This window comes from Streptomyces sp. NPDC048290, assembly GCF_040652095.1.
Lineage (GTDB): Bacteria > Actinomycetota > Actinomycetes > Streptomycetales > Streptomycetaceae > Streptomyces.
In genome coordinates this window covers 57,672-112,707 of the sequence record NZ_JBEZLM010000014.1, presented here as the reverse complement: position 1 = coordinate 112,707, position 55,036 = coordinate 57,672, and the positions used below count along the sequence as shown (strand labels likewise).

Below are 55,036 nucleotides of genomic sequence, written 5' to 3'. Positions count from 1 at the left end.
TTAGCGCGGGCGTTACCTTCGGTAGCAGTACGTCAATTCACGAGACAAACGGCGGCCGGAAGTCAACTTGTGCACAGGGAAGACCGATTGCCACACATCCCCTCACCGAATCTTCAACTCCACCCCATACGAAAGGCCCCGGCCGGTTACGGCGGCCGGGGCCAGCTGGATCGAAGCGAACCCATCAAGAAGGGAACCGCAGGAGAAGTGAACCGCGGACAGCCCCCAGGGGAAGCGGACCAAGGACCGCCCGCCCCTAGAAGGACCGGCTCCCCTCAGTCATTCGGCCGCAACGTCCACACCACCGTCATCTCCGTGGTGACGGCCCCGTCCTCACGCCGGATCTCGACCGCGACCGGGAACACCGGCCGCTCACCGGCGTCCAGTTCGGCGACGACCTCGGCGACCGGGCGCCCGAGGGTGGCGGTCGCCGTCACCGGCCCGAGGGCGATCTTCTTGAAGTCGATCTCCGCGTGCACGGGCAGCGGCACGGCCCGGGACAACTGGTCCCCGAACGCGGCCAGCACGACGGCCCCGCTGGCGGACTCCCCGAGGGTGAACATCGCGCCCGCGTGGGGCCCGCCGACATGGTTGCGGTACTCCTCCCGGTCCGGAAGGGCGAGCACCGCCTTCTCCGGGGTGGTCTCCAGGTAGACGAGCCCGAGGGTCCGCACCATCGGCACCGTGGCGGCGAGCAGCTCGCCGATCGACATCTGGTCATCGCTCATGAGGTCATGTTACCCACGGGTAGCAGCCGGGGCGCCGCTCCGGTACGGCAACGACGGCAGGCAGTGACCCCATCGTGTCCCGGACCGCACTAGGGTTACCGCTCATGTGGCCAGGACAGCAGCCGCCAGGGGGCGAGCAGAACCCGCACCAGGGACAACCGCAGCAGGGGCATCCGCAGCAGCAGGGCGGCACCCCACCGCACGGACACCCGCAGCAACAGCCGCAGGGCACTCCCCAGCAACCGAACCCGTACCAGCAGCCGGGGTACCAGCAGCCCAACCCGTACCAACAGCCGGGCTACCAGCAGGCCCCATACCCCCCGCAGCAACCACAGCCGCTCCCCCAACCCCCAGCCCAACCCCAACAAGCCCAACCCCAACCCCAGCAGCCGTACTGGAACGCGCCCACCCCGGCGAGCAGCCCGCAACCCCCCTCCGGCGGCGGCGGAAACCGCACCAAACTGGTCGCCATCATCGCCGCGACCGCCGTGGTGATCACCGCCGGTGTCACCGGCTTCCTGGTGCTGGGCGGCGACAAGGACGACAGCGCCGAGCCGAAGAGCCCGGCCGGGTCCGAGGCGAGCGGTTCCCCGTCCGAGGAACCCGCCGAGTCCCCGAGCGCGGCGCCGGAGAACCCGCGCGGCACCGAGACCGAGAAGCCGACCGTGCCCGGCTGGAAGGTCGTGGTGAACCCGAAGTGGGGCATCGCCTTCGACGTACCGGCCGACTGGGAGGTGCAGTCGCCGACCCTGTCCATCGGTTTCGAGGAGGCGGGCTCGGACGACATCAAGCCCCTCATCACCATGGGCGGCACGGCGCTGTACAAGTCCAAGTGGTGCACCACCGACGAGAACAAGGACGGCAGCACCGAGGACACCTCGCTCGGCGCGGCCGGCACCAAGGGCGCGGACGGCGCGAAGGACACCGACGAGGTCGCGATCAACAATGTGTCCTGGTGGGTGTACGGCGGCTACACCCAGCCCGACCGCAAGAGCGTGCAGAGCCCGGAGAAGGCGGACCCGTTCACCACGGACTCCGGCGTCAAGGGCTCCATCGCCTGGGCCCGCTCCTCGAACACCCCGCAGAAGGGCAAGTGCGCCAGCGACGGCAAGGCGCTCACCTTCGGCTTCAAGAACTCCAGCAACGACTTCGTGTCCTGGAACTTCTACGGCGCCACGGGCGTGAAGGACGAGATCCCGGACGACCAGATCCTGAAGATCCTCAAGACGGTCCGACTGCACGGGGACCCGACGGGCGGCTGATCCAGCCACACACCACACGGAACGCCGGGAACAGGCCCCACGCACAGCCCCAGCAGAAGGCCCGGCAATCCGTCCGGCAAACCGTTTGGCAAGCGGGGGTCAGGACGGCGATAGTCGCCCCGTGCAGACCCCCACCACCCGCCGCCCACGACGCCCCGCCTGGGCAGGACGCAACTACACCCTGCTCACCGGCGCCGCGTTCATCACCAACCTCGGCAGCAACGGCGCACTGATCGCCGCCGCCTTCGCCGTGCTGGAGGCGGGCGGCGACGGCGGGGACGTGGGGCTGGTGGCCGCCGCGCGGACCCTGCCGCTGGTGCTCTTCCTGCTGGTCGGCGGGGCGCTGGCGGACCGGCTGCCGCGCCACCGGGTGATGGTCGCGGCGAACGCCCTGAACTGCGTCTCACAGGGCCTGTTCGCCCTGGTCGTGCTCTCCGGGCACGCCCAGCTGTGGCACATGATGCTGCTCTCCGCACTCGGCGGCACCGGCCACGCGTTCTTCAGCCCCGCCGCCGAGGGCATGCTGCTGTCCAGCGTGGACGACGAGCACGCCAGCCGGGCGTTCGCCATGTTCCGGATGGCGATGCACGGCGCGGCGCTCGGCGGGGCGGCCCTCGGCGGGGCGATGGTCGCCGTGCTGGGACCCGGCTGGGTCCTCGCGGCGGACGCGGCGGCCTTCGCGCTCGCCGGTTCGCTGCGCTGGTTCCTGGACGTGAGCCATATCCCGCCGCGCGAGCCCGGCGAAGGGCTGCTCGCCGATCTACGGGAGGGCTGGGAGGAGTTCATCGGCCGCCCCTGGCTGTGGAGCATCGTCGTCCAGTTCTCCATCGCGAACGCGATGGTGGCCGCCGCCGACGGGGTGTACGGCCCACTGGTGGCCCGCGATCATCTGGGCGGCGCCGCTCCCTGGGGTGTGGCGCTGGGCTTCTTCGGCGCGGGCACGGTCGCCGGGGCCCTGCTGATGACCCGCTGGAAACCCCGTCGGCTGCTGCTGGCCGGCACGCTCGGCGTCTTCCCGCTGGCCCTGCCCGCGGTGGCGCTCGCCGTGCCCGCCCCCCTCACGGTGCTGTGCGCGGTGATGTTCCTGACCGGCGTCACCCTGGAGATCTTCGGGGTGTCCTGGATGACCGCGCTCCATCAGGAGATCCCCGAGCACAAGCTCTCCCGGGTCGCGGCCTACGACTGGTTCGGCTCGGTCTCGCTGGTGCCGCTGGCGACGGCGCTGACCGGCCCGGCGGAGTCGGCCTTCGGCAGAACGGGCGCCCTGTGGGGCTGCGCGGTCCTGGTCGTGACGGTCACGGCCCTGGTCCTGTGCGTCCCGGAGGTACGGACCCTCACCCGCCGCACCAGGCCGGTGACGTCGTCGAAGACGCAAGAGACGTTGAAGACGCAAGAGACGTCGAAGACTCCGGAGACATCGCAGACGCCGGGAACGACACCGCAGCCGCCCCGACCGCCCGCACCACCGGAGACGACGGAACCCCCGACCCCCCGCCCCTGACCCGGAACCGAAGACCAGCCCCCCGCACCAACCGCCCTCATCCGATCCCGAACGCCCCCTCCGGCGGCACCGGCGAAGGCACCGCCTCCGCGTCCCCCACCACCCGCGCCCCACCGATGAAGTCCCGCAGCGCCGCCCCGTGCTCGACCCGCGCCGGAAACGGATCGGCGGCGGTACGACGGGCCAGCGCCGCCACATCCACCGGCTGCCGGGAGGCGACGACCACGGCGTTGCCGAACCGCCGCCCCCGCAGCACCCCCGGCTCCGCGACCACCGCCAACTCCCCGAACACCGTGGCGAGGTTGGCGAGCTGGGAGCGCAGAAACGTGAAGGGCGCCCCGTCCGCGAGGTTGGCCAGATAGACGCCGTCCTCCCGCAGGACCCGGCCCACCGTCCGGGCGTACTCGACGGACGTCAGCGGCGCGGGCACCCGTGAACCGCCGAACACATCGCCCACGACCACATCCGCGGACGCGTCGGGCGCCGCTTCCAGCCACGCGCGGGCGTCGGCGGCGTACAGCGCGATGTCGGCGTCCGGGGGCAGCGGCGCGTGCTCGGTGACCAGGTCCAGCAGCCCACCGTCGGCCTCGACCACCGACTGCCGGGCCCCGGGCCGGGTGACCGCCACATACCGGGGCAACGTCAGCCCGCCCCCGCCCAGATGCACGACATGCCAGACATGCCCGACGTCCCGGCCGCCCCCCGACGCCCCGGCCCCGATCACATCGAGGGCGTGTCCGAGCCGCCGGGTGTACTCGAACTCCAGATGCGCCGGATCGTCGAGATCGACATACGACTGAGGGGCGCCGTCGACCGTGAGCAGCCAGGCGCGCTCACGGTCGACGTCGGGCATCAGCTTGACGGTGCCGTACTCGGTGACCCGGAGCACGGGAAGGGCGTCGTCCACCTCCCCATTGTGCGACCGCCCGGGGAACACGCGGGACGCGGGGACCGCGCGATCGGCGGTAAAGCCGGCCCGCGGCCCCCAGGGCGCACCACCCGTCACGCCCGGCACACCGTCACAGCAGCGCCGTCACCGTCCCGGCGCCCACCGTCCGTCCGCCCTCCCGGATGGCGAATCCGAGTCCGGCCTCCAGCGGCACGTCCCGCCCCAGCTCCACGGTCATCGTCACCGTGTCCCCGGGCCGGGCGACCCCCGTCTCACCGAGGTCGACGTTCCCGACGACGTCGGCGGTACGGATGTAGAACTGCGGCCGATACCCGGTGGCCACCGGGGTCGTCCGCCCGCCCTCGCGGGCCGACAGCACATACACCTGCGCGGTGAACCGGCGGCTGGGGACCACGCTGCCGGGCGCGGCGACGACATGCCCGCGCCGTACCGCGTCGCGCGGGACGCCGCGGAGCAGCAGCGCCACGTTGTCCCCGGCCTGGGCCTCCTCCATCGGCTTGCCGAAGGTCTCCAGACCGGTGACGACGGACTCGACCTCCGCGCCGAGCACCTCGACCCGGTCGCCCATGCGGACCGTGCCGCGCTCGACGGCACCGGTGACGACCGTGCCGCGCCCGGTGATGGTGAGCACGTTCTCCACCGGTAGCAGGAACGGGGCGTCCAGGTACCGCTCGGGGATGGGCACATACGTGTCCACCGCGTCGAGCAGCGCCTCGACGGAGGCGGTCCAGCGGGGGTCGCCCTCCAGCGCCTTCAGCCCGGAGACCCGTACGACGGGTACCGCGTCGCCCGGGTAGCCGTTCTGGGTGAGCAGGTCGCGGACCTCCAGTTCGACCAGGTCGGACAGTTCCTCGTCGCCCGCGTCGGCCTTGTTGAGGGCGACGACGATGTGGTCGACGCCGACCTGACGGGCGAGGAGCACATGCTCGGCGGTCTGCGGCATGATCCCGTCGAGCGCGGACACCACGAGGATCGCCCCGTCGAGTTGGGCGGCGCCGGTGACCATGTTCTTGATGTAGTCGGCGTGACCGGGCATGTCGACATGCGCGTAGTGCCGGGTGTCGGTCTCGTACTCGACGTGCGCGATGTTGATGGTGATGCCGCGGGCGGCCTCCTCCGGGGCACGGTCGATGCGGTCGAAGGGCACGAAGGTGCCGGAGCCGCGCTCGGCGAGCACCTTGGTGATGGCGGCGGTCAGCGTGGTCTTGCCGTGGTCGACATGGCCCATGGTGCCGATGTTGAGATGCGGTTTGGTGCGGACGTACGCCGTCTTGGACATGGGGATTCCTCGAAGCCTGGTGAGGTGATGAGAAGACGGGACCCCGGGTTCCGGCCGACCCTCCCCCTGCGGGGTCCGCCGGACGATCCGGGGAGGGTCAGCTTCGGGCGCCGTCTACGGCGGCCAGCAGCACCAGGACGGCAGCCTTCGGGGCATCCGCTGCGGCGGATGCGGCGAGGACGAAGGCGTACCGGAACATGACGACGATCATCGCCGACGCCCGCCCCCGCGTCGAACGATTTTCCCGCGCCCCCGAGCGGGACCTACGCCCCGCTCCCCTCCCCCTTCTCCTTCTCCTCCCCGATGTTCTTCAGGGCCTCCCGCACCGACAGCGGCGCGAACCGCCCGCGTTCCCGCGCCAGGAAGTCGCGTACGGCGTCCGGGTCGGTCTTGGCGTACTCGCGCAGCGCCCAGCCGATGGCCTTGCGGAGGAAGAAGTCGGGGTGCCCGGACTGGCGCAGGCAGTAGCCGAAGAGCCGTTCGACGTCGGTGCGTTCCTTGTAGCGAAGCTGGTGGAGCAGGGCGGTACGGGCGATCCAGAGGTCGTCGTCGGCGATCCAGCGGTCCATGTCGGCGGTGAGCCGGGGGTCGGCGGCGACCAGGGCGCCCACGACGTGCGCGGCGAGCAGATCGACGGTGTCCCACCAGGAGTCGGTGGCGACCAGGTGCCGGGTCACCGGCAGGAAGGCGGCGGAGCAGCGGCCCACGTGGCGCCGCAGGTAGTCGACGGCGAAGTACCGGTACTCGCGCTCGGGCAGCGCCAAGCAGCGCAGGGCGACGGCCGCGCAGTCGGCCTCGGTGGGGCGGGGCGTCCCGGCCAGCACGGTGCGGGACAGGGTCCGCTGGACCGGGGCGGGGAGGCCGAGGAAGGGGCCGATGTCCTTCATGTACGCCCGCATGGACCGGGCCCGCTCGGGGTCGGCGGCGGTCGGGTAGACGGCGGTCAGCCGCTCCAGGAGGGTGTCGGCCAGCGCGCTGTCCGGCACGGCGAGCGGCCCACTCCGGCCGCCACGCCGGTCCGCGCCCGCACCACCGCTGTCGCTGTCGCTGTCCCTGCCGCTGTCGCTGTCGCTGTCCCTGGCACCCATGGCCGAACCCTACGGCGGCACGGCGGTACGCCCGGCCACCGGAAACGACGTCGCTGGACGTCATGGAAAAACCGCTGCCGGCCGGAACCAAGGGGGCCACTGTGCCCGTTCTCACAGCAGGACCGGACGAACCGGCCGTACGACAATCGCGTATACACACGTGAAACGTGACCCCTGTGGGATCGTGAGCACGGGCCCTGGTTCCATGGCTGTCGTCCACGCCGCCCCGCCATCCGGACATTCCGGGAGTTCACTTGCTCGATGTCACCACCCGCTCTGGCGGCACCGACACGGCCGCTCCCCCGGCCGCGTCCACCGGACTCGCGCACGCCACCGCCCTCCCCGCCGGTGCCGTGCCCCTGCGTCCCGCCTTCGCCGTCCGCTGCGCCAGAGCCCTGCTGTCGCCGTGGGCCCGGTTCGCGCTGCTGGTCGCGCTGCTCGTGGGGGCGGGAGCGGCCGTGCTGCTGTTCGAGCCGCAGCGGCTGCTGCGGGAGGGCTGGCCGCCCCAGCTCGGCGGGCTGCTCGCGGCGCTGGTCTTCGCCGCGGCGTACGGGCTGGTCACGGTGGCGTTCGTGCCGCGCCCGCTGCTCAATCTGGCCGCGGGCGCGCTGTTCGGCTCGCAGCTGGGCATCGCCACGGCCGTGGCGGGTTCGGTGATCGGCGCGGCCATCGCCTTCGGGCTGGGGCGGGCGCTGGGCCAGGACGCGCTGCGACCCCTGCTGCGCGGGCGGCTGCTGACCACGGTCGACGGGCAGTTCAGCAGACACGGGTTCCGTTCGATGCTGGCGGTGCGGCTCTTCCCGGGCGTGCCGTTCTGGGCGGCGAACTACTGTGCGTCCGTCTCGCGGATGGGCTGGTTCCCCTTCCTGCTGGCGACCGCGCTCGGCTCGATCCCGAACACGGCGGCGTATGTGGTCGCCGGGGCGCGCGCCTCGACCCCGACCTCGCCCGTGTTTCTGATCGCCCTGGCCTGTATCGCCGTTCCGGGCGTGGCCGGAGCGGTGGTGGCCTGGCGCAAGCGCCACCACTTCCGGGGCGGCCCGGCGGCGAAGGACGGGACGGGTGCGGGGCCGGGCGTGGCAGCGGTCTGCGCGACAGCGGACGACAGCCAGCGCTAGCCCCGACTCGCCCTTTCCTCCCCCCGCTCAGACCGCTTCGAGGATCATCGCGTTGGCGAGGCCGCCCGCCTCGCACATGGTCTGGAGGCCATAGCGCGCCCCGCGCTCGCGCAGGGCGTGGACGAGGGTGGTGGTCAGCCGGGTGCCGCTGGCGCCCAGCGGATGCCCCAGCGCGATGGCACCGCCGTTGACATTGACCCGGTCGAGATCGGCGCCGGTCTCCTGCTGCCAGCTGAGCACGACACTGGCGAAAGCCTCGTTGATCTCGATGAGGTCGATGTCGCCGAGGGTGAGCCCGGCCCGGCGCAGCACCTTCTCGGTGGCCGGTATGACCCCGGTGAGCATCAGGAGCGGGTCGGAGCCGGTGACGGCGAAGCTGTGCAGCCGGGCGAGGGGGCGCAGTCCGAGCCGGGCGGCGGTGTCACCGCCCATGATGAGGACGGCGGAGGCGCCGTCGTTGATGGGGCTGGCGTTCCCGGCGGTGACGCTCCACTCGATCTGCGGGAACCGCGCGGCGAAGCCGGGGTCGTGGAAGGCGGGCCGGAGCCCGGCGAGTATCTCCGCGGTGGTGCCGGGGCGTACGGACTCGTCGCGTTCGACCCCCTCCAGCGGGGCGACCTCGGCGTCGAACCGGCCGAACGCCCAGGCGTCGGCCGCCTTGTGGTGGGAGGCGGCGGAGAAGGCGTCCAGCCGCTCCCGGGTGAGGGACCACTTCGCGGCGATCAGCTCCGCGCTGATGCCCTGCGGCACCAGCCCCTCCGGATAACGGGCGGCGACACCGGGGCCGAACGGATCGGCGCCGGGCGGCACGTTCGACCACATCGGCACCCGGCTCATGGACTCGACCCCGCACGCCACGACGACGTCGTACGCGCCCGCCATCACCCCTTGGGCGGCGAAGTGCACGGCCTGCTGGGAGGAGCCGCACTGGCGGTCGACGGTGGTGGCGGGGACGGTCTCCGGAAAGCCCGCGGCGAGCACGGCGTTGCGGGTGGTGTTGATGGCCTGCTCGCCGACCTGGTCGACGGTGCCGCCGATGACGTCGTCGATCAGCGCCGGATCGACACCGGAGCGCTCGACGAGGGCGCGCAGGGTGTGGGCGAGGAGTTCGACGGGGTGGACATGCGCCAGGACACCGCCCGGCTTGCCCTTGCCGATGGGGGTGCGTACGGCTTCGACGACGACTGCGTCGCGCATGGGTGGACCTCCTTGCGTGCGCCGACCGGCGACGGCCCGGCGACGTCACAGCGACGGCACGGCGATGAGCCTCCGGCCTCCGGCCTCCGGCCACCGACCTCTGACGTCTGACCACCGGCCTCTGGCCGCCGACCGCGGGCTACCAATGAGTAGGAATTTCAAACTCACCATAGCTCCATTGGTTGGAAAATCAAACCCTCACTACACTGACCCCATGGCCGCCCGAAAAGACGCCCGCCCCTGCTCCGTCGCCGACGCTCTCGCACTGGTCGGCGAGAAGTACTCGCTGCTCGTGCTGCGCGAGGTCTGCCTCGGCAATGGCCGGTTCGACCAGCTGGTACGGAACATCGGCGCTCCGCGTGACATCCTCGCCACCCGGCTGCGCCGCCTGGTCGACGCCGGAATCCTGACCAAGCGGGCCTACAGCGAACGCCCGCAGCGCTTCGAGTACCGGCCGACCCAGGCCGGTCTTGAGCTGGAACCGGTGCTGCTGACCCTGATGGCGTGGGGCGACCGCCATCTGCGTCCGGACGGCGACCGTCCGATGATCATCGAGCACAGCTGCGGGCAGGATCTGGTGCCGCAGGTGGTGTGCCGGGCGTGCGGTGAGCAGGTCCAGCACGAGGACCTCACGGCACGTCCGCAGGCACCGGGCTGGAGCGTGACGGGCCCGACGGCGGCGTGACGCGGGAGCCGTGGGGGGCGGCTGACTGAATCCAGGTGGCCGGAAAGGAACGCACGGCTGACGCCCGTACGGGCAACGGACGTTCGAAGGCCCTGTGTGGGGCGGGCGACCGGGGGGACGCTACGCTGCCTCCACCACACCTGATCACCCGCATGGGCGTGTGTCGGTGTGTCCGTCGCCCGTTGCACGATCGGCACTTGGACTCCGTACTTTCATGTCTTGGTTCGAATCACTCATCCTCGGACTCGTCCAGGGGCTGACCGAATTCCTTCCCGTGTCCTCCAGCGCGCATCTGCGGCTCACCGCGGCGTTCTCCGGCTGGGAGGACCCGGGCGCGGCGTTCACGGCGATCACCCAGATCGGCACCGAGGTCGCCGTGCTGATCTACTTCCGCAAGGACATCGGGCGGATCGTGCTCGCCTGGTGCCGCTCGCTGTACAGCAAGGAGTGGCGGCGCGACCACGACGCCCAGATGGGCTGGCTGGTGATCGTCGGCTCGATCCCGATCGGTGTGCTCGGGGTGACGCTGAAGGACCAGATCGAGGGGCCGTTCCGGGATCTGCGGATCACGGCGACCATGCTGATCGTCGTCGGCGTCATCATCGGCATCGCGGACCGGATGGCGGCGCGGGACGAGACGGGCGGCCGGCACCGCGCCCCCAAGCAGCGCAAGGGCCTCCAGGACCTCAACGCCAAGGACGGTCTGATCTTCGGCCTCTGCCAGGCGTGCGCCCTCATCCCGGGCGTCTCCCGCTCGGGCGCGACCATCACCGGTGGCCTGTTCATGGGCTACAACCGCGAGGCCGCGGCCCGCTACTCCTTCCTCCTCGCGATCCCCGCGGTGCTGGCGTCGGGGATGTTCGAGTTGAAGGACGCGATGGAGGGCGGCCATGTGACCTGGGGCCCGACCATCTTCGCCACGATTGTCGCATTCGCTACGGGATATGCCGTTATCGCGTGGTTCATGAAGTACATCAGCACGAAGTCGTTCATGCCGTTCGTCTGGTACCGGATCGCGCTCGGCATCGTCATCATCGTGCTCGTCGCGACGGGTGTACTGAGCCCGCACGCGGCGGAGTCGGCGGGCTGAGGCGGGCGCCGGTCACGCGGGCCCCTGCCGGGGGGCCGCTTGATCACCCCTCACCCCTCACCCCTCACCCCTCACCCCTCACCCCTCACCGCACATCGATCGCCCGGCTGGCCGACGCCATGAACCTCTCCCGCTTGCCGTCGGCATGGTTGAGGAACCCCCGGATACGGGCCAACTGATCGGCGCCGAGCGCCTGGTTCGTCGTCCGGCCACCCGTTCTGGCCTGGATCACCGCCGCGCAGGCGGACAGCGACTTGACCAGCTCACCGGCCATCCGCGCCAGCTCCGGCGGTCCTTCGAGCTCGACGGACCGCAGGGCGTCGCCCAGTTCGTCGCGGATGGTCCTGCGGGTCTCCGTGAGGACCGTGCGGAGTTCCTGGAGGTCATGCGCGGGCGTGCCGAACTCGGCCTCGATGCCGCGCAGCGCCTCACGCACCTCGTCGGCTCTCGCCGCGAGCGCCGCGTAGGCGTCCCGGCGCATCTGGCGCCGCCAGTGCCGGTGCTCCGCGCGTACCTGCCGCTGCGCGGCGAACCCGGCGATGGCCGCCGCCAGAGCGGTACCCACGACGCCCACGGCCGCACCCAGTACCGCAGCGGTCCCCGCGTCCACAGCAGGAGACTGCCAGACGCGGCGCCTTCCGTGAACGGGGACCGGACCCCGGCGGACGTGACGAACGCCTCTTCCGTCCGGATCTCGCCGGACGGAAGAGGGGTACGGCGCCTCCCGCCGGACCGGCCCTCACCGCTTTGTCCTGCGACAAGTCGCCCTGTGGGTAACGGACGGAACTCGTCCAGGAGTTCGATCCCGGCCATTCGTACGCGCGTGCCGTAGCCACGCCGTAGCGCTCTGTCAGTTCTTGGGCCTAGGCTTGCCGCATGTCCCCAGATTCCAAAGCCCGTCGTTTCGCACGCTCCGCCGCCGAGGTGAACGAACAGATCCGGGCCCTGTGGCTGCGCGCGGGCGGCTCGCTGTCCACCCAGGAGCGGGCGGAGTACGAACTGCTGGTGGTGGAGTGGGCGGCGGCCATGCGGGGGGACATCGTCGAGGCGGCCTGACGGCGCGACGGAACACGGAACGGGTCCCACCGGCACGCCCCCTGAGCGTCGGCCCAGCATCTCGGCATCGGCTCAGCGTCCGCCCGACAGCTCACCAGCGGCTCAACGCCCGCCCGACACCCTCAGCACCGCGCCCGTCGTGAACGACGCCTCCGGCGACAGCAGCCACGCGATCGCGGCGGCGATCTCCCCCGGGTCGCCGGGGCGGCCCAGCGGCGTCAAGGCGCCCATCCGCTCGGCACGGTCCGGGTCGCCCATCGCCGCGTGCATCTCGGTGTCGACGACTCCGGGCGCCACCGCGTTGACCCGCACTCCGTCCGGGCCGAGTTCCTTGGCGAGGCCCAGCGTGAGCGCGTCGACCGCCGCCTTGGTCGCCGCGTAGTGGACGTACTCGCCGGGGCTGCCGACCGTGGCGGCGGCGGACGACACATTGACGATCGCCCCGCCCCCGGTCGACCCGCCCCCGCGCCCGGTCATCAGCTGCGCCGCCCGTCGCGAACACAGCAGCGTGCCCAGCAGATTGACGTCGACGACCCGGCGGATATCGTCCGTCGACGTGTCGGCGAGGCGGCCGAGAGGGCCGGTCACCGCCGCGTTGTTGACCAGTCCCGTGACCGCGCCCAGCTCCCGCTCCGCGCTCTCGAACAGGCGGTCCACCTCGCGCTCCACGGAGGTGTCCACCCGGACCACCGCGGCGCGCCGCCCGGCCGCCCGCACCCCGTCGGCGACCTCGGCCGCGGCCCCCGCGTCATGGACGTACCCGACCACCACGTCATGGCCGTCCGCGGCCAGCCGCAGACAGGTCGCCGCGCCGATCCCCCGGCTGCCGCCGGTGACGACGGTGACGAGGTGTTCCGTACTCGCTCGCATGGTCCTCCCAGTTCCTTCGGAGCGGCCTCTCCCGGCCGTCCCGATCATGATTCAAGGCTACGGTGGCCGCCGTCGCCGGGCGCGGACGGTGTGGTCAAGTGCTGCACACCCCTTGGCTCCGCTGCCGCCGTGTTCAACACTGATCGGGTGACGCAGCGTGTGGAGCTGGCGACCGTGCTGGACCGGCTGGCCGTGGACGGGCTGATCACCGATTACGCGGTGGCGGTCGACGACGGCGACTGGGAGGCGTACCGAAGGCTGTTCACCGCCGACGGCCGGGCGGACTACCGCTCGGCGGGCGGGATCGAGGGTGAGGCGCGGACGGTGGCGGAGTGGCTCGCGGAGAGTCTGCGGGTGTTCCCGATGCGACAGCATCTGATCGTCAACCGCCGGGTGCGGTTCGAGATCCTGGAGCGGGACACCGGGGACACCGCGCTCGTGCAGGCCGACTATGTCAATCCGATGGGTACGGGCGCGGGGAACGGCGGGGGGTCCGCCGTGCCGGACTTCGTGTGCGGCGGGCGGTACGGCTTCGGCGCGGTGCGCACCGACGACGGCTGGCGGCTGCGGGAGGTCGTGGTCCGGGAGAAATGGCGGCGGCTGCCCTGATTCCCACACTTTGCCCCTCATCGACGCGATTCGCCCCGTTCCGGACCAGGTCCCCTGTCCCTCGGTGATCCGGCGGGCCACACTCGTCCCATGACCTCGTGGACGCACTGGCTCCGCTCCACCTGGCGGCGGTCCGTCGTCGCGGCCGGAGCGGGGGCGCTGCCGGCGCTGGCGTTCCCGGGCCCCGCGCTGTGGTGGTGGGCACCGGTGGCGCTGGTGCCGTGGCTGCTGCTGGCGCGCGCCGCGCCGGACGCCCGGCGGGCGCTGTACGACGGCTGGTGGGGCGGCTTCGGCTTCATGCTCGCGGTGCACCACTGGCTGCTGCCGAACCTGCATGTCTTTACCTTCGTGATCGCCGCGCTGCTGGGCGCGCTGTGGGCGCCCTGGGGCTGGCTGGTGCGGCGGTTCCTGGGCGGGACGCCCCCGCCGGGGCGGGTCGCGGCGGCGCTGCTGGTGCTGCCGTCGGGCTGGCTGCTGGTGGAGCTGGTGCGGTCCTGGCAGGGTCTTGGCGGGCCGTGGGGCATGCTCGGGGCGAGTCAGTGGCAGGTGGTACCGGCGCTGCGGCTGGCGTCGGTCGGCGGGGTGTGGCTGCTGAGCTTTCTGCTGGTGGCCGTGAACGTGGCGGTCACGGCGCTGGTGGCGGTGCGGTCGAGCCGGGTGCCCGCGCTGGCGGGGCTGGTCGCGACGGCCGCCGTGACGTCGTCGGCGTGGGCGTGGGCGCCGCGCCCCGCGGTGACCGACCGGGTCGCCGTGGCCGTCGTCCAGCCGGGCATCGTGGACGGCGCGGACCGCGGTGACCGGCGGTTCGCGCGGGCGGAGGCGCTGACGCGGGAGCTGGCCGGGCGGGGCGTGGAGCTGATCGTGTGGGGCGAGTCGAGCGTCGGGTTCGATCTGGGCGAGCGACCCGATCTGGCCGGGCGGCTGGCCGCGCTGTCCCGGCTGACCGGCGCGGACATCCTGGTCAATGTGGACGCGCGGCGCCCGGACCGGGCCGGGATCTACAAGAGTTCGGTGCTGGTCGGACCCGGCGGGCCGACCGGCGACCGGTACGACAAGATGCGGCTGGTGCCGTTCGGCGAGTATGTCCCGGCGCGTGCGCTGCTGGGCTGGGCGACCTCGGTCGGCGAGGCGGCGGGCGAGGACCGGATGCGGGGCACCCGGCAGGTGGTGATGAAGGTCGGCGGAGGGCTGCGGATCGGGCCGATGGTGTGCTTCGAGTCGGCGTTCCCGGACATGAGCCGGGCGCTGGCGAGGGACGGGGCGGACGTCCTGGTGGCGCAGTCGGCGACCGCCACGTTCCAGCGCAGTTGGGCGCCCGCGCAGCATGCCTCGCTGGCCGCGCTGCGCGCCGCGGAGACCGGCCGCCCGATGGTGCACGCCACGCTGACGGGCGTCTCGGCGGTGTACGGCCCGGACGGCGCCCGGGTCGGCGACCGGCTGGGCACCGACGCGAGCGCCGCCGAGGTGTACGAGGTTCCCCTGGCCGGCGGTGTCACGCCGTACGTCCGCTTCGGCGCCTGGCCGGTGTACGGGGCGCTGCTGGTGCTGGCGGTGTTCGTGGTGACCGTGGTGCCGGGGGCGGTCAGGACCCGGCGGGACGGTCCTGGACGGCGTGGACGATCCGCTCGCACAGCGCGTGCGTGGCCAGCGCGTCCCGGGCACTGAGCGGCTTACCGGCCCGGACCGCGTCCAGGAAGCCCAGCGCCACCTGCTCGATACCGCGCTGGCGGGCCACCGGCACCCAGTCGCCGCGCCGCCGCAGGGTCGGCTGGCCCTTGTGGTCGATCACATCGGAGATGTTGAGGACCTGCCGCTTGGTGTCCTGCCCGGAGACCTCCAGGATCTCCTCGGTGGAGCCGCTGAGCCGGTTCATCACGCCGAGCGCGGTGAAGCCGTCCCCGGCGAGCTGGAGCACCACATGGTGCAGCAGCCCGTCCACCACCCGCGCCCGCACGGTCACATCCTCGATCTCGCCCGGCGCCAGGAAGCGCAGGGTGTCCACGACATGGATGAAGTCGTCCAGGATCATCGCGCGGGGCTCCTCGGGCAGCCCGACGCGGTTCTTCTGCATCACGATCAGCTCGCGCGGATGCTCGGCGCACTGCGCGTAGGCGGGCGCGTGCCGCCGGTTGAAGCCGACGGCCAGGCTCACCCCGCGCTCCTCGGCGAGGGCGACCAGCCGCTCGGAGTCGGCGAGTTCATAGGCGAGCGGCTTGTCGACATAGGTCGGCACGCCCGCCTCCAGCAGCCGGGTCACGATCTGCGGGTGCGCGGCGGTCGGCGCGTGCACGAAGGCCGCGTCCAGGTCCTGGGCGAGCAGTTCGTCCAGCGTGGTGTGGCGCTGCCCGGCCGGGACGCGCAGCGCGTCCCCGACCCGGTGCAGGGTGGCGGGCGTACGGGTCTGGAGGTGCGGCTCGATCCCGGGCAGGCTGCCGAGCACCGGCAGGTACGCCTTCTGCGCGATGTCACCGAGTCCGATACAGCCGACCTTCACGCCGTCTCCCTCTGGTTCAGTTGCCCGGCCGCTCGCCCGCCGTGGTCTGCCCGGAGCATACGGTGTCGCCGTGGGCGGACTCCGGTCGCGTGTGCGATTCCCGCGGCGGACGCCAGTCGGCGATCCCGTCGAAACCCTTCAGGAACAGCGCGGGCCCGGCCTTCGACAGCACCAGCAGCACGGTGTTCCGTACGACGACGGCGGTGCGGCTGCCGGTCAGGTTGAGCCGGGCCACCCGTACCGCCTGGCGGGTGATCCGGGTGGTCCTCGGCAGCCGGGCGGCGGAGTAGGCGGCGAGGTCGGCGCGGTGGTGGGCGAGCACGACGGCGTCCTCGATCGCCTGGTTGCCGCCCTGTCCGAGGGTCGGCGGCATGGCGTGCGCGGCGTCCCCGACCAGCCCGACCCGGCCGCGGTGGTGGGCGGGCAGCGGCTCGGCGAGGTGGTGGACGTCATGGCGCAGCACGTCCTCGGGACGGGCGGCGGCCAGCACGGCGGGGATCGGGTCGTGCCAGTCGCCGTAGCGGCGCAGCAGTTCGGCGCGTTCGTCGTCGGCCCGCTGCCCGGCGGGCGCGAGAGCGGCGGCGTACGCGTACACCCGGCCGTCCTTGAGGGGCTGGGTGCCCCAGATCCGGCCGCGCCCCCAGGTCTCATGGGCGGCGAAGGCGGTGCCGGGCAGCGGGACGACGATCCGCCAGGTGGTGAAGCCGGAGTAGACGGTTCCGGGGTGGTCGGGGAAGAGCGTGGCGCGGACGGCGGACCGGATGCCGTCGGCGCCGACCACCAGGTCGGCCGTGAACTCCCGGCCGTCGGCGGTGCGGACCCGGGCGGGGCGGCCGGGGTCCGCCGGGTCACCGGGGTCGGTGACCCGGGCGTCCGCCGCCGTACGGACCGTGCCGTCGGGGAGCCGGGCGGCGAGGGCGTCCACCAGGGTGGAGCGGTGCAGCAGCACGAGCGGTCCCCCGAACCGCTCGGCCACCGCTTCGGCGCTGGACCGGGAGAGCCAGCGCCCGTGCGGGGCGCGCACCCCGCCGTCGCCCTGCCAGGCGGCCAGCGCGCGGATCTCGTCGCCCAGCCCGATGACGTCGAGGGCGCGCAGGGCGTTGGGGGCGAGCGAGATCGCGGCGCCGACCGGCTCCAGGGACGGGGCGCGCTCCAGGACGGTGACCCGTACTCCGCGCTGGTGCAGGGCCACGGCGGCGGTGAGTCCGCCGATGCCGCCGCCGACGACCACGGCGGTCCCGACCCCGCCCGGGTCGCCGGTCCCCCGCCCGTTCCCGCTCGTCCGGTGCATGTCGTCCATGGCTCCTCCTCAGACACCGCCGCGCTCACTACATCCGTAGTGACCCCTGCGGTTGACGGTACTACAGGTGTAGTGAGAGTGGTACTACAGGCGTAGTGGCAGCGGCTAGGGGCGCAGCGGCGGCGGCTGGCGCGGCATAGCCGCGTCTCCCACTACAGGCGTAGTGGGAGCGGTAGATTGCCGTCATGGCCGAACGCCCCGCCCCAGCCCCAGAAGACCCAGCCCCCGCCCCCCACGCGCGTGCCGAGCTGGTCGCCGACACCGCCATCGCCCTGCTCGCCGAGCGCGGGATGCGCGGGCTGACCCACCGCGCGGTGGACGAGGCCGCCGGACTGCCGCAGGGCTCCACCTCCAACCTGGCCCGTACCCGCCAGGCCCTGCTGGAACTGGCGGTCCACCGGCACGCCGAGCGCGAGGCACGGGTCCTGGCCCTCGGCGAGATGCCCGGCCCGCGGCGCGGACCGGACGCCGTGGCCGACGCCCTGGCCCTGGCGGTGCACCGCACCCTCACCACCCACCGCGAGCTGCTGGTCTCCCGCTACGAACTCGCCCTGGAGGCCACCCGCCGCCCCGCGCTGCGCGCCTTCTACGACGCCACCGGCGCCGTCTTCCGCGAACAGCTCACCGCGCTGGTGACCGCGCTGGGCTCGACCGCCCCCGAACGGCACGCGCTGTCCCTGATCGGCTGGACCGACGGGCTGATGTTCACCTGCGTCGCGGGCTCCTACAGCGCCCGCGTCCCGGACCTCGCGGAGCTGCGGGCCGGACTGCGGGAGCTGCTGCGGGGCATGTTGGCCGACTGACCTGCGCCGAGGCGCCGACGCCGGGTCCGGGCGCCCGCCCCGATAAGACGTGGCCATGACCCGCCGCGCCGGGCCAGGATGCCTCCATGACCATCGAACGCAGTGAACCCGCCAAGACCGCCGCCGAACGCGCCATGCTGGACGGCTGGCTCGACTTCCACCGGGCCACCCTCGCCGCCAAGTGCGAGGGCCTGGACGACGACCAGCTGAAGACCGCGTCGGTGCCGCCGTCCTCCCTGACCCTGCTGGGGCTGGTACGGCACATGGCGGACGTGGAGCGCGGCTGGTACCGCAGGGTGCTGGCCGGGGAGGACGTCCCGCCGATCCACTACACCGAGGACGATCTCGACGGCGACTTCCGCACCGGCCCGTCCGACACCTGGCAGGAGGCGTACGCCACCTGGCAGCGCGAGATCGAGGTCGCCCGCCGCCACGCGGCCGGGTTCGCCCTCGACGACCTCGCCCGGGGCGAGCACCACCGCCACAAGGAGCCGTTCAATCTGCGCTGGATTCACACCCACATGATCGAGGAGTACGCCCGCCACAACGGCCACGCCGACCTGCTCCGCGAGGCGATCGACGGGAAGACGGGCGACTGAGGAGGGTCACGGGGAACCCCGGCGGGCGGCGGGACCCGCCCGTCGGCCGGGGCGCGGGTCCGGCCGCCGGTCGGGACCCGGGTCCCGCCGCCGGTCGGGGCGCGGGCATCACCCGTGCGGGTCATCCTGCGCCTGTCCGGTGCGGGGAAACCGGCGGGAGCCAGCAGAGTGGCGCGGGTGCATCGAACGACGACCACCGCCACGCTCCTGGTCACCGTGGCCGTCTCGGCCCTCACCGGCTGTACGACGGTCCACCGCCCGGCCGCGCCCGCCCCGGCGGCGACCCCCGTACGGCCGCCCGTGCCGGAGCCCGACGGAAGTTCCGGCACGCAGGTCGTGCAGGCACCGGCCCGTGAGGCGCTGGAGATGATCGGTCCCGACCGGCCGTCCAGCGCGCCGCCCGCGCCCCCGGCCCGCCGTTCCGTCCCGCCCCCGGTCACCGCGCCCCCGCCGCCCGCACCGGCGGCCCCGCGCGCCGCGCCACGTCCACGCACCGACCCGCCCGCGCCCCGGCCACCGCGACGGACGAGCGCCGCGCCCGATCCCGCCGCGTCGATCGAGCAGGAGGTCCGGCGGCAGACGGACGTCTGCGCGCTGGGACGGCGGTACGGCGGCTGGGACCCGAACAGCCCGGAGGCGCGGATCTGCGAGCGGACGTACGGGCGCTGACGCGGGGTGCGATGACCAGTCGTCGTGACCGGACGTCGTGACCGGGCAGCGTGACCGGGCAGCGTGACCGGACGTCGTGACCGGGCAGTGGAACAGGGCGTCCAGGCAGGGCCTCGCGGCCAACGACACCGCACCGCCCCAGCCACCGCCCCACCACCCGACCGCCCCGGTCACCTCACCGCCCGCGTCACCCCACCACCCCGACATCCCGCCCCGCCCCGCCCACGTCAGGGCCGCTGCCGTGGCGGCCCCCACGGCGACCCCCCACCACTCCCACCACCCCCACCACTCCCGTACCCCTCCCCCTCCCCCTCCCCTTCCCCGTAGTCCCCCCCGGCGCTTTCCGCGAGGCGGGCCTCCAGGCGGGCGAGCGCCGCGCGGACGCCCCGGCCGTAGGCGTCGTCGGACAGCTGGGCGCAGGCGCGGCGGGCGCGGGCGGCGTGGGTGCGGGCGGCGCCCGTGCGGTCGAGCTTGAGATAGTCCTCGGCCAGGTTCAGATGGAGCGCGGGATAGAGGGCCCGGACGGCGACCGCGCCGCCGTGCTCGGCGGGGCGCAGCGCGGTCAGTTCCTCGGCCGCCGCCAGCGCCCTGAGGTCCCAGGCGAGTTCGTCGGCCGGGTCGTCCTGGGTGTCGGCCAGATAGTGGGCCAGGGTGCAGCGGTGCAGCGGGTCCCCGTACTCACCGGTCTCGGTCCACAGGTCCAGGAGCCGGGTGCGGGCCTCCTCGCGGTCCCCGGCGTGATGGAGCATGACGATCTGCCCGATCCGGGTCAGCACGGCGTCCGGCGCCGACTGCTTCTGTCGCTCCGTCACCACGGCCTCCGCGCGCTCGCCGACTGTCCGGTCCGACGCCGGGCCCGGATGGGGCGCCCCGGCGTCGCGACGCCCGGCACGCACCCTAACCGCCACCCGGGGCGATCACGCTGAGGCGGGTCCGGGCCGGTCCGCACGGGACCGGCCCGGCGCAGGGCTCAGCCCAGGTTGGGCACGGTCCAGTCGATCGCGGTGTGGCCCTGGCGGGCGACGGCCTCGTCGATCTGGGTGAAGGGGCGGGAGCCGAAGAACTTCTTCGCGGAGAGCGGGGAGGGGTGGGCGCCCTTGACCACGGTGTGCCGCTCCTCGTCGATGAGGGGGAGCTTCTTCTGCGCGTAGTTGCCCCACAGGACGAACACCGCCGGGTCGGGCCGGTCGGCGACCGCGCGGATCACCGCGTCGGTGAACTTCTCCCAGCCCTTGCCCTTGTGCGAGTTGGCCTCGCCGGAGCGGACCGTCAGCACCGCGTTGAGCAGCAGCACGCCCTGGCGGGCCCAGGGCATCAGATAGCCGTTGTCCGGGATCGGGGTGCCCAGCTCCTGCTGCATCTCCTTGTAGATGTTGCGCAGGGACGGCGGGATCTTCACACCGGGGCGGACCGAGAAGCACAGGCCGTGGCCCTGGCCCTCGCCGTGGTAGGGGTCCTGGCCGAGGATCAGGACCTTCACCTCGTCGTACGGCGTGGCGTCGAGGGCGGCGAAGACCTCCTCGCGGGGCGGGTAGACGGGGCCGTTCGCCCGCTCCTCCTCCACGAAGTCCGTCAGCTCCTTGAAGTAGGGCTTCTGGAGCTCGTCGCCCAGTACTCCGCGCCAGGACTCGGGCAGCATGGCGATGTCGGTCACGTCAACTTCCTTACGCTGTACGGTCACTTCGAGGTGCCGGGTCCGGTGGACCGGTCCTCAGGTGCTGGTCCCCGAACCTACAGGCGGCCACTGACAATCGGCGCCGGGGGCGCCGGGCGGCCGTGGCTACCAGCTGGTCTTCCGTGACAGCGTCCACATCATCATGATCGTCGACGGGTCCAGGGCCTGTTCCCCGCCGGAGATCTCCTCGCTGGCGGCGATGAACTGCTTGCCCTGCCACAGCGGCAGCAGCCGGGCGTCGTCCACCAGGATCTGCTGGGCCTCCTCGAAGTCCCGTACGACCTGGGCGCGGTCGCTCTCGCGGCGGGAGCGGGGCAGCAGGACGCCGGTGATCTCGGGGGCCGGGTAGGGCGTGCCCAGCGCGTTCTGGTCGCCGACGAAGGGGGCGATGAAGTTCTCGGCGTCGGGGAAGTCGGGGAACCAGCCCCGCCCGAACACCGGGTACTCGCCCTTCTGGTAGCCCTCGACATAGGTCTTCCAGGGGCGGCTCTTGAGAGTGATCTGGAACAGCTCCGACGCCTCCAGCTGCCGCTTCAGCTCCTTGAAGAGCACGGCGGTCTCGGAGCCGTAGCGGTCGGTGGTGTACCAGAGGGTGAGCGGGACCGGGGTGGTGATCCCGGCCTCGGCGAGGATCTCGGCGGCCTTGTCGGCGTCCGGGTCACCGTAGTCGTCGAAGAAGCCGGTGGTGTGTCCGGTGAGGCCCTTGGGGACCATGGAGTACAGCGGTTCGACGGTGTCCTTGTAGATGTGGTGGGCGATGGAGGGGCGGTCCACGACCTGGGCGACGGCCTTGCGGACGGCGGGCTTCCCGGCCATCGGGTCCTTGGGGTTGAAGACCAGGTAGCTGATGTCGGTCCCGGCGCCCTCGACCAGCTGGAGCCCGGAGTCGGGGTCGACGCGCTGGAGGTCGACGATGTCGTCGGCGGCGAGCCCGCGGTAGGTGATGTCTATGCGCTTGGTCTTCAGGGCCTGGACCATCTCGCCGGAGTCCTGGAAGTAGCGGATGGTGACGGCGTCGTTGCGGCGGTCGGCGTAGCCCTTGTAGCTGTCGTTGCGGACCAGCCGGGCCTCGCTGTTCTCGGTGTAGGAGGCGAGGCTGTACGGGCCGGACCCGGTGACGGAGCCGCCCTCGCGCAGCGAGCCGGCCGGGTAGTGCTCGGGGTCGACGAGGGACATGGCCGGGGTGGCGAGGACGAACGGGAAGGTGGCGTCGGAGGTCTTCAGCCGGAACAGCACCTGGTCGTCGCCCTCGGTGTCGACCTGTTCGAGGCTGCCGAGGAGCCCGGCGGGACCGCCGGGGTGATTGATCCGCAGGATGCGGTCGAACGAGTGCTTGACCGCGGCGGCGTCCAGCGGGTGGCCGTCGGAGAAGGTGAGGCCGTCGCGCAGGGTGCAGCGGTACGCGGTGTTCGAGGAGTCGGTGAACTCGCACTCCTCGGCGGCGTCGGGCTGCGGGGTGGTGGCGCCGTTGGGGTAGCTGAGCAGGGTCTGGAAGATGTTGCGGTACAGCTCCCAGGAGCCGTCCCAGGAGGCGGCCGGGTCGAGGGTGCTGGGCACGCTCATGGTCCCCACCACGATCGGCTCGCCGTCGCCGTCGCCGTTGTCCGAGAACAGTCCACATCCGGTCGCCAGGGACAGGGACGCGATGGCGGCGACTGGCCGCAGGCATCGGTTCCGCTTGAACACGCGCTCGCTCCTCGATCTGCCATGCCCAGGGTTGGCAGACCCTACCGCAGCCCAATGCCGCGTGAACCGTGCTTGAACGAGCCAATTGATCAACTTTTCAATGATTACGTTGTCATGGCTGAAATGCCCCTCAAGTGACCCCCTTTGGGCAGGACATGGGCGCCCCTTCCGTCAAGGGAAGGGGCGCCCGGGGCGGAGGCGGAGAGGGGGTCAGCCCACTCCGGCATTCAGGAAGAGACCGCCGTCCACGGCGAGGGTCTGGCCGGTCACCCAGTCCGCCTGGTCGGAGGTGAGGAACGCGGCGGCGCCCCCGATGTCGGAGGGCACGCCGAGCCGCCCCAGCGGGTACGCGGCGGCGGCCTCCGCCTCCCGGCCCTCGTACAGCGCCTGGGCGAACTTGGTCTTCACCACGGCCGGGGCGATGGCGTTGACCCGCACCTTGGGGGCGTACTCGTGGGCGAGCTGCACGGTCAGGTTGATCATCGCGGCCTTGCTGATGCCGTACGCGCCGATGAACGGGGACGGGGCGAGGCCCGCGATGGAGGCGATGTTGACGATGGCGCCGCCGTTGTCCCGCTGCCAGGCGTGCCAGGTCTTCTGGGCGAAGCCGAGGGCGGAGACCACATTGGTCTCGAACACCTTGCGGGCCACGCCCAGGTCGAGATCGGCGAGCGGGCCGAAGACCGGGTTGGTGCCGGCGTTGTTGACCAGGAAGTCGACCCGGCCGAACGCCTCCATCACCCGCTCCACGGCGACCGTCTGGTGGGCCTCGTCGTGGGCCTTGCCCGGGACGCCGATCGCCCGGTCGGGGCCGAGCCGTTCGACCGCCTCCTTCAGGGCGTCCTCGTCGCGGCCGGTGATGCACACCCGGTCGCCGCGCGCGACCAGGGCCTCGGCGACGCCGTAGCCGATACCGCGGCTGGCGCCGGTGATCAGCGCCACCTTGCCGGAGAGCGCGGGGAGTTCCGTGGGGAGCCCCGTGGGGAGTTCCGTGGGGAGTTCGGTCATGTCCATGTCCTCCAGGTTCCGGGGTCGCCGCTAGTCGAGGGGGCCGCCGGCCACGTACAGCACCTGGCCGGAGACGAAACCGGCCGCGTCGCCGGTGAAGAACGCGATGGCGTTGGCGATGTCGTCGGGCTCGCCGACGCGCTGGACGGGGATCATGGTCGCGGCGGCGGCCTTGAAGTCCTCGAAGCCCATGCCGACGCGTGCGGCGGTGGCGGCGGTCATCTCGGTGGCGATGAAGCCGGGGGCGACCGCGTTGGCGGTGATGCCGAACTTGCCCAGCTCCTTGGCGAGGGTCTTGGTGAAGCCCTGGAGACCGGCCTTGGCGGCGGAGTAGTTGACCTGGCCGCGGTTGCCGAGCGCGGAGGACGAGGAGAGGTTGACGATCCGGCCGAAGCCCGCGTCGACCATGTGCTTCTGACACGCGCGGGACATCAGGAAGGCGCCGCGCAGATGGACGTTCATGACGGTGTCCCACTCGGCGACGCTCATCTTGAACAGCAGGTTGTCGCGGAGCACCCCGGCGTTGTTGACCAGGATCGCCGGGGCGCCCAGCTCGGCGGCGACCCGGGCGACGGCGGCCGCGACCTGGGCCTCGTCGGAGACGTCGCAGCCGACCGCGAGGGCGCTGCCACCGGCCTTGGTGATCCGCTCCACGACGTCCGCGCAGGCGGCCTCGTCGAGATCGAGGACGGCGACGGCCCGGCCCTCGGCGGCCAGTCGTACGGCGGTGGCGGCGCCGATGCCGCGCGCCCCTCCGGTGACGATCGCGACCCGCTGATCGGTGGTGGACATGGCTGCTACTCCTCGCCCTCGGGGATGCGGCTCCCGCGGCCGACCGACCCCTTCGGTGAGCGACCGCTTAGTACCTTCGGCAGGAGGTGACGCTAGAAGCCCCGGCACCCGGTGTCAACGGGGCACGGGCCGATGTGATCCACACCGCCATGGCGCCACCCTCGTGGCCGGTGGCCGCTCAGCGCACCAGCAGGTCCAGCAGACGGCGGGTCTCGGCCACCGGGTCCCTGGTCAGACCGGTGTGCACCGGGCCGGGCTGGACCATCGCGGAGCGCGGGGCGACCAGCCAGCGGAAGCGCCGCCCGGCGTCGTCGGCGCCCGCCGGTCCGGCCTGCTCCCCGCCCGCGCACACCCGCTCCACCGCGCCCAGCGCCGCCCGCACCCCCGCCGCGTCGGCCGCCGGGTCCAGGGCGAGCAGCCGGGCCTCGTCGAGATGGGTGAGGGCGCCCACGTACCCCTGGGCGCGGCAGTAGAGCAGGACGCCCGCGTTGATGCGCTCGCCGCGCTCCACGCGCGGGACGACCCGCAGCAGGGCGTACTCGTAGACGTCCCGGTCGCCGCCCTGGCCCGCGCGGGTGATGTGGCGCTCGGTCATGGCTCCGGCCACGTTGATCCGCTGCTCGCTCACCGGGTCTCCTCCAGGCCGTGGATGTGTTCGTGGACGGTGGCGGCGCGGGCGAGCAGCGGTGCGGCGTAGGCGCGGCGCAGGTCGTCCGGGATGTCGAAGCCGGGTTCGCCGGTCAGCCAGGCGTCCGGGACGGCGGCGGTGACCTCGGCGAGGAGGTCCTCGGTGACCCGGGGGGCGAGGTCCGCGGCGGCGGCCCGGACATCCGGGGCGAAGGAGCGCAGGGCGTGGTCGGCGGCGTCGTAGGGGCGGGCGGCGGAGGTCTGGGCGCCGGGCCAGTTGTGGTGCCAGATCAGGGTGGCGCCGTGGTCGATGAGCCAGAGGTCGCCGTGCCATCGCAGCAGATTGGGGTTGCGCCAGGAGCGGTCGACGTTGGTGACCAGCGCGTCGAACCAGACGACCCGGCCCGCCTCCTCGGGGCTCACCTCGAAGGCCAGCGGGTCGAAGCCGAGGGCGCCGGAGAGGAAGTCCATGCCGAGGTTGGTGCCGCCGCTGCCCTTGAGGAGTTCCTGTACCTCCGGGTCGGGCTCGCCCAGCCCGAGCACGGCGTCCAGCGCGACCGTCACCAGCCGGGGCACCCGCAGCCCCAGCCGGCGGGCCAGTTCCCCGCACACCACCTCGGCGACCAGCGTCTTGCGGCCCTGGCCCGCGCCGCGGAACTTCAGCACGTACGTCCCGAGGTCGTCGGCCTCGATCAGACCGGGCAGGGAACCGCCCTCACGCAACGGTTCGATGTAGCGGGTGGCGGTGACCTCTCTGAGCATCGCCCCAGGCTATAGGGCCCGGCTCCCCGTGGATCAGCGGCAGGGTCACCTCGTGCGACCGGGCAGGACCGGACCGCGCACTCGCGCGTGGCCGGGGGCCCGGACACCGGCGTCCCCGAGGCGTTGTCCGCACGGGGACGCGCGAGACCATGGAGGTGTGGCGGCGGAACGGAACCGCTCGGCGGATCTGCTGAGGGTGTGTGCCATCGGGGCGGTCGTGCTCGGTCACTGGCTGCTGGTGGATGTCACCTACCGTGGTGGCACATTGTCCGGGCTGGACGCCCTCGACTACGTCGGGTGGGGACGCTGGCTGACGCTCCTGTTGCAGGTCATGCCGGTCTTCTTCCTGGTCGGCGGGTATGCCAACGCGGTCTCCTGGACAGCGCACCGGGCGGCCGGCGAGCAGGGATGGCACTGGGTGCGCGGCCGGGCGGCGCGACTGCTCTGGCCCACGTCGGTGTACATCGCGGTGTGCGCGCTCGCGGCAGTCGTCGCCCGGAGCGCGGGCCTCGAACCGTCCGTCGTGAGCCTGGCGGGCTGGCTCGTAGCCCTCCATCTGTGGTTCCTGCCGGTCTATCTGCTGCTGATCGCCCTGACACCAGCACTGCACGCGGCACATCGCCGCTGGGGCGCGGCGGTACCCGCGGCGATGGCACTGGGCGCCGCAGGGGTGGACGCACTGGTGCTGGGCCCGCACCTTCCGGTGGTCGGGTTCGCGAACTATCTGCTGGTGTGGGGAACGATCCACCAGTGGGGGTTCGCCTGGCAGGACGGCCCACTCACCACCCCGCGGTGGCGGTGCCGCGCTCTGGCCGCGGCCGGTGTCGTGCTCCTGTGCGCGCTGACCGGTCCCGGCCCCTTTCCCGTCGACATGATCGGCGCCGGGACACGCGTGGGGAACACATCCCCGCCCTCGATCGCCCTGCTGGCCTTCGCCGCCGCCCAGACCGGCCTCGTCCTCATGGCCGAACCCGCCCTGCGGCGCCTGCTCACCCGCCCACGGCTGTGGGCGAGGGTCTCCCGGCTCAACCGCGCCGTCATGACCGTCTATCTGTGGCACATGGTTCCCGTGCTGGTGGTGGCCGCCGCGTTCTACCCCACGGGTCTCGCCCCCCAGCCCGCCATCGGTTCCCTCTCATGGCTGGCGCTGCGCCTTCCCTGGCTCGCCTTCCTGAGCGCGGTTCTCGTACTCCTCACTCCTGCCGTCCAGTGGGCCGAGCGCCCCCTGCTGAGCCTCCCCGAAGGAGTGGGCAAGGTGGGTTGGTGGTCGCCGGTGCTCCTGCTGTGCGGCCTGGGGGCGCTGGTACCAGCCCTCGTCGCCCTGGCTGCCGGCGGATTCGCCCGTGCCGGGCACCTCAGTGCGGGACCACTGGCGCTGTACGGCCTTGGATTCCTGGCCGTCGTATGCGCGGGTGCCCCGGGCCGGGGCTCGGCGGGTGGCCTGCCGGAGGGGCGCGTCAGCTCAGAAGAAGCAGGCGGGAGGAAGGGTCCGGCCAGGTGACCCGGGCGGCGGGCCGGTGCCCGAATCAGCCTGTATGGCGGGCCCCACAAGGTTTCGCGAGGCTGGCCTGGGCCGTGTCGGACGTGCTTCCCGTCACGCTGCGGACGCTGGTCCGGGGCTGGGCGAGCCCGGGGGTGGCCAAGGGGTGGCCGCGCGTGCAGCGGGCGCGCGAAGGGGTGGCCACGGTGTGCGCTTCTTGATCACCTGTCCGAGCAATGCTCAGGACTTGTGGATCGGTGCGGGGAGGGACGCGGAGGGCGTACCTTCCCGAAATGATCCCTTGAAGGTCTCCGAGTAGGCCCGCGTTGCAGCGCGGGTCGGGAAGGCACGTCCGTGCTTCGCGTAGTCACCGATGACACTTCGACTCAGTCCGGCTTCCTGATCGACGAGATCGTCCGCGAAGGCGCCCGGCCCATGCTCGCCGCCGCGCTGGAGGCGGAAGTCGGCCAGGACATGGCCGAGTTGGCTGCCGAGATCGACGAGTGTGGCCGCCGTCTGGTGGTCCGCGACGGTCACCACCGGCCCCGCACCGTGGTCACCGCAGCCGGCCCGGTCGAGGTGGAGGCCCCACGGATCAACGACCGGCGGGTGGATGAAGCGACCGGCGAGCGCGGGCGGTTCTCCTCGAAGATCCTGGCTCCGTGGTGTCGCAGGTCGCCGAAGATCAGCGAGGTGCTGCCGCTGCTCTATCTGGCGGAGGTCTTCCCGACCGCCCGCCACCAGCGCTGCCGGGTCCACAAGACCCGAAATGTCATGAACGCACTCCCGAAGTCCGCACAGTCGGGCGCCACGAAGGCGATGCGGGAGATCTACAACGCCGAGGACCGCAGCCACACGGAGAAGGCGGTCGAGGAGTTCGCCCGCACCTACGGCACGAAGTGGCCCAAGGCCGTCGCGAAGATCACCGACGACCGGGATGTGCTGCTGGCGTTCTACGACTTCCCAGCCGAGGACGGGATCCACCTGCGGACCACGAATCCGATCGAGTCGACGTTCTCCACGGTCAAGCCGCGGACCAAGGCCGCCCGCGGTGCCGGCAGCCCGGCCGCGGCCCTCGCGATGGTGTTCAAACTGGTCGAGTCCGCCCAGGAACGCTGGCGCGCGATCACCGGCGCCCACCTCGTCGCCCTGGTCCGCTCCGGCGCTCGCCTCAAGAACGGCGTCCTGGTCGAGCGCACCGAGGTGGCGGCATGACCAAGTCGTCCGACCCGGTCGGCCACAGGGTCGAGGTGGAACTGCAGATCGACCAGGTCACCATCGTGACTCCGGCCGAGGCCACCGCGACGGTGCGGTGCGTGCTCGGACCCGTTCGCCGCGGTGCCCGCTTCGACCGGATCCGCGACTCGGCAGAGGCCATCGACCTGGAACTGACGCAGATCCTGGCCTACCGCCGCTCCGTTGAGGAACTCGACCCCGTCCACACCGCGCTCGTCACCCTCCGAGGCGCAGGCGTTCAACACCTCACGTCAGCCTTCCAGGGCTCCCGATGGCAGACCATCCGGGGAACCAATCCGCTGCCGTAACCAAGCCATCCACAGGTATTGCCTCTTGCTGGACGAGGAGCAAGCGGTGACCCCACCCACACCCTGCGCTGTACGTCGGGTGTGGGTCCAGTCCACGACAGTCACTCAGCGTGCGGGTGACCATGTACAAGTTCGCGCCACAACAGGCGTGAGGCGAACCTCGCCCGGGGGGGGCTGGGGAGGATGGCCGCAGTTGGGGAGTGCCCAGGGAGAAGCGGGCGCATGGCAGGGCACGCCTCCCAACGACGCCGAAAGAACCATCCACGCAGGTCAGCCACTCAAACCGTCACTGGGCCGGGTACCACGTCCTCGGGTCCTCCGTGCGGGGGACCCAGCTCGGGGTGCCCTGCTCGGTGTTCACGCCCTTCTCGATCACCACGAGGTTGTGGTGGACATGGACGCCGGTCACCGTCCGCTCCGTGGTGGAGGCCGGGCGGTCGGCCGGGCGGATCTGTTCCTGGTGGTTGAGGCCGTCCAGCAGGGTCTTCACAAAGCCCATCGAGGTGCTGGAGGCGTTCAGGTCCGTGCTGCCGCCCCAGCCGGGCCAGTAGCTGGACTGGGTGTCCTCGACGACATACAGCCCGCCGGGCCGCAGGCTCGGGAAGAGCGCCGCGAACGAGGTCAGGACATGCTCGCTGAAGTGGCTGCCGTCGTCGACGACGATGTCGAAGGGGCCGTGTTCCGCCGCGAATCCGGTGAGGAACGCGGGGTCGCCCTGGTCGCCCTGGAAGGTGCGCAGCCGGGGCTCGTCGACCCCGTGCTTGGGGTAGAGGTCGAGGCCGTAGACCTGGCCCCGGTAGAAGTAGTGCTTCCACATGCGCAGTGACGCGCCGCCCAGGTCCGGGGCGTCGTAGCCGCCGACGCCGATCTCCAGCACCTTCACCCGGCGGTCCCGCAGCGGCTCGAAGTACCGCTGGTAGTGCGGGGTGTACCAGTGTCCGCCCCACTTGTCCGCGTCGAACCGTACGGCGAGCGAGGTGAGGTCGGTGAAGCGGCCCTCGATCGCCTGTGTGGCCTGGTGGGCCGCCAGTACGGCGAGCCGTCGCTGCCGTAGCCAGGGGTCGTCGAGGGACAGGCCGTGCGGTTCGTCGGAGTCGCGGACCAAGAGGGCGCGGGTGGCGTCGTGGCGGCCCGGGGAGAAGACCGCGCGCAGCAGTTCCGGGAGATCCTGTTGATAGGTCGCCGGGGCGAGGGGGTCGTGGCCGGGCGCCACCTCGTGCGTGTCCGGGCCGAGGGTGAGCAGATAGCGCAGCCGCTGGTCGGCCCATCCGAGGTCGAACTGCACGGTCGTCTTCTCCGCAGGGCCCGGGAGCAGCCGGGTCCGTGCGGCGATCTCCCTCAGCAGCGCCTCGGCGACCCGCGCGGGGCCCAGTTCCGTCAGCGCGGCGTCGGCTTCGCCCGGGGGGCGGTCGGACAGGCTGATCAGCTCGGCCAGCCGGTGGTCGTCCATGACCGGTTCCATGCGGTACTCCTCCAACGCGTCGTCCGGGGGTGCGGGCCGGCCGTGCAGCCGGGGCCGCGTGGGGACGCTAGGCGCGTTGTCTCGGGGGGCGCTCAAGGAGGGCTCGACCGGCGGGGTTCGAGGAGTCCCCGAGGGCGCGTCGAGCCGCTCCGGTCACAGTCGAGCCGTGGAGACACGGACGGACAGTGAACTCGGCCGCTTGCTGCTGACCGAGCGAGGCATGCAATGGCTGTATGCGCAGGGCGGCGATCCCTACGCCCGGCTGCTGCGGGGCGAGGAGGACGACTGGCGCGGGCTCGACGACCCGATCCGGGAGCGCGGGCCGCTGCATCGCAGCCGTACGGGGGCCTGGGTGGCCGGGAGTCATGGGCTGGGGGTGGAGATCTTCCGGGACGCGCGCCTGGTGCCGCGGATGGCTCGGGGTGGCGGTGTGTGCGGAGCGGTGGATCTCGGCGCGGTCCAGCTCGGGTCGGCGGGTTCTGAGGCCGTGGGGCTCGGGGTGGCTGGTGCTGGGGATGTGGAGGTGTGGGGTGGTGAGGTCGAGCGGTTGTGCGGGCGGGTGATCGACGGGGTGGGGGGCGTGTTCGACCTGGTCCGGGATGTCGTACGGCCGGTTCTGGTCGCCGTGGCCGGGGAGGTGCTCGGGGTGCCCGGCGGGCGGCGAGCCCGTTTCGCGGAGTGGTGCGGTGCGGTGGGGGCGGCCTCGGACGCGGTGCTGTGTCCGCCGGTCCTTCCCCGGGCCCTCGCCCTGGGCGATGCGCTGGGCGGGCTTCGGGCTCTGGTGAGGGAGCTGGAGGACGCCGATGACGACGCCTCGGTCGCCGCGGGGATGCTGGTGTGTGTCGTGGGGGTCGAGGTGGCCGTGAATCTGGCCGCCAACGCGGTGCTCGCGGTGCTCACGGACCTTGAGCGGTCCGGGTCCCGGTGGCCGGAGTTCGGGCGGGAGCCCGGGGCGGCGGAGTCCCTGGTCGAGGAGACGCTGTGGCGTGATCCGCCCGTACGGCTGGACAGCCGGATCGCCCGGGAGGACCTCGAACTCGCGGGGCGGGAGATCGCCGCGGGGGACGAGGTGGTGGTGCATGTCGGCGCGGCCCACCGGGACCTGCCGGCCGGCCGCTGTCCGCTCCCGCTCGCCGACGGGACGTACGCCGGTGACGTCGCGCCGATGGTCCGGGCATCGGCCGCCGCCGTGCTGCGCGCGCTGCCCGGACTGCGCCCGGCCGGGCCCGTGGTACGGCGGCTGCGGGCGCCGGTCACCCGGAGCATCGTCCGGTTCCCGGTCGCCGTGACCGCCGCTCCCGCGAAAGGGCTCGCACCATGCGCGTTCTGATGACGTCGCTCGCCGTCGAAGCCCACTTCAACGGCATGGTCCCGCTGGCCTGGGCGCTGCGGGCGGCGGGGCACGAGGTACGGGTGGCCAGCCAGCCGGCGCTGACGGAGGCGATCACGCGGGCCGGGCTGACCGCCGTACCGGTGGGCACCGACCATGTGCACAACGATCTCGTACGGCAGCTCGGCGCCGAACTCACCGGCTTCTACCGGGACATCGACTTCACCGGGGAGCGCGGCGACGACTATCTGTCCCTCAAGGGCGCCAACACCCTGCTCACCGCCACCTTCTACGCCCAGGCCAACAACGACCCGATGGTGGACGACCTGGTCGCCTTCGCCCGGCACTGGCGGCCCGATCTGGTGATCTGGGAGCCCTTCACCTTCGCCGGGGCGGTGGCGGCGCGGGCCAGCGGGGCCGCGCACGCGCGGCTGCTCTGGGGGCCCGATCTCTTTCTGCGGATGCGGCGGGCGTTCCGGGGGCAGATGGACCAGCTGCCCGAGGAACTGCACGACGACACCCTGGAGGAGTGGCTGACCTGGACCCTCGCGCGCTTCGGCCGCGGGTTCGCCGAGGAGGTGGCGACCGGGCAGTGGAGCATCGACCAGATGCCGGCGAGCGTCCGGCTGCCGCTGGGGCAGCGGACCGTCCCGATGCGGTACGTGCCGTACAACGGCCGTGCGGTCGTCCCGGAATGGCTGCGTGAGCCGCCCGGACGGCCGCGGATCTGCCTCACCCTGGGCATCACCTCCCGGGACATGGCCTACCCGCGGCTCTTCTCCCTCGACGGGCTCTTCGACGCCGTCGCCGAGCTGGACGTCGAGATCGTCGCGACCCTCACCGACGCGCAGCGCGCCGAACTGGGCCGGGTGCCGGACAACCTACGGGTCGTGGACTTCGTGCCGCTCCACGCGCTGCTGCCGGAGTGTTCGGCGGTCGTGCACCACGGTGGTGCCGGGACCTGGTCGACCGCCGCGGTGTGCGGAGTGCCGCAACTGGTGGTCGCGGACATGTGGGACAACGTCCACCGGGCGCGGCGGCTGGCCGAGCTGGGCGCGGGGCTGTTCCTGCCGCCGGACGAACTGACGCCGGCCGGTCTGCGGGACGGTCTGGAACGGCTGCTGACGAAGCCCTCGTTCCAGGACGACGCGGCGCGGCTCCGGGCGGAGATGCTGGCCGCACCGAGTCCGGGCGATGTGGTGGCGCGGGTGGAGGAGCTGACCCGGGAGCACCGGGAGGACGGCCGGGACCGGCCGTGACCGGCCGGGGACTCTGCGATGAGGACTGTGTGATCAGGGATCTGTGATGAGGAGGACGGATGGCGTTGTTCGCGGTACTCGCGACCCAGGCACCGGCGGCGGGAGAACGGCAGGAGTTCCTGCGCCGGCTCCCCGAGGGATTCGCCTACACGAGAGAGCTGGTGGAGAAGGGAGTGATCCGGCACAGCTGGATACGGGTCGGCGCGTCCGGCGGCCTGAACATCTATGACGTCGACTCGCACGAGGAGCTGCTCGCGGTGCTGTACGGCAACCCGGTGAGCCCGCATCTGGCGTTCGAGGTGATTCCGCTGGCCCGGCCGGAGAGTTTCGATCCGGCGGCCTATCTCACGAAGTGGAACTCCCATGACCACTGACAGCGCACTGCTCCGCCGGGTCGTCCGGTCCGGCACCGCCTCCGACGCGGAGATCGCCGGGCTGCTCAAGGACGCCGGACTGGACGCCGTGGTGCGCGTCCTGGTCGACGAGGTGCTGTTCCGCTGTGACGAGCCCGTCAACACGACCCCCGTCGATCTCGCGCTCGACCTCACCCATGGGAGCGAGCGGCAGCGGGTGGTGTTCCGGATCGTCCGGGACCGGCCCATCGAGGTCGTGGACGCCGAGGGCGCGGTGATCCGGCGTGAACTGCGGATGGACGTCGCCGACCTGGTGCGCCGGCTGTTCGGGCGGGCGGACCACCGCCGGGCCGGTGACTTCCACGACATCTTTCTGCCCACCCGCCCCGAACGCCTCGCGGACCTGCCGGACGTCCTCGCGGCGACCAGCCAGGCCTCCGGCACCCTGCTGTCCGGCTGCACCGTCCCGGCCGTCGACCTCGGCGCGCTCTCCGTCGCCTACGGGTCGGACAAGTGGGCCAGTTTCCACTGGTACACGGCCCATTACCAGAAGGAGTTCGCCCCGTACCGGGACGAGCCGGTGCGGCTCCTGGAGATCGGGATCGGCGGGTTCGACGGACAGCTCGGCGGGTCGTCCCTGCGGATGTGGAAGAGGTACTTCCATCGGGGCGCCGTCTTCGGGCTCGATCTGTTCGACAAGTCCGCGCTCGATCAGCCCAGGCTCACCGCGCTGACGGGGGACCAGGGCGATGCCGGCGCGCTGGCCGCCCTCGCGGAGGAGCACGGGCCCTTCGACATCGTCATCGACGACGGCAGTCATGAGAACGAGCATGTCCGGATCTCCTTCGAGGCGCTCTTCCCGTATGTGCGCCGGGGCGGCCTCTACGTCATCGAGGACCTCCAGACCTCCTACTTCCCGAGGTTCGGCGGTACGGCGGGCGGTGTGGCCGGGCCCGGCACGTCCGTCGGGCTGCTCAAGAGCCTGCTCGACGATCTGCACTACCAGGAACAGGACCCGAAACCGGACGGGCCGCCGACCGTGACCCAGGACACGGTGGCCGGAGTGCGGGTCTACCGGAACATCGCCTTCATCGAGAAGGGCGTCAACGGGGAGAACGGAATACCCGGCTGGATGGACGACGAGGCCTGGGTCGCGCTCGGCGCGATTCCTCCGGCGGCGGACTGAGGGAGCCCGGGGCGGGACCCGGAGGCCGAGATGCGGCGATGCGGCGATGCCTAGATGCCTAGATGCCTAGATGTGGAGAAGAAGCATGGGACTCAGCGAAGTGACGGAAACCATCGGGCAGAGGGGTGTGGACGAACTCGCCGCGGCGCGTGCGGAGCTGGCCCGTTATCTTCAGGCCGATCCGCCCGCCCTCAGCCTTCCCTCCGTCCTGTTCACCTCGCCCCAGGTCTACGAGACCGAGCGGGACCGGATCTTCGCCGGTTCCTGGATCTTGGTGGGGCACCGGGACCAGTGGGCGGCCCCCGGGGACTATGTGGCCCTGGAGATCGCGGGCGAGCCCGTACTGATCACCCGGGGCACCGACGGACGGCTGCACGGGATGTCACCGGTCTGCCGTCATCGCATGATGCCGCTGGTCGAGTCCGGCGCGGGTCATGCGAAGGACTTCACCTGCGGCTACCACCTGTGGCGCTACCGCCTCGACGGCACCCTGCTGGCCGCCACACATATGCGGGACAACGCCGATTTCGACCCCGACCGGTGCCGGCTGCCCGCCTTCGCCGTCGAGGAGTGGCGCGGGCTGGTCTTCGTCAACCTCCGGGCCGATGCCGCTCCGCTCGCCGGTGAACTCGCCGGTGTGGACCGGGACCTCGCCCACTACCGCCTCGACGACATGGTCCAGGTCGCCACCTGGACCGAGGAGTGGCGGTGCAACTGGAAGGTGGCGGTGGAGAACGGCTACGAGAACTACCACGCCATCGGGTTCCATCCGGACACCGTGAAGCCCCTCATGACCGGCGGCATCGATATGGAGGTGCACGCCGACTCGCCCGTGATCACCCGGTTGCTGACCCGGACCGGGGAGCCGATGGAGCCCGCCGTCCTGCCGCTGACCGACGAAGAGAAGCATGTCCTGTACAGCTTCCGGATGTTCCCGTGCAGCAGTCTGGCGACCTTCGGCGAGAGCATCGCCTGGATCAGCCTCGTTCCGCTCTCCATCGACCGCACGGAGGTCCGCGGGGGCACACTCATGCCCGCGGCGGCCCTGGAGGGCGCCGACATCGAGGCGATCCGTCAGCAGACCGAGCAGTTCACCGGCCTGATCAACGCCGAGGACCGGCGGGGCCTTGAGGCTGTCCAGCGGACCATCGGCTCCCGTTTCATCCAGCGCGGGCATCTCAGCCCCAAGGAGCCCGGGGTCCTGGCCTTCTACCGCAATCTGGCCCTCGCCCTGGGGGAGGACGAGGGCCGATGACCGACGGGCACCGGGAGTGTCAGTCCGGCTGCCGGTCCGGGAGCCGGATCGACAGGCCGTGGTGGAACACGTCACGAGGGTCCCAGCGGGCCTTCACCCGTTGCAGCCGCGGGTAGTTGTCCTTGTAGTACAGCGTGTGCCAGGGCGTACCCGAGGTGTTCCACCGCGGATCGGCCAGATCGGTGTCGGGATAGTTGATGTAGGACCCGTCGCTGATCTCCCCGGGCACCGGCACACCGCCGGTCTCCGCGAACATCTCCCGGTAGAACTCGCGCATCCACCGGATGTTGCCGTCGTCCGCCGCCGCGTCGGTCCAGGTGTCGAAGAAGAACGCCTTGAGCACCGCGTCCCGCTGGGCCGTCGCCGTGGCGTCCGGCGGCACCGCGGACACCTTCCCGCCGTAGGCGGCCAGCAGGATGCCGGCGGCCGGATTGCCGTACTCCTCGTCGGTCAGTCTGCGGTAGAGGGTGTCGAGCTGGGTGTCCGCGAAGCCCTTGCGCAGATAGGCCGCCTTGCACTTCGCGCGGAGCCCGAAGACCGTGTCGGCCACCCGGGGGTAGAGCATGGAACGCAGCCAGGTCGTCGTCCGGACATCGTGGGTGTACGGCACCGCGACCCCGTCCGTGACGGCCGCGACGTAGGAGTCCACCAGGTCGCGCGCTCCGGGTCGCCCGGCGTCCAGCTGCGTGCTCAGGGAGAACACACCCGACTGGCGGCGCAGCGCGGTCAGGATGCTGAACAGGGCGGCGTCCGGGGAGTCGGGGGTGTTGTGCTCCGTGTGCCAGCGGCCGTGGTTGCGCAGCAGGCGGCGGAAGGCGTCCGGGGTCATGTCCGCCCAGGACCACTGGACGTAGCTGTCCAGTACGGCGGCGGGCGGGGCGGGGAGTTGCCGGGCGGGTCCGGCGTGCCGGGTGCCCGGGGTGCGGAACCAGTAGCGGGTGACGATGCCCAGGTTTCCGCCGCCGCATCCGGTGTGGGCCCACCACAGGTCCCGGTGCGGGTCGTCGGCGTCCCGGGTGGCCACCACGGCCCGCGCGGTGCCGGAGGCGTCCACCACCACGACCTCGACACCGTACAGATGGTCCACGACGCAGCCGTGCAGCCGGGTCAGGGGGCCGTAGCCGCCGCCCAGCACATGCCCGCCGATGCCGACGGTCGAGGTGAGACCGGCGGGCAGGGTCACGCCCCAGCCCTTGAGCAGGGTGCGGTAGACGGCGCCGAGTTGGGCGCCGGGCTCGATGGCGAAGGCGGCGCGCTGATCGTCGTAACCGATGGAATGCATCTCGGAGAGGTCGATGAGGAGCTGGGTGGTGGGGGAATCGACGAAGTCCTCCAGGCAGTGGCCGCCGCTGCGGGCCACGACCCGGGCGCCGGTGCGGACCGCCTCCTGGACGGCCTGGACGACCTGCGCGGTCGAGCCGACGACCCGGATCTGGCGGGGGTGGCACCGGAAGCGGGCGTTGCCCGCGGTGGAGAGTTCCGGGTAGCGGGGGTCGCCGGGGGTGATCGTGACGGGGCCGAGGGCCGGTGCGGGGGGTGGCGCCGCCGACGCGGTGGTGGGGGTGAGGGCGGTCGCGGTGGCGGCCAGCGCGGCTCCGTCCGTGAGGAGTCTTCTCCGTGAGGGGTGGGAGCGGCCCTCGGGGCTGTCGCCTTCGGGTTGTCCGCGCCTCATGCGGCGACCAGGTCGAGGGGGAGCCGTTTGGCGCCCTGGAAGCCGTGCGGGTCGTGGTAGACGATCGGCTGGTCGGACGGGACGGAGAAGTCGCGGTAGCGGTCGAACAGGGCCTGGAGGGCGATCCTGACCTCCAGGCGCGCGAGCGGTGCGCCCAGGCAGAAGTGGACGCCCATGCCGAAGGCCAGATGACGGATCTGGGCGCGGCGCGGGTCGAAGGTGTCCGGGTCCTCGAAGGCGTCCTCGTCCCGGGAGACCGAGACCAGGGCCACGCTGACCTGGGAACCCGCGGGTATCTCGCAGCCGCCCAGCTGGACCGTCCGCCTGGCCCTGCGGTCGAGCCAGAACAACGGGGAGCGGTACCGGAGGACCTCCTCGATCATGTTCGGGAGGAGGCCGGGATCGGCGCGGACCTGCCGGGTGATGTCCGGGTGCTCGTCCAGGCACAGGACCGCGTTGCCGAGCAGGGTGCTGGTGGTGAGATGGCCGGCGATCAGCAGCAGGGCGAGAAAGCCCACGATCTCCTGGTCGTCCAGCCGCTTGCCGTCGGTCTCCGCCGCGACCAGGTCGCTGATCAGGCCCTCGCGGCGCGAGGTGCGGTACGCGCGGACATGGGCGAGCAGATAGGCGTTCATCTCGCGGATCGACGGGGCCATCGCGGCCACGCCCTCCTCGCTGAAGATGGCGTCGATGCCGTTGTCCACCAGCAGGGCATCGGCCCAGCTGCGGAAGAGCGCGCGGTCGGCGACCGGCAGACCCATCACCTCGGCGATCACGACGATCGGCAGGACCTGCGCGAAGTCGGTGACCAGGTCGATCCGGTCGCGGTCGCGGGCCGCGTCCAGCAGTTCGCCGGCCACCGTCTCGATACGGGGGGCCATGCCCGCCACGAACTTGGGCGTGAAGCCCTGGCTGACCAGACCGCGCAGCTCACGGTGGCGCGGCGCGTCCATGTTCTGGAAGTTCCCCTTCGAAAACGTACGGAGGTCTTCGTGGTCCGGGATGAATTCGCTGAGATCGTTGGAGAACCGGCTCGCGTCGGTCGCGACGGCCATCGCGTCGACATAGCGGAACACCTGCCACCGCCCGGTGGCCTGATCCTGGCTGACCGGCTCGTGCTCGCGCATGTACCGGTACCGGCTGAGCATCTCGCGCACCTTGTCGGGGACGTGCGGTCCACCCATCGAACACGCTCCTCGGGCTGCTGAGGGAGTTCACGTTTCGGGTGCATCCCATCGGACTGGGCTCGAACGGCGGTGGAAGAGCGGTGGAACCCAGCCGTCCGGCTTCGCGGTTCTACGGCCGTCCGCCTCGGTCCTTCTACGGTCCTCCGTGTCCGTGTCCGTGTCCGTGTCCGTGTCCGTTTCCGGGTCCGTGGTCCGTCAGCCGTCCGCCTCCGTGGATCGCAGCCGGTCCACCTCCACCGCGGCGCTGTCCCGTGCGGACTCGACGAAACGCAGCAGCGTATGGAGCTGGTCGTCGTCGAAATCGGCCAGGTCGCCATGGGTACGGGCGGTCAGTCCGGCGTAGTAGGTGGTGATCCGGTCCAGGCCCTCCTCGGTCGGCTCGATCACGATCCGCCGCCGGTCGTCCGGGTCCGGCACCCGCTTCACACACCCCGCGTCGGCGAGCCGGTCGATCATGCGGGACGTCGAGCCGGGAGTGAGGCCGACCCGTCCGGCTAGAACGCTGGCCGTGGCGGGGCCGTCCTGGTGCAGCGCGTGCAGACAGTGGAAGTCGGTCGCGACCACGCCCATCCGGTGCGCGATCAGCGAGTTGATCTGGATGAGCTGCGTGATCCACTCCGGGAGCGCGCCGACGATCTGGTCGGCCAGCGGCCGTTCGGCGCCGGTCCGGGTGGTGTTCTGAGGCTTGTTCGTCATGTTGACACGCCCCGACCCTCTCATTAGATTGTGCCGCGCAATCATTGCGCCGCGCACTAAGTGCGTGACGCACTATAATATCGTTCCCGTTCGAGGAGCAAGCAGTGTCCAGCCGCCGTCCCCTGGCCTTAGTCGTCATTCTGCTGGCGATGTTCATCGACCTCATCAGCGTCACCATCCTGAATGTGGTGCTGCCCTCCCTTCAGACGGACCTCGACGCGAGCCCGGCCGCGCTCCAGTGGACGCAGGCCGGATACAGCCTGGCGCTCGCCCTGGGGATCGTCAGTGGCGCCCGGCTCGGCGATCTGCTGGGCCACAAACGGGTCTTCATCGCGGGCATGTTGGGCTTCGCCGCCGCCTCCGCGCTGTGCGCCCTGTCCGTGCAGGCGGAGATGCTGGTCATCGCCCGGGTGGTGCAGGGCGTGTTCGCGGCGGCGGTGATCCCGCAGGTGCTGTCCCAGATCCAGGTGATGTACACCGCCGAGGAGCGCGGCGGCCCGATGGCGGCGTACGCCTCGTTGTCCGGCCTCGCCGCCACCCTGGGCCCGATCGTCGGCCCGGCGCTGCTGGAGTGGGACCTGGCGGGCGCGGGCTGGCGGATGGCGTTCTGGGTGAATGTCCCGCTCGCCCTGCTGGTCGCCTTCGCCTCGGTGAAACTGCTCCCCGACAGCCGCGCCGACGGTGCCGCCCGCCTCGATGTCACCGGCGTCGCCATCTCCACCGTGGGCCTGGTGCTGGTGCTCTACCCCCTGATCGAGTTCGTGGACCCGGACAAGCGGGGCGTGTGGTCGTACGTGTCCATGGCGGCCGGAGTCGTGGTGCTCGGCCTCTTCGCCGTGTACGAACGCCGGGTGAGCGCCCGGGGCGGGTCCCCGCTGCTGGAGATGTCCCTGTTCAAGTTCCGCTCCGTGCAGGGCGGTCTCCTGGTCCAGCTGCTCTTCTTCGTCCCGGCGATGGGCTTCTTCCTGGTCTTCATGCTCTTCCTCCAGCACGGCATCGGGATGAGCCCCATGGAGTCGGGCCTGATGATGCTGCCCTGGTCGATCGCGGTCCCGGTGTTCGCCACCCTCTCGGCCGCCGTGCTGCTGCCCCGGATCGGCCGGCTGACCGTGCAGCTCGGGCTGATCGTGATGGCGGTCGGGTTCGCCCTGATCGCGTTGGCGGCGGCCGGGGCGAGCCAGGACACCGGCTGGACCGATCTGTTCTGGGGTGTGCTGGTCGGCGGCGTGGGCATGGGCATGTTGGTGGCACCTCTGATGCAACTCACCCTGAACGACATGCCGGTGGAGTCCGCGGGTTCCGGTTCCGCGCTGTACAACACCATCACCCAGCTCGCCGCCTCGGTCGGCGTGGCGGTGGTCGGCACCGTCTTCTTCAGCGGCGTCGAGGGCGTCGCGCAGACTCCCGCCGCCGTCGCCGAGGGGTACGGCGACGCGCTGGCGACCTCGCTGTGGCTGGGCGTGGCTCTCCTCGGCGTCGCGTTCCTCAGCAGCTTCCTGCTGCCACGCGGGCCGGTCGCGTCGGCGGACGCTCCCGCCGGTGAGGTGATCAGTGCCTGAAGGGTCTGAAGCGTCTGGAGGGGCTGGGGCGCCTGGGGCGCCTGGAGGGTCTGGGGTGCCTGGAGGATCTGAAGCATCAGGAGGTCCTGGAATGCCTGGAGCACCCGGAGCACCCGGAGCACCCGGAGCACCCGGAGCACCCGGAGCACCCGGAGCACCCGGAGCACCCGGAATGCCTCACGTGCCCGACGCCGCCGCGGTTCCCGAGCTGCCCGGCCGGCTCCAGGCCACCTTCGTTCCCGCCGAGGGCGCGATGGCCTGGTGGGGCGTGGCCGATCTGGACACGGCGGTGCGCGCGCACGGGCTGCCGACGGGCCGGACGGCCACCTGCCGCCTCGCGCTCCCGGGCCCTGACCGGGTGGTCCCGGCGACCGTCGATGTCCGCTACGCCGATCTCGACCAGGCGCTCCCCGCGCTGCGCGCCCTCGACCCGGCGCGCGGCGGGCCGTACAGCGCCTCGTTGCGGGTGTGGCGAGACGCGGCGGCGCTGCTGGACGGCGGCGGGCCCCTCACTGAGCCGGACCCGCCGCTCGCCGAGCCGGACCCGCTGGACCCGCCCTTCGCCGAGCTGATCGGCCGTATGCCCACGGCGGCCCACGCCGTACTCGACTCCGAGGGCACCGCCGTGCTCTCGGCGCCCGCCCTGCTGCGGCAGTTCCGGGAGGTCGTCGCCACCCGGGGCGCCCTGCGCTCGACGGCCGTCCGTGCCCGGCTGCGGCCCTACCAGGTGCACGGCGTGTCCTGGCTGCGCTCCCTGCCCGGCCTCGGCGGCGGGGCGATCCTGGCCGACGAGATGGGTCTCGGCAAGACGCTCCAGGCGATCTGTCTGCTGGCCACCCGCCCGGCGACCGGACCGCATCTCGTGGTCTGCCCGACCTCCCTGCTCGGCAACTGGCGGCGGGAAATGGAGCGTTTCGCGCCCGGCACCCCGGTGATCGGCTACCACGGGCCACGGCGGACCCTCCCGGACCCCCTCTCCCCCGGCACCGTCGTCGTCACCGGCTATCCGGTGCTGCGTACCGACCGGACCCTGGAGAAGACCGCCTGGGACGTGCTCGTCCTCGATGAGGCCCAGCAGATCAAGAACCCGGACGCCCTGGTCAGCAAGGCAGCCGCCCGCCTCACCGCGGAGGTCCGGATCGCCATGACCGGAACGCCGGTGGAGAACCGGCTGGAGGAACTCTGGTCGATCCTCCATGTGGCCAGCCCCGGTCTCCTCGGCACCCGCGCCCGTTTCCGCCAGCGGTTCGCCGCCCCCATCGAGCAGCGCCGTTCCGCGTCCGCCGCGGCGGCCCTGCACACCCTGGTCGCCCCGTATCTGCTCCGCCGTACCAAGGCCGAAGTCGCCGCGGAACTCCCGGCCAAGCAGTACTCCACGGTCGTCTGCACCCTCTCCGAGGAGCAGGCCGGCCTCTACCGGCAGGCCGTCGACCGGGCCTTCGACGACGGGCTCGGCGGTGGGATCGAGCGCCGGGGCCGGGTGCTCGCCCTGCTCACCGCGCTCAAGCAGATCTGCAACCACCCCGCCCAGTACCTCCGCGAACAGGACGCGACGACCGGCCGCTCCGGCAAGTTCGACCGGGCCGCCGAGATGCTGGCCGAGATCGTGGACGACAGTGACCGCGCCCTGGTGTTCACCCAGTACCGGGCCATGGGCGAACTGCTGTCGGCCCATCTCTCCGAGGCCCTCGGGACGGGACCGGTCCCGTTTCTGCACGGCGGCCTGTCCATCGAGCGGCGCGACCGGCTGGTGCACTCCTTCCAGGAGGACGCGGACGCGTCGCCGGTCCTGCTGCTGAGCCTGCGCGCCGCCGGGTTCGGACTGAACCTGACCCGCGCCAACCATGTGATGCACTTCGACCGCTGGTGGAACCCGGCGGTGGAGGAACAGGCCACCGACCGGGCCCACCGGATCGGCCAGCAACGCACCCTCCATGTGCACACCCTGGTCACCGGGGGCACCATCGAGGACCACATCGCCCGGCTGCACGAGACCAAGCGGGGCTTCGCCGACGTCGTCTCCGGCAACACCGAGGCCGCCCTGGCCGATCTGTCCGACGACGAACTCCACGCCCTGCTCGCCCTCGACCCGGGAGCCCTCACCTGATGCCGGCCGAATTCGGAGCCACCCCCTGGGGACGCGCGTGGGTACGGACGGTCGAGTCCACGGTGGCGTCCGCGCCCAACCCCGCGCTGCCCAAGGCGCGCAGCCTCGCCCGCAACCACGCCGTCACCCTGAGCGTCGGCACCGGGTCCGTCGAGGCCGATGTCATGGTGTCCGGGACGGGCCAGCCGGTCCGGCTCCAGCTGCCCTGCTGGTCCGACCAGGAACGGGCCGACGCCGAGCGTCTGATGGCCAAGGCCCTGGACGAGCACCGGGGACTGGCCGTCGGCGATCTGCCCGACAGCCTTGAGGCGGATCTGCGGCGCGACGGCATCGGGATCGCGGTCCCTCTCGACGATCTGACGGCCCACTGTTCCTGCCGGGTCCGGCGTCGGCCCTGCGTCCATGTGCTGGCCACGCTCTACGCCCTGTCCCAGCGGGTGGACGAACGGCCACGGCTCGCCGTGGAGCTGCGGACCTCGGCGTGGGAGCCCGCCACGCCCGCCGATCCGGACTGGACACCCCTGGCGGAGCTGGGCGTGGCGGACTTCTACGGGACGTGAGGGATGTCAGGGGTGTCAGAGGCGTCAGGGATTTCAGGGGCGGGCGGGATGCGCGGGGCGGGCGTGGTGTGGACGGCGGATTCAGGCGGTGGCCTCGAAGAGGGCCACCGATCCGCGCACGGTCAGCCGGTAGTCGGTGAACCTGCTGCTCAGTTCGGTCTCCAGTCCGCTGAGCGAGTCGTCCCGGTTGTCGAACGTCCCCTTCTCGTTGAGCGAGTCCAGCATCTTGTACGCCCGTCCGCTGTGCGGGACCCCCTCGGTGAGCACGGTGCTGCCGAAGATCCGGCCGCCCGGGACCACATGGGCCCGGACATGGTCGAACACCCTTGCCTTGTGGGCCATCCCGCCCGGCAGACAGTGCAGCAGGAAGTTCAGCCCGGCGGAGTCGTACTTCTCTCCCTCGTGCCCGTCCTTCCCGGCCCTCTCCCCCTCCTCGCCCAGCTCGAACGGCGAGAGCACATCCCGCTGGTAGGCGAGCGGCTCGAAGCGGCGCAGCCGGGCGGCGGCCTTGCGGAGCACCACCGGGTTGAGATCCACGAGCGCTATCCGGGGGCGGGCGGAGCGATGGTGGCACCGGTCGAGGAAGAAGCCGGTGCCGGGCCCGAGGTCGAGATGGCGTTCACCGATGTTGCGGTCGTACCCGGCCAGCATCTCGGCGCGGTCGCAGCGCCAGACCCGGCGGCAGATGATGCCCAGGACAAGGATGTCGTAGAGGGAGAGCACCTGCCGGGTGTAGGTCGCCGTGCCGGTGAGTATCTGCGCCTGAGTGGGGCCCGGCCCCGGTCCGTCAGACACCGGCACGCTCCTCGGCGTAGGCCTTCGACAGCCGCAGATTGCCCATGCTGTTCGCGCTGAGGATCCGGCGCAGATACTTGCGCGCGTCGAGGACCGAGGTGCCCTCGCCGAGGATCGGCAGCGCGGAGGGTTTGATCGTCGCGGTGTGGCGGGCGCCGAGGACGAAGCCCTCGCGGGTCGGGGTGAACTTCCAGTGCCCGGTGTGGCCGGTCAGCAGTTTCGGCAGATGGATCTGCTTGTAGACGATCTTGTCTCCGGGCAGGCAGATCCGCACCGAGCGGGTGGTGTGCGCCGAACCGTCCGGGGTGGTGGTGTCCATGTCGAAGAACTGGATGTTGGGCACCTTCTCCTCCAGCACCAGCCGGGAGACATGCGGAATACGCTCCGGCCACTTGTCGGCCTCGTACAGATAGGCGTACGCGTCCGCGATCGAGCCCGCCACGAACAGCGGGTCCTCGAAGTCGACGACCAGGTCCTGGCGTTCCTCATGGCGCTCGGCGGCGTCGGCGATTGAGGCCAGGAACTCCCGGAGTTCGCGATCGGCGAGCGCCGCGTCGGCCGTATCGGACCTGTCGCCGGTCGTCTCCTGCTCGGCCCGCACCTCGGTGGAGGCGCCGGACCGCTCATGGAGAGTCCAGGTGCCGCGCCGGCCGGCCGCCGTCGGTTCGGCCGGGTCGAACTCGTAGCCGATCCGCAGCGCCTCCCGGTCGAACCACCAGCGGGCCCGCCAGGTGCGTACGGTGTGGTCGTCGATCACCCACCAGTGCCGGAACTCCTCGGCCCCGTCGCGGTGTCCGAGCGGCTCCGCGTGGACGGACGGGCCGTGGAACTCGGGCCAGTGAGAGAGTCCGGCCAGCAGATCGAACACCCGTGGTGCGGGCGCGCTGATGGACACGGTGTGCCGGAGTGCGTCTTTCCCCAGAGTCGGCATGGCCGAATTACCTCCGTGTGGTTGTCGGTCAATGACCCGCCACCAAGATTCGGGGCTCCGACTTGAGTACCTGTGGAACCTCACTGGATAGCCGGGGTTTTTCGGGTGCATGGCCTGAAATCGGTGATCAGGGTCATCGGAGACGAGTCGGGGAGTTTTCTCGATCCACTCAATGTTCACCTATCTCTCACGTCATCCGGCTGGCGAGGGCGGGACGCGGAAAATCGGTGGCCTTTCATGCGCCGAGAAGGTCATCTACTGTTCAAGAAGATGCGCCGTGAGTGCCGCCTCGCCGGAGATGGCTGAAAACATCTCCCGCGCGTCGGCCAGGTAGATGGGGGATAGATGGTTCGGGTGCTCATTGCCGATGAAATGCCGATGATACGGGGGGCTTTGGCCGCACTTCTGGATCTGGAACCGGACATCGATGTGGTGGCCGAGGTGGGCCGCCTAGATCTGGTCATTTCCACGGCCATGGCCAGTAGTCCCCAAGTGGCCGTACTGAACGACGACGGGATCGAGATCGTCTCGGAACTACGGATCAAAGCGCCCGACACCCAGGTTCTGGTGCTTTCCTCGATGGCTCAGCCGAGGCTGCTCAGGGAGGCCCTCTCCGCGCAGGTGTCCGGTTTCATTCTCCGCGAGGAACCGCCCGCTCAACTGGCGACGGCGGTGCGCCGGATCGCGGCGGGAGAGCGGATCATCAATCCGCAACTGGCGCTGAAGGCGCTGGACGCCGACGAGACCCCGCTGACGGACCGGGAATTGGAGGTGTTACGGCTGTTCGCCAGCGGACTGGAGCCCAGCGACATCGCCGGGATTCTGTCACTCCAGGTCGGTACGATCCGGAATTACCTGACCGCGATCGTGTCGAAACTGGCCGCGCGGAATCGCGTGGACGCCATCAGAATCGCGAGCCGGATCGGCTGGCTGTGACCCCGGCTTTCGCGGAGCGGACCGTCTGGCACTCGACCGGTTTCTGCTGGGCGCGGATCGTCTGGCGCTCGAAGTCCAGCCCGTCCACGGCCTCCAGAGCGTCGAGCAGCGGATCCCCGGCGAGCACCGCCTGGTGCAGACGGCGAAGCCGGGCCGACGGCTCCAGACCCAGCTCCTCGATCATCGTGTCCCGCAGCTTCTGATACGCCTCCAGGGCGTTCCAGGAGCGGCCGGAGCGATGCAGGGCGATCATGAACTGCGCGCACAGGTTCTCGTGCATCGGATACTGCATGGTCAGCACGGTCAGTTCGCTGAGCAGCTCCGCGTGCCGGCCCAGCCGGAGCCGGGCCGTGAGCCGCCCCTCCACGGCGGCGAGCCGCGCCTCCTTCAACCGCATGACCTCCGGTTCGAGGACCCGTCCGATGGATACGTCGACCAGTGGCGGGCCGTTCCACAGGGAGAGCGCCTCGGTGAACAGGGCGGAGGCGGCGGCGTCCTCCCCGGAGGACGCCGCCGAGCGGGCCCTGTCCGACAGCGCCTCGAACTCATGGACGTCGATATCCCGGGGATTCACCCGCAGCAGATATCCGTTGTGCTGGGTGACGAGAATGTCCTTGGCCGTCGCCCGATCGCCGTCGCCCTGGGCGGCTTTCAGGGCGGCGTCCAGGTTTCTGCGTAACTGCAGAATGTAGGTCTGAAGCGTCGTCGCGTAACTGCGGGGTGGATCGTCGCCCCAGATTTCCTCGATCAGTGTTCCGACACTGATGGCGCGGTTGGCGTTGAGGGCGAGCAGGGAGAGAACCTGCCTCGGCTTTCCGGCGCTGGGCACCAGGGAGATCTGGTTCTCCTGTGCGACGAGAGGTCCAAGAGTCTTTATCTGCATGAGAGAAATTCCTTCTGCTCAGCGGCAAACTCCGTTCGCCTCATCCTCGCACGGGGGTCGTCGCCGAGAACAGTGGTGCTCTCATCTGTCGTCTATGAAAGTCGAATCCGTCGTCCATGAAAGTCGAACGGCGAACAGTGAATCCGTCATTCACACGAACGCGACCGCCCGGGTCCAGCCCGCCCCCGCGCCGGTGATCTTCACCGGGAAGCAGGACACCAGGAAGCCGTGCGGCTCGGGCAGCGCCCCCAGGTTGGCCAGACGCTCGATCTGGCAGTACTCCCGGTCCCGGCCGACGACATGGGCCGGCCACAGGACCGAGCGGTCACCGGTCTTCCGGTACCGCTCGATGATGTTCCCGAAGGGCGCGTCCAGGCTGAACGCGTCCGTGCCGATGACCCGCACGCCCAGGTCGAGCAGCATGTGCACGGCGTCCCCGTCGAGGCCGGTGAAGTCGGTGAAGTACGCCGGGGTGCCCGCCCGCTGGTCCGCCCCGGTGCGCAGCAGGACGATCTCGCCCGGCGAGGGGACGTACTCGATCCGCGCGAACGCCTGCTCCAGCTCGGCGGGTCCGACCGCCCCGGTCTCCTGGTCGGTCAGATCGAGCACGACACCCCCGCCGTGGAACCACTCCAGCGGCATCTCATGGATGTGCCGGGGCGTCCCGTCGCCGTAACCCGCCCGCGATCCGTAGTGCGAGGGGGCGTCGACATGGGTTCCGGTGTGGGTGGTGAGCGTCATCCGGTCCAAGGAGAGGAACTCTCCGTCGGGCAGGACGGACGGGTCGAAATCGATCCCGAAATGCTCCTTCATCTCCGCGCTCATATGGAGGGCGCCCTCCCGCGGGCTGAGGATCTCGTGGGTCACGGGATCGGGCTCGTACGCCCTCGCGTCCACGGATGAGGAAAGGTCGATGATGCGCACGCCGCCTCCAATTGTCCGCCGGTCCGCCGATACGCCGGGCCACCGGGACGCCGGGTTACCGGGTCACCGGGTCACCGGGTCACCTGTCCGGCCGCCTGGCTGTCCGCCCGTCCGCCCGTCCGCCTGTCCGCCTGTCCGGGGTCCGGGTGTCCAGGTGTCCTGAGTCGTCGCCGGTCATCCTCGCCCCGGTGTCTGGAGCCGCGTTGGAGTGTCGCTTCAGCGGCTTCTCAAGCGAGGCTCGAACGGCCTGTGCCAGCGTGTTCTCCCCCCGAGCCGGATGACAGGGGGGAACAACAGCGACACCGGCGACACCGGCGACAACACGGAGGAATGAAAGCCATGCCCGTACTCACCGGCCACCAGCGGACCTTCGACGGCATCTACACCGAGGTGCAGCAGTTCTACGCCCGCCATATCCAGTTGCTGGACGAGGGCCGCGCGGAGGACGCCGCCGCCACCTTCACCGAGGACGCCTCCCTGGTCTCCCCGCCCAAGATCCCGGAGCCGATCCAGGGCCGCGACCGGCTTGCCGCGGGGCTGCGTACGGCGGCCGACGAACTCGCCGCGGAAGGGGTCCGCTACCGGCGCTGCCACACCATGATGGCGGTGGAGACGCGCCCCGACGACCGGCTGTTCGTCCGGGCCTATGTCCAGGTGATCCGCACCCGGCGAGGTGGCGAGGCGACCCTGCACGCGATGTGCGTGTGCGAAGACATCCTTGTGCGGGAGGACGGTGAACTCAAGGTCCAGGAGAGGGTGGTGACCCGCGACGACTGCCTCTGAGGAGGCCGGCTCCGAGGAGACCGCCTTCGAGGTGATCTCGTCCGCTACCACCGCATTCGCGACCCCCGCCGTCCGCGAACACCCCATTGGCGACCCCCGCATTCACGACGACCGCCGCCGCGACGTCTCCCCCGGCGATGACCGCCTCGGTGGTCGACAGCCCGTCGACCGTCGCTCTAGTGGTGGTCCCTAGCGTCGGTCGGGTGACCACCTCTCAGGACAGCAGCGGGGCCGCCCGTGGCGTGATCGTCACCGGTGGCGGCACCGGTATCGGCCGGGCCACCGCACGGGCCTTCGCCGCCCGCCAGGACCGGGTCCTTGTCGTGGGCCGGTCCGCCCACACCCTCGCGGAGACCGCCGAGGGCCACCCCACCATCCGTACCCTGTCCGTCGATCTCACCGATCCCGGTGCGGCCGACGCGATCGTGAGCACCGCGCTCAGCGCGTTCGGCCGGATCGACATCCTGGTCAACAACGCGTCGACCGCCGCACCCGCACCGCTGGAGAAGATCGAACCGTCGGCGGTGGACGAACTGCTGGCCCTGAACCTGCGCGCCCCGATCGCCCTCACCCGGCGTGCCCTCGACGCGCTGACCGAGACACACGGCACCGTCGTCAACCTCAGCAGCGCCGGTTCGCTGGGCCGCCGCGCCTGGCCGGACTTCTCGCTCTACGGGGCGAGCAAGGTCGCCCTGGACTTTCTCACCCGCACCTGGGCCGTGGAACTCGCGCCACGCGGAATCCGTGTGGTGGCCATTGCCCCCGGGGTGATCGATACCGGAATGGGCATCCGTATGGGATCGAGTCCCGAGGAATACACCCGCTTCCTTGAATGGATGAAGTCCGTCACCCCGCTGGGCCGGGTCGGAAAGCCCGAGGAGATCGCCTGGTGGGTGACCCAAGTGACGCAGCCCGAGGCGGATTTCGCGACCGGTGCGGTCATCGCGGTGGACGGCGGAGCCAGCATCACCTGACCACCTGAACAACCCGACAGCGGAGGAGAGTCATTTCATGTCGTCCCACTCGCCCACCTCACCCATGTCACCCGAGTCGCCCCAGCAGAAATACGACGCGGCCGGGAGCGGAGTCGTCACCTTCGTCAACCGTTTCACGGTGCACAGCGCGCCGGAGGAATTCGAGAGGGTGTTCGCCGAGATTTCCGAATTCATGATCCAGCAGCCCGGATTCCTTCAGTACACCCTCTCCCGGAGCATCGACGAGGAGAAACGGGACCAGTACATCAACATCGCCCTGTGGACGGACGTCGAGTCCTGGCAGCGGGCCGTCGCCCACCCGGGTTTCCAGGACCACGCCAAGGAGATCCGGTCCCGGACCACCAACGCCGGGGAGCTCTACGCCCCGCGCCAGTCCTACTCGGTCACGTGACCCGGCCCGGGATGAACCGGCGGGTCGTGATCACCGGCATCGGCGTGGTCGCGCCCGGCGGCACCGGCACCAAGAAGTTCTGGGACCTGGTGTCGTCGGGCCGTACCGCGACCCGGCGCATCTCGTTCTTCGACCCGGCGCCCTTCCGTTCCCAGATCGCCGCCGAGTGCGACTTCGACCCGGCGGCCGAGGGACTCTCCCCGCAGCGCGTCCGCCGGATGGACAGGTCCGCGCAGTTGGCGGTGGTGAGCGCCAGGGAGTGTGTGCAGGACAGCGGCCTCGACCTGGACACGCTCGACCCGGCGCGCACCGGAGTCGTCGTCGGCAGCGCGGTCGGCTGCACGATGGGCCTGGAGGAGGAGTACGTCGTCGTCAGCGACGGCGGCCGGAAGTGGCAGGTCGACGAACGCTATGCCGTACCGCATCTGTTCGACTACTTCGTGCCCAGCTCCCTCGCCGCCGAGGTCGCCTGGGAGGTCGGTGCGGAAGGGCCGGTGGCGACGGTGTCCACCGGGTGCACCTCCGGACTGGACTCGGTCGGGCAGGCCGTCGAGCTGATCGCCGAGGGGTCGGCGGACGTGATGATGGCGGGCGCCGCCGACGCGCCGATCTCGCCGATCACCATGGCCTGCTTCGACGCGATCAAGGCGACGACCCCGCGCAACGACGACCCGGCGACGGCCTCCCGCCCCTTCGACCGCACCCGTAACGGCTTTGTCCTCGGCGAGGGTTCGGCGATGTTCGTCCTGGAGGACCTCGGTCACGCGCTCCGGCGCGGGGCGGACGTCTACGCCGAGATCTCCGGCTTCGCCTCACGCTGCAACGCCTTCCACATGACCGGACTCAGGCCGGACGGCAGGGAGATGGCGGAGGCGATCCGGGCCGCCCTGGCCCAGTCCCGGACGGCACCGGAGGACATCGGCTACATCAACGCCCATGGCTCGGGCACCCTCCAGAACGACCGCCATGAGACGGCGGCCTTCAAGCGCAGTCTCGGGGAGCACGCGTACCGGACCCCGGTCAGCTCCATCAAGTCGATGATCGGGCACTCCCTCGGGGCCATCGGCTCCCTGGAGATCGCCGCCAGTGTGCTCGCGATGCGGACCGGGGTGATCCCGCCCACCGCCAATCTCCATGAGCCGGATCCGGAGTGCGATCTCGACTATGTGCCGCTGGTGGCGCGGGAACGGCGGGTCGACACGGTGCTCAGCGTGGGCAGCGGGTTCGGCGGCTTCCAGAGCGCGATGGTGCTGCGCAAGCCGCGGGCGGCGCTGCGGGGACCGGAAGGCGGGGCGGCGTGACGGCCGCGGCCACCGTGGTCACGGGAATGGGTGTGGTCGCGCCCACCGGCCTCGGTTCCGAGCGGCACTGGGAGCGCACCCTGCGCGGCGAGTCCGCGATCGGCCGGATCACCGCCTTCGACCCGGAGCCGTACTCCAGCGGACTGGCGGGCGAGATCACCGGGTTCGTGCCGGCCGAGCATCTGTCCGCGCGACTGCTGCCGCAGACCGACCATATGACCCGGCTGGCCCTCGCGGCGGCGGCCTGGGCCATCGAGGACGCGGGGGTGGACCCCGACGGGCTGCCGGAGTTCGGGATGGGGGTCGTCACGGCGAGTTCGGCCGGCGGGTTCGAGTTCGGCCACCGGGAGCTGGACAAGCTGTGGCGGCTGGGGCCCGAGCATGTCAGCGCCTATCAGTCCTTCGCATGGTTCTACGCGGTCAACAGCGGTCAGATCTCGATCCGGCACGGGCTGCGCGGTCCGAGCGGAGTGCTGGTCACCGAGCAGGCGGGCGGTCTCGACGCGGTCGCGCAGGCACGGCGCCGGGTACGGGCCGGGACGCCCGTGATGGTCTGCGGTTCCGTCGACGGCTCGCCCTGTCCCTGGGGCTGGGTCGCCCAGCTCGCCGGGGGCCGGATCAGCCCGGTCGACGACCCCGCCCGCGCGTATCTGCCCTTCGACGAGGACGCCACCGGACATGTCCCCGGCGACGGCGGCGCGCTGTTCGTCCTGGAGAGCGAGGAGGGGGCGCGGGAGCGCGGGCTGACCTCGTGGCACGGCGAGATCGCGGGGTACGCGGCGACCTTCGACCCGCCGCCCGGCTCCGGCCGCCCCTCGACCCTGCGCCGGGCCGTGGAACTCGCCCTCGACGACGCCGGTCTGGCGCCGGACGCCATCGGGGCCGTGTTCGCGGACGGCTCGGGCACCGCCGCCGACGACCGTACGGAGGCGGCGGCGCTGCGCGAGGTCTTCGGACCGTACGGCGTCCCGGTCACCGTGCCGAAGACGATGACCGGCCGGCTCAGCGCGGGCGGGGCGGCCCTCGACCTGGCCACCACCCTGCTGGCCCTGCGGCACGGGGAGATCCCGCCGACGGTGAATGTCTCCCGGCCGGTGCCGGAGTACGAGTTGGACCTGGTGACCCGGCCCCGGCGGACCGCGCTGTCGGCCGTGCTGGTGGTGGCCCGGGGGCACGGCGGTTTCAACGCGGCCATGGTCGTGACCCGGCGCCACGGTCCCCACGACCTCCGCGTTCCTGAGAGGGCCCACGTTCCTGAGAGTGTCCGGAGTCCCGGCTGACCTGATGAAGAGGTGGACGGCATGAGCGAGCTGACGCTGACCGAACTGACCACGATCCTGCGGGAGTGCGCGGGACAGGACGAGAACACCGACCTGAGCGGCGCCGACATCCTGGACAAGGAGTTCAAGGACCTGGGATACGACTCCCTCGCCATGCTGGAGACCGCCGCCCGTATCCAGATCGTGCATGGCGTGGTCCTGGCCGACGACGTCGTCGTGGAGGCGGCCACTCCACGGGAGCTGATCCGCCTGGTGAACCAGTCGCTGGGCGACGCCCGGCCCTGAGACCCGCCACGCGGGTCCGTGAGCATCGCCCCAGGCCACCGGGGTGTTCACGGCCGCTCCGGGCCGCCCAGGGGCGCCCGCGTCTCGATCGGGTGAAGATCCGCGGAGCGGGTGAACTCCGCCCGTGGACCGCTCGTACTGGTGAGGAGAGTGCGATGCCCCGCAGATCATGAGAGATCACATGACGTCCCTGGAGAGGAACGCCCGCATGGCCAGCGAATCGCTTCACCCCACCGCCCCTTCCCCCCGGCCCGGCCGCCGCTCGGTCATGGCCGCGGCCGGGGCGGCCGGGCTCACCGTGGCGCTGACCGCGTGCGGGGACGACGGCTCCCCGTCGAGCGCCGCGACCGAGGACGCGGCGTCGGCGGGCGGCAGCGCCCCGGCCGACGGCGGCGGCAGCCCGCTCGCCACGCGCGCCGACATCCCCGAGGGCGGCGGGAAGGTCTTCGCGGACCAGGGGGTGGTGGTCACCCAGCCGACGGCCGGGGAGTTCAAGGCGTTCTCGTCCAAGTGCACCCATCAGGGCTGCGCGGTGAAGGACGTGGCCGACGGGGTGATCGTCTGCCCGTGCCACAACAGCGAGTTCTCGGCCACGGACGGCAGCGTGCGCAAGGGCCCGGCCACCCAGCCGCTGCCGGAGGCGAAGATCAGCGTGGAGGGCGACGAGATCCGCCTGCTCTGAGCCCCTGCCCCGGCCGACGCCTCCCGCCCGCCCTAACGCCGTCGTGTGAGACAGCCGAGGATCTCCTCGGTCGTCGTGACCGTGGCGACCAGGGCCAGGGTGTGGCGGACCATCGCGGGAACGTAGTCGGCGGGGACCCCGGCGATGGCGTCCGCCGGTACGACGGCGGTGTGGCCGAGGTTCACCGCGTCGAACACGGCGTTGGGGACGGCCACGTTGGCGGAGACCCCGGTGACGACGAGGGTGCGGCAGCCCAGATTCCGCAGCAGGGCGTCGAGGCCGGTGCCCCGGACGGGCGAGAGTCCGTGCAGCCGCCGTAGCACGAGGTCGTCCTCGGCGGCCTCGATCGGTGGGGCGAGCCGGACCGCCGCCGTTCCGGCCAGTTGGAGCACGGGGAGGCGTTCGGCGGCCCGGAACAGCGGGGCGTTGCGGCTCGCGGCGCGACCGTCGGGGCGGCGTTCGGCGAGGGCGTGCACCACCTGGACGCCGCTGTCCCGGGCGGCGGCGACCAGCCGGGCGATCCGGGCGAGGGCACCGGACGCGCGGGCCTGGGCGGCGAGTTCGGGCAGCGCGCTGTCCGGGCCGACCACGCCCTGCTGGCACTCGACGGTGAGCAGGACGGTGGTCGCGGGGTCGAGCAGCTCCGCGAGCCGCCGCCGGTCCGTCGCCGCCATGACGTCCCCCTCGTGGGCCGGGTGCCGGTACCGGGCGGCGAGAGTAGCGGGCATTGCGTACGGAGGGAAGACGGGTCAAGCTGTCGGGGGCCAGAATTCTGACGACCCGTCAGCAACGGGGTCGACGCGGGCCCCGTCCGCCGTTCGCCGTCCGTCCAGGGAGACCGTATGGCTGCCACCGTCCAGCGCCGGGGCCGGAAGATCATGATGACCGACGGGGAGCGGGACGCGTTTCTCGGCGCGGCGCGGACCTGCCGGGTCGCGACCGTCGCCGCCGACGGCACCCCGCACATCAGCCCGCTCTGGTTCCACTGGGACGGCGCGGCGCTGTGGCTGTACTCGCTGACCCGCAGCAAGCGCTGGGCCGAACTGCGCCGCGATCCACGCCTCGCGGTGGTGGTGGACGCCGGTCATGAGTACGGGGAGCTGCACGGGGTGGAGCTGACCGGCCGGGTGGAGTTCGTGGGCGAGGCGCCGCGCACCGGGGAGCCGGTGGCCGCGCTGGTCGCCGTGGAGCGGGCGTTCGCGGCGAAGTACTTCGGGCTGGACGAGCTGCCGCACGACGGCCGGCACGCCTGGGCGCGGCTGGTTCCGGAGACGGTCAGGTCGTGGGACTTCCGGAAGCTGACGCCGTAGCGTCCCGGCGCGCGGCGGGCGGGGTGACGGACGCGCCGATCTTCTCGCCCGCCATGCGCAGCGCCTGGACGGCGGCCCGGAT

The 55,036-nt window shown here is 71.6% G+C and carries 57 protein-coding genes (1 of these 57 running past the window's edge); 31 read left to right on the top strand and 26 right to left on the bottom strand.

Annotated features, from left to right (window positions below; translation table 11 throughout):
• Positions 1-275: 275 nt before the first annotated feature.
• The gene (locus AB0D49_RS24570; RefSeq protein ID WP_362761272.1) at positions 276-713 is read right to left on the bottom strand and encodes a DUF4442 domain-containing protein; all 438 of its coding nucleotides are present in this window, start codon (positions 711-713) and stop codon (positions 276-278) included.
• Positions 714-832: 119 nt separating this feature from the next.
• Here AB0D49_RS24570 and AB0D49_RS24565 point away from each other — a divergent pair, with 119 nt between their 5' ends.
• A complete protein-coding gene (locus AB0D49_RS24565) occupies positions 833-1,990 on the top strand; it encodes a hypothetical protein (RefSeq protein WP_362761068.1) in 1,158 nt (385 codons plus the stop codon).
• A 121-nt stretch (positions 1,991-2,111) separates the two neighbouring features.
• On the top strand, positions 2,112-3,491 hold the full coding sequence (locus AB0D49_RS24560) for an MFS transporter (RefSeq protein ID WP_362761066.1): 1,380 nt from the start codon (positions 2,112-2,114) through the stop codon (positions 3,489-3,491).
• Between the two features lie 37 nt (positions 3,492-3,528).
• Here the strand turns inward: AB0D49_RS24560 and AB0D49_RS24555 are convergent, their stop codons facing one another.
• From AB0D49_RS24555 to AB0D49_RS24545, 3 genes are all read right to left on the bottom strand, one after another.
• Complete coding sequence (locus tag AB0D49_RS24555; protein WP_362761064.1) at positions 3,529-4,398, bottom strand: fused MFS/spermidine synthase; 870 nt, start codon at positions 4,396-4,398, stop codon at positions 3,529-3,531.
• A gap of 112 nt (positions 4,399-4,510) precedes the next feature.
• The gene (tuf, locus tag AB0D49_RS24550) at positions 4,511-5,680 is read right to left on the bottom strand and encodes an elongation factor Tu (RefSeq protein ID WP_362761062.1); all 1,170 of its coding nucleotides are present in this window, start codon (positions 5,678-5,680) and stop codon (positions 4,511-4,513) included.
• 263 nt (positions 5,681-5,943) lie between these two features.
• Entirely contained in the window at positions 5,944-6,768 is an 825-nt protein-coding gene (locus AB0D49_RS24545) for a DNA alkylation repair protein (RefSeq protein WP_362761060.1), read from the bottom strand.
• A 254-nt stretch (positions 6,769-7,022) separates the two neighbouring features.
• Between AB0D49_RS24545 and AB0D49_RS24540 the strand changes: the two genes are divergently transcribed.
• Positions 7,023-7,886: a TVP38/TMEM64 family protein gene (locus tag AB0D49_RS24540; protein ID WP_362761059.1), complete on the top strand. Its 864-nt coding sequence runs from the start codon at positions 7,023-7,025 to the stop codon at positions 7,884-7,886.
• A 27-nt stretch (positions 7,887-7,913) separates the two neighbouring features.
• Here AB0D49_RS24540 and AB0D49_RS24535 read toward each other — a convergent pair whose 3' ends face one another.
• On the bottom strand, positions 7,914-9,083 hold the full coding sequence (locus tag AB0D49_RS24535; RefSeq protein ID WP_362761057.1) for a thiolase family protein: 1,170 nt from the start codon (positions 9,081-9,083) through the stop codon (positions 7,914-7,916).
• Between the two features lie 214 nt (positions 9,084-9,297).
• Here AB0D49_RS24535 and AB0D49_RS24530 point away from each other — a divergent pair, with 214 nt between their 5' ends.
• Positions 9,298-9,768 (top strand): helix-turn-helix domain-containing protein, encoded by a 471-nt coding sequence (locus AB0D49_RS24530; RefSeq protein ID WP_362761055.1) that lies wholly within the window; start codon positions 9,298-9,300, stop codon positions 9,766-9,768.
• A 214-nt stretch (positions 9,769-9,982) separates the two neighbouring features.
• Positions 9,983-10,858 carry an undecaprenyl-diphosphate phosphatase gene (locus tag AB0D49_RS24525; protein ID WP_362761054.1) on the top strand — a complete coding sequence of 292 codons (876 nt, stop codon included), beginning with the start codon at positions 9,983-9,985 and terminating at the stop codon, positions 10,856-10,858.
• An 85-nt stretch (positions 10,859-10,943) separates the two neighbouring features.
• Here AB0D49_RS24525 and AB0D49_RS24520 read toward each other — a convergent pair whose 3' ends face one another.
• Positions 10,944-11,423, bottom strand: coding sequence for a hypothetical protein (locus AB0D49_RS24520; protein ID WP_362761052.1), 480 nt, complete (start codon positions 11,421-11,423; stop codon positions 10,944-10,946).
• 311 nt (positions 11,424-11,734) lie between these two features.
• Between AB0D49_RS24520 and AB0D49_RS24515 the strand changes: the two genes are divergently transcribed.
• Positions 11,735-11,914 (top strand): hypothetical protein, encoded by a 180-nt coding sequence (locus tag AB0D49_RS24515; RefSeq protein ID WP_362761050.1) that lies wholly within the window; start codon positions 11,735-11,737, stop codon positions 11,912-11,914.
• Positions 11,915-12,016: 102 nt separating this feature from the next.
• On the opposite strand, the gene AB0D49_RS24510 is transcribed toward AB0D49_RS24515, so the two are convergent.
• The gene (locus AB0D49_RS24510) at positions 12,017-12,784 is read right to left on the bottom strand and encodes an SDR family oxidoreductase (protein ID WP_362761048.1); all 768 of its coding nucleotides are present in this window, start codon (positions 12,782-12,784) and stop codon (positions 12,017-12,019) included.
• 147 nt (positions 12,785-12,931) lie between these two features.
• Between AB0D49_RS24510 and AB0D49_RS24505 the strand changes: the two genes are divergently transcribed.
• Both AB0D49_RS24505 and lnt read left to right on the top strand, forming a co-directional pair.
• Positions 12,932-13,393, top strand: a complete 462-nt coding sequence (locus AB0D49_RS24505; protein ID WP_362761046.1) for a nuclear transport factor 2 family protein — start codon at positions 12,932-12,934, stop codon at positions 13,391-13,393.
• Positions 13,394-13,483: 90 nt separating this feature from the next.
• Positions 13,484-15,058 carry an apolipoprotein N-acyltransferase gene (gene lnt, locus AB0D49_RS24500; RefSeq protein ID WP_362761044.1) on the top strand — a complete coding sequence of 525 codons (1,575 nt, stop codon included), beginning with the start codon at positions 13,484-13,486 and terminating at the stop codon, positions 15,056-15,058.
• On the opposite strand, the gene AB0D49_RS24495 is transcribed toward lnt, so the two are convergent.
• Complete coding sequence (locus AB0D49_RS24495; protein ID WP_362761042.1) at positions 14,976-15,887, bottom strand: Gfo/Idh/MocA family oxidoreductase; 912 nt, start codon at positions 15,885-15,887, stop codon at positions 14,976-14,978. The genes lnt and AB0D49_RS24495 overlap by 83 nt on opposite strands.
• A 16-nt stretch (positions 15,888-15,903) precedes the next feature.
• Positions 15,904-17,178 (bottom strand): FAD-dependent monooxygenase, encoded by a 1,275-nt coding sequence (locus tag AB0D49_RS24490; RefSeq protein WP_362761270.1) that lies wholly within the window; start codon positions 17,176-17,178, stop codon positions 15,904-15,906.
• 194 nt (positions 17,179-17,372) lie between these two features.
• Between AB0D49_RS24490 and AB0D49_RS24485 the strand changes: the two genes are divergently transcribed.
• From AB0D49_RS24485 to AB0D49_RS24475, 3 genes are all read left to right on the top strand, one after another.
• On the top strand, positions 17,373-17,990 hold the full coding sequence (locus AB0D49_RS24485; protein ID WP_362761040.1) for a TetR/AcrR family transcriptional regulator: 618 nt from the start codon (positions 17,373-17,375) through the stop codon (positions 17,988-17,990).
• Positions 17,991-18,076: 86 nt separating this feature from the next.
• Positions 18,077-18,589, top strand: a complete 513-nt coding sequence (locus AB0D49_RS24480) for a DinB family protein (RefSeq protein WP_362761038.1) — start codon at positions 18,077-18,079, stop codon at positions 18,587-18,589.
• Positions 18,590-18,766: 177 nt separating this feature from the next.
• The gene (locus tag AB0D49_RS24475; RefSeq protein ID WP_362761036.1) at positions 18,767-19,258 is read left to right on the top strand and encodes a hypothetical protein; all 492 of its coding nucleotides are present in this window, start codon (positions 18,767-18,769) and stop codon (positions 19,256-19,258) included.
• A 227-nt stretch (positions 19,259-19,485) separates the two neighbouring features.
• Here the strand turns inward: AB0D49_RS24475 and AB0D49_RS24470 are convergent, their stop codons facing one another.
• The 7 genes from AB0D49_RS24470 to AB0D49_RS24440 all read right to left on the bottom strand — a co-directional run bounded on the left by AB0D49_RS24470 (position 19,486) and on the right by AB0D49_RS24440 (position 25,808).
• The gene (locus AB0D49_RS24470; protein ID WP_362761034.1) at positions 19,486-20,070 is read right to left on the bottom strand and encodes a hypothetical protein; all 585 of its coding nucleotides are present in this window, start codon (positions 20,068-20,070) and stop codon (positions 19,486-19,488) included.
• A 158-nt stretch (positions 20,071-20,228) separates the two neighbouring features.
• The gene (gene ung / locus AB0D49_RS24465) at positions 20,229-20,912 is read right to left on the bottom strand and encodes a uracil-DNA glycosylase (RefSeq protein WP_362761032.1); all 684 of its coding nucleotides are present in this window, start codon (positions 20,910-20,912) and stop codon (positions 20,229-20,231) included.
• 126 nt (positions 20,913-21,038) lie between these two features.
• Positions 21,039-22,619: an ABC transporter substrate-binding protein gene (locus tag AB0D49_RS24460; protein ID WP_362761030.1), complete on the bottom strand. Its 1,581-nt coding sequence runs from the start codon at positions 22,617-22,619 to the stop codon at positions 21,039-21,041.
• 210 nt (positions 22,620-22,829) lie between these two features.
• A complete protein-coding gene (locus AB0D49_RS24455; protein ID WP_362761027.1) occupies positions 22,830-23,627 on the bottom strand; it encodes an SDR family oxidoreductase in 798 nt (265 codons plus the stop codon).
• Between the two features lie 30 nt (positions 23,628-23,657).
• Positions 23,658-24,419 carry a 3-oxoacyl-ACP reductase FabG gene (gene fabG, locus AB0D49_RS24450; protein WP_362761025.1) on the bottom strand — a complete coding sequence of 254 codons (762 nt, stop codon included), beginning with the start codon at positions 24,417-24,419 and terminating at the stop codon, positions 23,658-23,660.
• A 178-nt stretch (positions 24,420-24,597) separates the two neighbouring features.
• Positions 24,598-25,047 carry a DUF3037 domain-containing protein gene (locus AB0D49_RS24445; protein ID WP_362761023.1) on the bottom strand — a complete coding sequence of 150 codons (450 nt, stop codon included), beginning with the start codon at positions 25,045-25,047 and terminating at the stop codon, positions 24,598-24,600.
• Positions 25,044-25,808: a HipA family kinase gene (locus AB0D49_RS24440; RefSeq protein WP_362761021.1), complete on the bottom strand. Its 765-nt coding sequence runs from the start codon at positions 25,806-25,808 to the stop codon at positions 25,044-25,046. Before AB0D49_RS24440 ends, AB0D49_RS24445 begins: the two co-directional genes overlap by 4 nt.
• Before the next feature lie 157 nt (positions 25,809-25,965).
• Here AB0D49_RS24440 and AB0D49_RS24435 point away from each other — a divergent pair, with 157 nt between their 5' ends.
• The 3 genes from AB0D49_RS24435 to AB0D49_RS24425 all read left to right on the top strand — a co-directional run bounded on the left by AB0D49_RS24435 (position 25,966) and on the right by AB0D49_RS24425 (position 28,832).
• Positions 25,966-27,309: an acyltransferase gene (locus AB0D49_RS24435; RefSeq protein WP_362761019.1), complete on the top strand. Its 1,344-nt coding sequence runs from the start codon at positions 25,966-25,968 to the stop codon at positions 27,307-27,309.
• A 333-nt stretch (positions 27,310-27,642) separates the two neighbouring features.
• Positions 27,643-28,503, top strand: a complete 861-nt coding sequence (locus AB0D49_RS24430) for a transposase (protein ID WP_362761017.1) — start codon at positions 27,643-27,645, stop codon at positions 28,501-28,503.
• Positions 28,500-28,832 (top strand): hypothetical protein, encoded by a 333-nt coding sequence (locus AB0D49_RS24425; RefSeq protein WP_362761015.1) that lies wholly within the window; start codon positions 28,500-28,502, stop codon positions 28,830-28,832. Before AB0D49_RS24430 ends, AB0D49_RS24425 begins: the two co-directional genes overlap by 4 nt.
• A gap of 286 nt (positions 28,833-29,118) precedes the next feature.
• On the opposite strand, the gene AB0D49_RS24420 is transcribed toward AB0D49_RS24425, so the two are convergent.
• The gene (locus AB0D49_RS24420) at positions 29,119-30,294 is read right to left on the bottom strand and encodes a class I SAM-dependent methyltransferase (RefSeq protein WP_362761013.1); all 1,176 of its coding nucleotides are present in this window, start codon (positions 30,292-30,294) and stop codon (positions 29,119-29,121) included.
• Between the two features lie 166 nt (positions 30,295-30,460).
• Between AB0D49_RS24420 and AB0D49_RS24415 the strand changes: the two genes are divergently transcribed.
• The 5 genes from AB0D49_RS24415 to AB0D49_RS24395 all read left to right on the top strand — a co-directional run bounded on the left by AB0D49_RS24415 (position 30,461) and on the right by AB0D49_RS24395 (position 35,677).
• Positions 30,461-31,624, top strand: coding sequence for a hypothetical protein (locus AB0D49_RS24415; RefSeq protein ID WP_362761011.1), 1,164 nt, complete (start codon positions 30,461-30,463; stop codon positions 31,622-31,624).
• A complete protein-coding gene (locus tag AB0D49_RS24410) occupies positions 31,612-32,883 on the top strand; it encodes an activator-dependent family glycosyltransferase (RefSeq protein ID WP_362761009.1) in 1,272 nt (423 codons plus the stop codon). Before AB0D49_RS24415 ends, AB0D49_RS24410 begins: the two co-directional genes overlap by 13 nt.
• Positions 32,884-32,942: 59 nt before the next feature.
• Complete coding sequence (locus AB0D49_RS24405; RefSeq protein WP_362761008.1) at positions 32,943-33,257, top strand: muconolactone Delta-isomerase family protein; 315 nt, start codon at positions 32,943-32,945, stop codon at positions 33,255-33,257.
• The gene (locus tag AB0D49_RS24400; protein WP_362761006.1) at positions 33,247-34,422 is read left to right on the top strand and encodes a class I SAM-dependent methyltransferase; all 1,176 of its coding nucleotides are present in this window, start codon (positions 33,247-33,249) and stop codon (positions 34,420-34,422) included. The genes AB0D49_RS24405 and AB0D49_RS24400 overlap by 11 nt, the downstream gene beginning before the upstream one ends.
• An 85-nt stretch (positions 34,423-34,507) precedes the next feature.
• Positions 34,508-35,677: an SRPBCC family protein gene (locus AB0D49_RS24395; RefSeq protein ID WP_362761004.1), complete on the top strand. Its 1,170-nt coding sequence runs from the start codon at positions 34,508-34,510 to the stop codon at positions 35,675-35,677.
• A 19-nt stretch (positions 35,678-35,696) separates the two neighbouring features.
• Here the strand turns inward: AB0D49_RS24395 and AB0D49_RS24390 are convergent, their stop codons facing one another.
• The 3 genes from AB0D49_RS24390 to AB0D49_RS24380 form a co-directional block, all read right to left on the bottom strand.
• Positions 35,697-37,349 carry an FAD-binding oxidoreductase gene (locus tag AB0D49_RS24390; protein WP_362761003.1) on the bottom strand — a complete coding sequence of 551 codons (1,653 nt, stop codon included), beginning with the start codon at positions 37,347-37,349 and terminating at the stop codon, positions 35,697-35,699.
• Entirely contained in the window at positions 37,346-38,533 is a 1,188-nt protein-coding gene (locus tag AB0D49_RS24385) for a cytochrome P450 (RefSeq protein WP_362761002.1), read from the bottom strand. The genes AB0D49_RS24390 and AB0D49_RS24385 overlap by 4 nt, the downstream gene beginning before the upstream one ends.
• A gap of 198 nt (positions 38,534-38,731) precedes the next feature.
• Entirely contained in the window at positions 38,732-39,232 is a 501-nt protein-coding gene (locus tag AB0D49_RS24380; protein ID WP_362761000.1) for a MarR family transcriptional regulator, read from the bottom strand.
• A 149-nt stretch (positions 39,233-39,381) separates the two neighbouring features.
• Here AB0D49_RS24380 and AB0D49_RS24375 point away from each other — a divergent pair, with 149 nt between their 5' ends.
• The 3 genes from AB0D49_RS24375 to AB0D49_RS24365 all read left to right on the top strand — a co-directional run bounded on the left by AB0D49_RS24375 (position 39,382) and on the right by AB0D49_RS24365 (position 43,458).
• A complete protein-coding gene (locus AB0D49_RS24375; RefSeq protein ID WP_362760998.1) occupies positions 39,382-40,791 on the top strand; it encodes an MFS transporter in 1,410 nt (469 codons plus the stop codon).
• 172 nt (positions 40,792-40,963) lie between these two features.
• Positions 40,964-42,898, top strand: coding sequence for a DEAD/DEAH box helicase (locus tag AB0D49_RS24370; protein ID WP_362760996.1), 1,935 nt, complete (start codon positions 40,964-40,966; stop codon positions 42,896-42,898).
• Positions 42,898-43,458 (top strand): SWIM zinc finger family protein, encoded by a 561-nt coding sequence (locus AB0D49_RS24365; RefSeq protein WP_362760994.1) that lies wholly within the window; start codon positions 42,898-42,900, stop codon positions 43,456-43,458. The genes AB0D49_RS24370 and AB0D49_RS24365 overlap by 1 nt, the downstream gene beginning before the upstream one ends.
• Positions 43,459-43,539: 81 nt before the next feature.
• Here the strand turns inward: AB0D49_RS24365 and AB0D49_RS24360 are convergent, their stop codons facing one another.
• Together AB0D49_RS24360 and AB0D49_RS24355 are read right to left on the bottom strand one after the other, a co-directional pair.
• Positions 43,540-44,253 carry a class I SAM-dependent methyltransferase gene (locus tag AB0D49_RS24360; RefSeq protein ID WP_362760992.1) on the bottom strand — a complete coding sequence of 238 codons (714 nt, stop codon included), beginning with the start codon at positions 44,251-44,253 and terminating at the stop codon, positions 43,540-43,542.
• The gene (locus AB0D49_RS24355; RefSeq protein WP_362760990.1) at positions 44,246-45,184 is read right to left on the bottom strand and encodes an SRPBCC family protein; all 939 of its coding nucleotides are present in this window, start codon (positions 45,182-45,184) and stop codon (positions 44,246-44,248) included. Before AB0D49_RS24355 ends, AB0D49_RS24360 begins: the two co-directional genes overlap by 8 nt.
• A gap of 345 nt (positions 45,185-45,529) precedes the next feature.
• Here AB0D49_RS24355 and AB0D49_RS24350 point away from each other — a divergent pair, with 345 nt between their 5' ends.
• Entirely contained in the window at positions 45,530-46,120 is a 591-nt protein-coding gene (locus AB0D49_RS24350; protein ID WP_362760988.1) for a response regulator transcription factor, read from the top strand.
• On the opposite strand, the gene AB0D49_RS24345 is transcribed toward AB0D49_RS24350, so the two are convergent.
• On the bottom strand, positions 46,089-47,003 hold the full coding sequence (locus AB0D49_RS24345) for an AfsR/SARP family transcriptional regulator (RefSeq protein ID WP_362760986.1): 915 nt from the start codon (positions 47,001-47,003) through the stop codon (positions 46,089-46,091). The genes AB0D49_RS24350 and AB0D49_RS24345 overlap by 32 nt on opposite strands.
• Positions 47,004-47,153: 150 nt before the next feature.
• A complete protein-coding gene (locus AB0D49_RS24340; protein WP_362760984.1) occupies positions 47,154-47,927 on the bottom strand; it encodes a cyclase family protein in 774 nt (257 codons plus the stop codon).
• Between the two features lie 339 nt (positions 47,928-48,266).
• Here AB0D49_RS24340 and AB0D49_RS24335 point away from each other — a divergent pair, with 339 nt between their 5' ends.
• The 7 genes from AB0D49_RS24335 (at position 48,267) to AB0D49_RS24305 (ending at position 53,644) form a co-directional block, all read left to right on the top strand.
• Positions 48,267-48,710 (top strand): nuclear transport factor 2 family protein, encoded by a 444-nt coding sequence (locus tag AB0D49_RS24335; RefSeq protein ID WP_362760982.1) that lies wholly within the window; start codon positions 48,267-48,269, stop codon positions 48,708-48,710.
• Between the two features lie 203 nt (positions 48,711-48,913).
• Complete coding sequence (locus AB0D49_RS24330) at positions 48,914-49,684, top strand: SDR family oxidoreductase (RefSeq protein WP_362760980.1); 771 nt, start codon at positions 48,914-48,916, stop codon at positions 49,682-49,684.
• Between the two features lie 37 nt (positions 49,685-49,721).
• Positions 49,722-50,096 (top strand): antibiotic biosynthesis monooxygenase family protein, encoded by a 375-nt coding sequence (locus AB0D49_RS24325; RefSeq protein ID WP_362760978.1) that lies wholly within the window; start codon positions 49,722-49,724, stop codon positions 50,094-50,096.
• Between the two features lie 11 nt (positions 50,097-50,107).
• Complete coding sequence (locus AB0D49_RS24320) at positions 50,108-51,397, top strand: beta-ketoacyl-[acyl-carrier-protein] synthase family protein (RefSeq protein ID WP_362761268.1); 1,290 nt, start codon at positions 50,108-50,110, stop codon at positions 51,395-51,397.
• 26 nt (positions 51,398-51,423) lie between these two features.
• Entirely contained in the window at positions 51,424-52,677 is a 1,254-nt protein-coding gene (locus AB0D49_RS24315; RefSeq protein ID WP_362761267.1) for a ketosynthase chain-length factor, read from the top strand.
• A 21-nt stretch (positions 52,678-52,698) separates the two neighbouring features.
• On the top strand, positions 52,699-52,962 hold the full coding sequence (locus tag AB0D49_RS24310) for an acyl carrier protein (RefSeq protein WP_362760976.1): 264 nt from the start codon (positions 52,699-52,701) through the stop codon (positions 52,960-52,962).
• A 208-nt stretch (positions 52,963-53,170) separates the two neighbouring features.
• Positions 53,171-53,644 (top strand): Rieske (2Fe-2S) protein, encoded by a 474-nt coding sequence (locus AB0D49_RS24305; RefSeq protein WP_362760974.1) that lies wholly within the window; start codon positions 53,171-53,173, stop codon positions 53,642-53,644.
• 32 nt (positions 53,645-53,676) lie between these two features.
• Here the strand turns inward: AB0D49_RS24305 and AB0D49_RS24300 are convergent, their stop codons facing one another.
• Positions 53,677-54,318: a cysteine hydrolase gene (locus tag AB0D49_RS24300; RefSeq protein ID WP_362761266.1), complete on the bottom strand. Its 642-nt coding sequence runs from the start codon at positions 54,316-54,318 to the stop codon at positions 53,677-53,679.
• Positions 54,319-54,486: 168 nt separating this feature from the next.
• Here AB0D49_RS24300 and AB0D49_RS24295 point away from each other — a divergent pair, with 168 nt between their 5' ends.
• Positions 54,487-54,954 (top strand): pyridoxamine 5'-phosphate oxidase family protein, encoded by a 468-nt coding sequence (locus AB0D49_RS24295; RefSeq protein ID WP_362760972.1) that lies wholly within the window; start codon positions 54,487-54,489, stop codon positions 54,952-54,954.
• Here AB0D49_RS24295 and AB0D49_RS24290 read toward each other — a convergent pair.
• A protein-coding gene (locus AB0D49_RS24290; RefSeq protein WP_362760970.1) for a LysR family transcriptional regulator crosses the window boundary here: on the bottom strand, positions 54,920-55,036 show its 3' portion. Its footprint extends 852 nt past the window's final position; only the last 117 of its 969 coding nucleotides appear in the window; the start codon falls outside the window, past its right edge — the gene reads right to left on this strand; its stop codon occupies positions 54,920-54,922. The two genes, AB0D49_RS24295 and AB0D49_RS24290, sit on opposite strands and share 35 nt — an antisense overlap.

Bases quoted from the DNA above. Each gene is read 5' to 3' on its own strand.
- AB0D49_RS24380 (WP_362761000.1), bottom strand. From the start codon at position 39,232: ATGACGAACAAGCCTCAGAACACCACCCGGACCGGCGCCGAACGGCCG.
- AB0D49_RS24320 (WP_362761268.1), top strand. From the start codon at position 50,108: ATGAACCGGCGGGTCGTGATCACCGGCATCGGCGTGGTCGCGCCCGGC.
- AB0D49_RS24530 (WP_362761055.1), top strand. From the start codon at position 9,298: ATGGCCGCCCGAAAAGACGCCCGCCCCTGCTCCGTCGCCGACGCTCTC.
- AB0D49_RS24395 (WP_362761004.1), top strand. From the start codon at position 34,508: ATGGGACTCAGCGAAGTGACGGAAACCATCGGGCAGAGGGGTGTGGAC.
- AB0D49_RS24315 (WP_362761267.1), top strand. From the start codon at position 51,424: ATGGGTGTGGTCGCGCCCACCGGCCTCGGTTCCGAGCGGCACTGGGAG.
- AB0D49_RS24350 (WP_362760988.1), top strand. From the start codon at position 45,530: ATGGTTCGGGTGCTCATTGCCGATGAAATGCCGATGATACGGGGGGCT.
- AB0D49_RS24355 (WP_362760990.1), bottom strand. From the start codon at position 45,184: ATGCCGACTCTGGGGAAAGACGCACTCCGGCACACCGTGTCCATCAGC.
- AB0D49_RS24405 (WP_362761008.1), top strand. From the start codon at position 32,943: ATGGCGTTGTTCGCGGTACTCGCGACCCAGGCACCGGCGGCGGGAGAA.
- AB0D49_RS24425 (WP_362761015.1), top strand. From the start codon at position 28,500: ATGACCAAGTCGTCCGACCCGGTCGGCCACAGGGTCGAGGTGGAACTG.
- AB0D49_RS24545 (WP_362761060.1), bottom strand. From the start codon at position 6,768: ATGGGTGCCAGGGACAGCGACAGCGACAGCGGCAGGGACAGCGACAGC.
- tuf (WP_362761062.1), bottom strand. From the start codon at position 5,680: ATGTCCAAGACGGCGTACGTCCGCACCAAACCGCATCTCAACATCGGC.
- AB0D49_RS24570 (WP_362761272.1), bottom strand. From the start codon at position 713: ATGTCGATCGGCGAGCTGCTCGCCGCCACGGTGCCGATGGTGCGGACC.
- AB0D49_RS24420 (WP_362761013.1), bottom strand. From the start codon at position 30,294: ATGGAACCGGTCATGGACGACCACCGGCTGGCCGAGCTGATCAGCCTG.
- AB0D49_RS24345 (WP_362760986.1), bottom strand. From the start codon at position 47,003: ATGCAGATAAAGACTCTTGGACCTCTCGTCGCACAGGAGAACCAGATC.
- AB0D49_RS24490 (WP_362761270.1), bottom strand. From the start codon at position 17,178: ATGCACCGGACGAGCGGGAACGGGCGGGGGACCGGCGACCCGGGCGGG.
- AB0D49_RS24410 (WP_362761009.1), top strand. From the start codon at position 31,612: ATGCGCGTTCTGATGACGTCGCTCGCCGTCGAAGCCCACTTCAACGGC.
- AB0D49_RS24370 (WP_362760996.1), top strand. From the start codon at position 40,964: ATGCCTCACGTGCCCGACGCCGCCGCGGTTCCCGAGCTGCCCGGCCGG.
- AB0D49_RS24375 (WP_362760998.1), top strand. From the start codon at position 39,382: ATGTTCATCGACCTCATCAGCGTCACCATCCTGAATGTGGTGCTGCCC.
- AB0D49_RS24300 (WP_362761266.1), bottom strand. From the start codon at position 54,318: ATGGCGGCGACGGACCGGCGGCGGCTCGCGGAGCTGCTCGACCCCGCG.
- AB0D49_RS24440 (WP_362761021.1), bottom strand. From the start codon at position 25,808: ATGCTCAGAGAGGTCACCGCCACCCGCTACATCGAACCGTTGCGTGAG.
- AB0D49_RS24510 (WP_362761048.1), bottom strand. From the start codon at position 12,784: ATGCGAGCGAGTACGGAACACCTCGTCACCGTCGTCACCGGCGGCAGC.
- AB0D49_RS24480 (WP_362761038.1), top strand. From the start codon at position 18,077: ATGACCATCGAACGCAGTGAACCCGCCAAGACCGCCGCCGAACGCGCC.
- AB0D49_RS24335 (WP_362760982.1), top strand. From the start codon at position 48,267: ATGCCCGTACTCACCGGCCACCAGCGGACCTTCGACGGCATCTACACC.
- AB0D49_RS24385 (WP_362761002.1), bottom strand. From the start codon at position 38,533: ATGGGTGGACCGCACGTCCCCGACAAGGTGCGCGAGATGCTCAGCCGG.
- AB0D49_RS24325 (WP_362760978.1), top strand. From the start codon at position 49,722: ATGTCGTCCCACTCGCCCACCTCACCCATGTCACCCGAGTCGCCCCAG.
- AB0D49_RS24400 (WP_362761006.1), top strand. From the start codon at position 33,247: ATGACCACTGACAGCGCACTGCTCCGCCGGGTCGTCCGGTCCGGCACC.
- AB0D49_RS24485 (WP_362761040.1), top strand. From the start codon at position 17,373: ATGGCCGAACGCCCCGCCCCAGCCCCAGAAGACCCAGCCCCCGCCCCC.
- lnt (WP_362761044.1), top strand. From the start codon at position 13,484: ATGACCTCGTGGACGCACTGGCTCCGCTCCACCTGGCGGCGGTCCGTC.
- AB0D49_RS24305 (WP_362760974.1), top strand. From the start codon at position 53,171: ATGGCCAGCGAATCGCTTCACCCCACCGCCCCTTCCCCCCGGCCCGGC.
- AB0D49_RS24535 (WP_362761057.1), bottom strand. From the start codon at position 9,083: ATGCGCGACGCAGTCGTCGTCGAAGCCGTACGCACCCCCATCGGCAAG.
- AB0D49_RS24525 (WP_362761054.1), top strand. From the start codon at position 9,983: ATGTCTTGGTTCGAATCACTCATCCTCGGACTCGTCCAGGGGCTGACC.
- AB0D49_RS24295 (WP_362760972.1), top strand. From the start codon at position 54,487: ATGGCTGCCACCGTCCAGCGCCGGGGCCGGAAGATCATGATGACCGAC.
- AB0D49_RS24515 (WP_362761050.1), top strand. From the start codon at position 11,735: ATGTCCCCAGATTCCAAAGCCCGTCGTTTCGCACGCTCCGCCGCCGAG.
- fabG (WP_362761025.1), bottom strand. From the start codon at position 24,419: ATGTCCACCACCGATCAGCGGGTCGCGATCGTCACCGGAGGGGCGCGC.
- AB0D49_RS24565 (WP_362761068.1), top strand. From the start codon at position 833: ATGTGGCCAGGACAGCAGCCGCCAGGGGGCGAGCAGAACCCGCACCAG.
- AB0D49_RS24390 (WP_362761003.1), bottom strand. From the start codon at position 37,349: ATGAGGCGCGGACAACCCGAAGGCGACAGCCCCGAGGGCCGCTCCCAC.
- AB0D49_RS24310 (WP_362760976.1), top strand. From the start codon at position 52,699: ATGAGCGAGCTGACGCTGACCGAACTGACCACGATCCTGCGGGAGTGC.
- AB0D49_RS24455 (WP_362761027.1), bottom strand. From the start codon at position 23,627: ATGACCGAACTCCCCACGGAACTCCCCACGGGGCTCCCCACGGAACTC.
- AB0D49_RS24365 (WP_362760994.1), top strand. From the start codon at position 42,898: ATGCCGGCCGAATTCGGAGCCACCCCCTGGGGACGCGCGTGGGTACGG.